We start from the raw sequence: 57,671 nt of genomic DNA, 5'->3' as shown, positions 1-57,671 counted from the left end.
GTGCGTGTGACCGGCGCCGCCGACACCGATCTGGAGCTGACGGTGGAGGCCGTCTGAGTTTGCGGATTTCCTATTCTGAAGCCGCTTGGGATCAGGCCTGCGTGTCCTGAGTCTCGCCCATCTCAAGCGGCGCCGATGCGCAGCAGATCGTGCAGATGCACTAGCCCCACGGGGCGATCGGCCTCGACCACCATCAGACTGGTGATGGCCGATGTATTGATCGTCTGCAGCGCCGTCGCCACCAGCGTGTCGGGGGCAGCCGTCTTCGGCTTCTTTGTCATCACCTCATCGACGTTCATCGACAGAAGGTCATCGGCAATGTGGCGGCGGATGTCGCCGTCGGTGATGATGCCGATCAGCGAACCGTCGGCGCCGGTGATCGCCACGCAGCCAAAACCCTTGCGCGACAGCTCGACGATCGCTTCGCGCATTCCCGTGCCCGACGGCACCAGCGGCAGCCGCTCGCCGACATGCATGATCTCGCGCAGTTGCATCAGATTGGCGCCGAGCTGACCGCCGGGATGGAAGGTGCGGAAATGGTCCGGCGTGAAGCCGCGCGCCTCGAGCAGCGCGATCGCCAGCGCATCGCCCATGACCAGCTGCAGCAGCGCCGATGTCGTCGGCGCCAGCCCGTGCGGACAGGCCTCCGGCGCGGCCGGCAGCAACAGCACGACGTCGGCGGCGCGCGCCAGCGCCGAATTCTCGCCCGAGGTGATGGCGATCAGCGGGATCGAAAAGCGTCTGGAATAGGCGACGATGCCCATCAGTTCCTTGCTCTCGCCCGACCACGACATGGCGATGATGGCGTCGTCCCTGGCGATCATGCCGAGATCGCCGTGATTGGCCTCGGCCGGATGGACGAAGAAGGCAGGCGTGCCGGTCGAGGCGAGCGTCGCCGCGATCTTTGAGCCGATATGGCCGCTCTTGCCGACGCCGGTGACGATGACGCGGCCCTCGATCCGCGCGATGGCATCCACTGCGGCAGCGAACGGTTCGGACAAGCCGTTGCCGAGAGCGGCTGCAAGCGCGGCCATGCCGGCCTGCTCCGTCGCCACCGTTCTCAGCGCCGATTCAATCGCTGCCTGCCTGTCCGGCTGCTTTCTTTCTGAGGACCCCGCGTGCATGGCAGATGCCATTAGCGCCATGTCGCCCGCCTGTCCAACGGAATTCCCGTCTCGCGTGCGTCGCGGACAGGGTCCTTGGCCTGTTTCAACCCTCCGTTAACCATCCGCATTTACGGTCCGGTAAGTATGGCGCGCCTGCGCCGCGCAAGCAGTGGTGATGATGTTCGGCGGCGAGCCAGATACGAAAAAGGGCCGGAAGTGCATTGCCGTTGCAGCGCTTTTGCTGACGGCAAGCATCGTCGCCTTGCTGCGCACGGTGCCGGCATTTTCGCAGGAAACCGAGTTGCGCGGCGAGGTCTCCGAAGCGGCAATCCTGGCCGACCAGCAACGCAAGGCGAGACAGTTGCGCCCGCAGGGATCGCTGGATCAAGCGGTTCCAGCGACCCAGACGGCTGAGGACCAGACGCCCGCCAACCCTTATGAGCCGGCAAGCCCAGGCGCGGTGCCCGACGACGACCAGACCGGGGGCGCGGAGGGCAGCATCCTCAACCAGCCGCGAGTCACCGACGACCCCTTCGCCGACAATCAAACAATGGCCGCGCCGCGCCCGCCTCCGACTGCAAGGCAGAGTGCGGGTGCCAAGGCGAAAAGCGATGCCAAGGCGGCCGACAAGAAAAACGCCAACAAGAAGCCTGGCCAGACGGCCGACAGCACGGCCAAGGCCGCCACCGGCGATCCGGCCGAAACGGCGGCCACCGAGGATGACGGCGCGAACCGCCGCGCCGTCACCATCGACAGCGTCGACCGGCAGAAGCTCGATCCCGGCGCGGAGCGCACAGGATCGATCGAGGGCCAGAAAGTGAGGCTGGAGGACGATCCCTTCGCCGCCCCCGGCATCAAGCTCGGCACCTTCGTCTTCCGTCCGACACTCGAGCAAGGCCTCACCGCGACTTCCAATGCCGATGTCAGCGCCGGCGGCAGGTCGGCTGTGCTGTCCGAAACCGCGCTGCGTTTCTCCGCCACCTCCGACTGGCGCGAGAATTCGGCCGTCATCGACGGCTACGGCCTTTTTCGCAACACGCTTTCGGGCCAGAAGATCAACGATGCGCAGGGCCGGATCGAAGGCCAGCTCAGTGTCGACCTCGACAATGAACTGCGCGCCATCGCCAGGCTCGGCTATGAAGCGGTGCCGGAATCGGCGTCCTCGCCGGATGCGATTGCCGGCGTCACCTCACAGCCGCTGCGGCAGACCGTCGACGGCAGCCTCGGCATCGAGAAGGATGTCGGCAAGATGCGCTACGCGCTGACCGGCGCGGTCTCGCATGATTTCTATGGCGACGCCAAGCTCTCGGACGGCACCGTCTTGTCGCTGAAGGATCGCGACTCGACACTCTACTCTGCGACCTTGCGTACCGGCTATCAGGTCTCACCGGCCATGACGCCATTCGTTGAAGTGGAAGCCGGCCGGCGGATCTACGATCTGCGCCTCGACAGCAACGGTTTCGAGCGCTCCTCGACGCGGCTCGGCGCGCGCGCCGGCCTCGAGCTCGACATGCGCGAGAAGCTCTCCGGCGAGTTCTCCGTCGGATGGCTGCGCGAAGGCATCGACGACGACCGTCTGCCGGCGATTGCGGGGCCCTACGTCAACGCCGACCTCAAATGGTCGCCCGAGCGCGGCACCATCATCGGGCTGACCGGAAGAACCACGGTCGAGACCACGACCATCGCTAACGAGAGCGGCGACCTCCTCTATTCGGGCCGGCTCACCGGCGAGCGGCAGGTCCGCGCCAACCTGACGGCGAATACAGCGCTGGGGCTCGATTGGCGCGACTACACCGGCTCCGATGGCCACGATCTGATCCTGAGCGCCGAGGCCGGCCTGACCTGGTGGCTGAACCGCTATGCCGGCCTCACCACAAGAATCAGGACGGAGAAGCTCACCAGCAACCTTCCCGGTCGCGACTATGTCGCCAACAGCGTCTATCTCGGCCTGAAGGTGCAGCGCTGACACTTCGTGATCCTCGCGCCAGCGACGCGGACGCGGAGATCCGAAGGATCAACGCCGCTTAACCGCCTAGGAAGCGGCGCCGATCCGCTCCGCCGGCCGCACCTCATCCAGCAGCGTGCGGATGACCCCGGCCATGCTCGCATTCATGTCGCTGCGCCAGAGCGCGAAGGCGACATTTGCCTCGACGAAGCCTTCCGGCGAGCCGCAGTCGAAGGTGCGCCCCTTATAGTGATAGCCGTAGAAGGGCTGCTGCTTCTCCAGCTTCAGCATCGCATCCGTCAGCTGGATCTCGTTGCCGGCGCCGCGCTCCTGGCTTTCGAGGATGCCGAAAATCTCCGGTTGCAGGATGTAGCGCCCGTTGATGAAGAGATTGGAGGGCGCCGTGCCCGCCTTCGGCTTCTCCACCATGGCGGTGATGCGAAAACCGTGATGGGTGTCCTCGCCACGGCCGACGATGCCGTATTTATGGGCCTCGGCCGGGTCGCATTCCTGCACGGCGATGATGTTGTTCCCGGTCTCGGCATAGAGTTCGACCATATCCTTCATGCAGCTTTTTTCCGACTGCATGATCATGTCGGGCAAAAGCAGCGCGAACGGTTCGTCACCGACCAGTTCACGCGCGCACCAGACGGCATGGCCAAGGCCCATCGGCACCTGCTGGCGGGTGAAGCTGGTCTGGCCAGGCGCTGGCTGCAGCCGCTGCAGGCGGGCGAGCTGGTCGTCCTTCCCGCGCTGGGCGAGCGTATCGTAGAGCTCGAACTGGACGTCGAAGTGATCCTCGATGACCGCCTTGTTGCGCCCGGTCACGAAAATGAAATGCTCGATGCCGGCGTCGCGCGCCTCGTCGACCACATATTGAATGACCGGCCGGTCGACGACCGTCAGCATCTCCTTCGGGATGGCCTTGGTGGCCGGAAGAAACCGTGTGCCGAGACCGGCGACCGGGAAAACTGCCTTGCGAACTCGCTTCATGCTCCACCCATACGTCTAAGCCCATTATCCGCGCGGCCATCCGCTCCGCAATCCCCCCGAACATTTTCGCGCCGGAATGTTGAATTACCCGAGCGGCTGGCCTGAAAATCGAAAGTTAAAGCACCGACCTCTCTTTTCGTTCCTAATGGCACCTATGGTAAACTAAATACTAACCGGGTTCGGCGTTGAATGATCCTTCCTAATTTTGATGAAGGAGGAAAAGGATGTCCGTTCGCAACAGCGCAAGGCGCCTGACGGCATTTGTGACGGCCGCGAGCCTCACGCTTGCCTTGCTGATGCCCGCCGGACCCGCTTTCGCCGATGCGGGTTTCCGCCAGTGGGTCGCGGGCTTTCGTGCCACCGCGGTTTCGGGCGGCGTTTCCGGCGCAGTCTACGACAAGGCCATGAGGGGCATCGAGCCCGACCCGGTCGTGCTGGAAAAGGCCCGCACCCAGCCGGAATTCACCGCCCCCGCCTGGGATTATTTCGACAACCGCGTGCATGACCAGTCGGTGACCAATGGTCAGGCAATGGCGCGCAAATGGAAGCCATGGCTGGATCGGATCGAGGCACGGTTCGGTGTCGATCGCCATATCCTTCTCGCCATCTGGTCGATGGAATCGAACTATGGCGAGATCCTCAAGCGCGACGACATCATGCGCAATGTCATCCGTTCGCTGGCGACCCTTGCCTATGGCGACCCGAAGCGCTCGAAATATGCCCGAACCCAACTGATCGCGGCGCTGAAGATCCTGCAGACCGGCGACATCGATGAAAGCCATCTCATGGGTTCCTGGGCGGGCGCGATGGGTCAGACGCAGTTCATCCCGACCAGCTATCAGCACTACGCGGTGGACATGGACGGCAATGGCCGGCGCGACATCTGGAATTCGATACCCGACGCGTTGGCGACTGCCGCCAACCTGCTCAGGAAGAACGGCTGGCAGGCGGGTAAGACCTGGGGCTATGAAGTGACCTTGCCGCCGGGCAAGCTGCCGGCCGGATCAAAGACGCTGGCGCAGTGGCAGGCGCTCGGGGTCGCCAGGGCCAACGGCAAGCCGTTCAGGAACCTGAGCGACAAGGCGACGCTCAAGGTGCCGGACGGCAGGGGCGGACCGGCCTTCCTGATGATCAGGAATTTCTCGGTCATCAAGGCTTACAACAATGCCGACAAATATGCTTTGGCCGTCGGCCTGCTCGCCGACGAAATCGCCGGTGGTACCGGCCTTGTGCAGGACTGGCAGCGGCCGTTCACCAAGCTCAGCTTCGAGCAACGGCAGGAACTGCAGAAGCGGCTTTCCGAGCACGGTTATTATGACGGCAAGTTCGACGGCAAGATCGGCGAGGGGTCGAAGGCCGCCATCATGGCCTACCAGGCGAAGGTAGGCTTGAGCCAGGATGGCTATCCGAGCCTGGAAGTGCTGAAATGGCTCCGGAAGCAATAGAGCCGCCCATGGCGTGAAGCATCCTTTCAAAAGCGGAAAGGATGCTGTAGCGCATCGGCCCGCGCATGACTTGCCGGCTTTTCACGCTGTCATGCGCCAAGGGATGGAGACTTTCATTGGTTACGGTCGCGAGTGTCTGGCTGATCGTTCGCCGCCTGCCGATCCTCGTCCTGGCCATCGCCGTGCTTGCCGTCGCCGGCTCGAGCGCCTTTCATACCCCGGCTTTCGCGCAGGAAGACGGAAACCGCGGCTGGTCGCTGCGCGATCTTCTTTTCCCGCGCCGCAGCGAGCGCATTGAACCCCCTGCCAATGTCCAGCCGGTGAGGCCGAAGCCGAAGGCCAGAAAACCCAAGCCGCGCCCGCCGGCCGAGCCGGAGGCGCCGGCCGTCGAAAAGGCGCCGGATGCGCGCGTCGTGCTGGTAGTCGGCGATTTCCTGGCGGGCGGGCTCGCCGAGGGTCTGGAGGTCGCCTTTGCCGACAATCCGGCGGTCAGGATCGTTTCGCGCAGCAACGGCTCGTCGGGCTTCGTGCGTGACGATTTCTACAATTGGCCGGTCGAGATCAAGTCTCTGATCGAGACGGAGAAGCCGTCCGTCGTGGTGGTCATGCTTGGCTCCAACGACCGCCAGCAGATGCGCGTCGGCGACGTCCGCGAGCAGCCACGCTCCGAGAACTGGACCAAGGAATACGAGCACCGCACCGATGCGCTGGGCAAGGCCATTCAAGATGCAAAGGTGCCGTTCCTGTGGGTCGGCATGCCGGCGTTCGGGGCGGCAAAAATGACCTCGGACATGCTCGCCTTCAACGACATCTATCATTCAGCCGCACAGACCCATGGCGGCGAGTTCGTCGATGTCTGGGACGGCTTCGTCGACGAGAACGGCGCCTTCGTCACCTCCGGTCCGGACATCAACGGCCAGCCGGTGCGCCTGCGCTCCGACGACGGCATCAATGTGACCAAGGCCGGCAAGCGCAAGCTTGCCTTCTACACCGAAAAGCCGCTGGCCAAGATCCTTGGGCTGGCGGCACCCGGAAGCGTCACCACGGTTTCCGCGCCGGCCGGCGCTCCGGTCGAGGCGTCGAAGCCTGCCGCGGCCCCTGTCATCGTCGACCGCACCGCGCCGATGCTGCTCAGCGACCCCGCGCTCGACGGCGGGACCGAGCTGCTGGGTGCCGCACCGCCAGCCAAGGCCGATCCGAACCTTCCCGGCGAAAAGCTGACCGTCGAGGGCAAGGCGCCCGTCGCCTCGCCCGGCCGAGCCGACGATTTTTCCTGGCCGCCGAAGACGCCGACCGCTTCGTCGGAGACCTCGACAGCGGTGCGTCGGTAGGGCCGCTGCAGGGAGACTCAGCGGGGGAGTACGCTAGACCCCATCAGCGCCTCGTCGATCGCGCGCGCTGCCTGGCGGCCTTCGCGGATCGCCCACACCACCAGCGACTGGCCGCGACGGACGTCGCCCGCGGCATAGAGCCTGTCTATGCTGGTTCTGTAGACGCGGTCGTCGGCCTCGACGTTGCGCGAGCGGCGGCTGTCGGTGACCATTTTTATCTCGCCGTCCAGCTCCTTCATCACGCTGTCGTTCGCCGGACCGGCAAAGCCGATGGCGATGAAGGCGAGATCGGCGCGGATGACGAACTCGGTGCCGGCGATCGGCTTGCGCTTCTCATCGACCTCGCAGCAGCGGACGCCGGTCAGCTGTCCGTCCTCGCCGATGAATTCGAGGGTCGCCACCTGAAATTCGCGCTCCGCGCCCTCGGCCTGCGAGGAAGACGTGCGCATCTTCGTCGCCCAGTAAGGCCAAACCGCGAGCTTGTCTTCCTTCTCCGGCGGCTGCGGACGGATGTCGAGCTGCGTCACGCGCACCGCGCCTTGCCGGAAAGCGGTGCCGATGCAGTCGGACGCGGTGTCGCCGCCGCCGACGACGACGACATGCTGGCCGCCGGCGATGATCGGATGTGACGGCCACGCCACCGATTGGATCGGCTCGCCACCGACGCGGCGGTTCTGCTGCACGAGATACGGCATGGCGTCATAGACGCCGCTGAGATCGTCGCCCGGGATGTTGGCCGGGCGCGGCGTTTCCGAGCCGCCGCAATAGAGCACGGCGTCGTGCTCGGCGAGGAGCTCGGCAACCGGCTTGTCGACGCCGACATTGACGCCGCAATGGAAACTCACGCCCTCGCCCTGCATCTGCTCGATGCGGCGATCGATGTAATGCTTCTCGATCTTGAAGTCGGGAATGCCGTAGCGCATCAGCCCGCCCGGCCGGCTCTCGCGCTCATAGACATGCACATCGTGGCCGGCGCGGCCGAGCTGCTGGGCGGCGGCCATGCCGGCCGGCCCGGAGCCGATGACGGCAACCCGCTTGCCGGTCTTTTTTTCCGGCGGGTAGGGCCGGATGTGGCCGGTCTCATAGGCCTTGTCGGCGATCGCCTCCTCGACCGTCTTGATGGCGACCGGAATGTCCTCGAGGTTCAGCGTGCAGGCTTCCTCGCAAGGCGCCGGGCAGATGCGGCCGGTGAACTCGGGGAAATTGTTGGTCGAATGCAGGTTGCGGATCGCGCTGTCCCAGTCGCCATTGTAGACGAGGTCGTTCCAGTCCGGGATCTGGTTGTGGATCGGGCAGCCGGTCGGTCCATGGCAGAACGGGATGCCGCAATCCATGCAGCGCGCGGCCTGTTTCTCGACCTCCTTGTCCGACATCGGCAGCGTGAATTCGCGGAAATGCCGGATGCGATCCGAGGCAGGCTGGTACTTCTGCACCTGCCGGTCGATTTCGAGAAACCCTGTTACCTTGCCCATAGTCCAGTCCCTGCTGTCCGAAGGCGCGCTCGAAAGTCTAGCTTGTCGGCGCACCCGTTAACCTCATTAGGCCGCCGTGGCAACCTTGGCCCGAGGTCAGGATTGTTGGTGAGGATGCCGGCCGGGCGATTACCTCCCCGGCCGTGCCCAAAGCCTATTCCGCCGCCACGCTCATGCGCATGCGCTCCATCTCGATCAGCGCGCGGCGATACTCGACCGGCATGATTTTCCGGAATTTCGGCCGGAAGCTTGCCCAATTGTCGAGGATCTCGCGGCCGCGCACCGAGCCCGTGTAATGGACGTGGTTCGAGATCAGCTGATAGAGCCGCTCCTCGTCATGGCTTGTCATGTCACCGGAGACGTCGACGCGGCCCTTATGGTCGAGGTCACCGCCATGATGGAGCAGCTTCTCCATCAGGTCGTCCTCTTCCGGAACGGGCTCCAGCTCGACCATCGCCATGTTGCAGCGTTCGGCGAAATCGCCCTTCTCGTCGAGCACATAGGCGACGCCGCCCGACATGCCGGCGGCGAAGTTGCGGCCCGTTTTGCCGATGACCACTACTATGCCGCCGGTCATGTATTCGCAGCCATGGTCGCCGACGCCTTCGACGACGGCAACGACGCCGGAATTGCGCACCGCGAAGCGCTCGCCGGCGACGCCGGCGAAATAGGCCTCGCCCTCGGTCGCACCGTAGAGCACCGTGTTGCCGACGATGATCGAGTCGGCCGCGACGATCTTGGCCTCTTCCGGCGGCCGGATGACGATGCGGCCGCCCGACAGGCCTTTGCCGACATAATCGTTGCCGGCGCCGACCAGCTCGAAGGAAACGCCGCGCGCGAGAAACGCACCGAAAGACTGGCCAGCCGTGCCGGTGAGCTTGACCTGGATCGTGTCCTCGCGCAGGCCTTTGTGCTTGAAGCGCTTGGCGACTTCGCCCGACAGCATCGCGCCGGCAGAGCGGTCGACATTGCGGATCGGCAGCTCGATGCTGACCGGCTGCTTGGCTTCCAGCGCCGGCTTTGCCAGCTCGATCAGCTTGCGGTCGAGCACGTCGTCGATCGGATGCTTCTGCCGCTCGGTCCAGTGCAGCGCCTCAGGCGGCGCCTCCGGCTTGAAGAACATCTTCGAGAAGTCGAGCCCGCGCGCCTTCCAGTGCTGGATCACGTCGCGCTTCTCCAGAAGGTCGGTGTCGCCGATGATCTGGTCGAGATGGGTGAAGCCCATTTCGGCGAGCAGCGCGCGCACCTCCTCCGCCACATAGAAGAAGAAGTTGATGACATGCTCCGGCGTGCCCTTGAAGCGCTTGCGCAGCACCGGGTCCTGCGTCGCCACCCCGACCGGGCAGGTGTTCAGGTGGCACTTGCGCATCATGATGCAGCCGGCCGCAATCAGCGGCGCGGTCGAGAAGCCGAACTCGTCGGCGCCGAGCAGCGCGCCGATGATGACGTCACGGCCGGTGCGCAACCCGCCGTCGACCTGCAGCGCCACGCGGGAGCGCAGGCCGTTGAGCACCAGGGTCTGATGCGTCTCGGCAAGGCCCATTTCCCACGGGCTGCCGGCATGCTTGAGTGAGGTCAGCGGCGAAGCGCCGGTGCCGCCGTCGTAGCCGGAGATGGTGATGTGATCGGCGCGCGCCTTGGCGACGCCCGCCGCAACCGTGCCGACGCCGACCTCCGACACCAGCTTGACCGACACATCGGCCGCCGGGTTGACGTTCTTCAGGTCGTAGATCAGCTGCGCCAGATCCTCGATCGAATAGATGTCGTGATGCGGCGGCGGCGAGATCAGGCCTACGCCGGGGGTCGAATGCCTGACCTTGGCGATGGTGGCGTCGACCTTGTGTCCGGGCAACTGACCGCCCTCGCCGGGCTTGGCGCCTTGGGCCACCTTGATCTGCATGACATCGGAATTGACCAGATATTCCGCCGTCACGCCGAACCGCCCCGACGCGACCTGCTTGATCGCCGAGCGTTCCGGATTCTTGCCGCCGCCGGGCAGCGGCAGATAGCGGTCGGCCTCTTCGCCGCCCTCGCCGGTGTTCGACTTGCCGCCGATTGCGTTCATCGCGCGCGCCAGCGTGGTGTGCGCTTCCCGGGAGATCGAGCCGAAGGACATAGCGCCGGTCGAGAAGCGCTTGACGATCTCGGCCGCCGGCATGACGTCTTCGATCGCGACCTTCTTGCGGCCGGTCTCTTCCGCCAGCTTGATCTCGAACAGGCCGCGGATGGTCTGCGCTCTAGCTGTCGCGCTGTCGATCTGCGCCGAATACTCCTTGAACGTGTCCCAGGAGCCCTGGCGCACGGCATGCTGCAGGCTGGCGACCGCATCCGGCGACCACATATGCGCCTCACCGCGCATGCGGAACATGTATTCGCCGCCGACCTCGAGATTGTTGCGCAGCACCGGGTCGTTGCCGAAGGCATCGGCATGGCGGCTGAGAGTCTCGGTCGCGATCTCGTCCAGCCCGACGCCTTCGATCAGCGTCGCGGTGCCGGTGAAATACTTCTCGACGAAGTCCGACTTGAGCCCGATTGCGTCGAAGATCTGCGCACCGCAATAGGACTGGTAAGTCGAGATGCCCATCTTGGACATCACTTTGAGGATGCCCTTGCCGATCGACTTGATGTAGCGGGAGACGACCTCGTATGCGTCGACCTCCTCCGGCAGCTCGCCGCGCCTGTGCATGTCGAGCAGCGTGTCGAAGGCGAGATAGGGATTGATCGCCTCGGCGCCATAGCCGGCCAGGCAGCAGAAATGATGCACCTCGCGGGGCTCGCCGGATTCGACGACCAGTCCTACCGCGGTGCGCAGGCCCTTGCGGATCAGGTGATGGTGCACCGCCGCCGTCGCCAGCAAAACCGGAATGGCGATGCGGTCCGGCCCGACCTGGCGGTCGGACAGGATGATGATGTTGTAGCCGCCCGCGACCGCCGCCTCGGCGCGCTCGCAGAGCCGGTCGATGGCGCCTTGCATGCCGGCAGCGCCCTCGTTCGAACCGTAGGTGATGTCGATCGTCTTGGTGTCGAAGCGGTCCTCGGTGTGTCCGATGGAGCGGATCTTCTCGAGATCGCCGTTGGTGAGAATCGGCTGGCGCACTTCAAGCCGCTTGCGGCGCGATGTGCCGATCAGGTCGAAGATGTTCGGCCGCGGCCCGATGAAGGACACCAGGCTCATCACCAGTTCCTCACGGATCGGGTCGATCGGCGGATTGGTGACCTGAGCGAAGTTCTGCTTGAAATAGGTGTAGAGCAGCTTCGACTTGTCCGACATCGCCGAGATCGGCGTGTCGGTGCCCATCGAGCCGACCGCTTCCTGGCCGGTAGTGGCCATCGGCGCCATCAGAAGCTTGGTGTCTTCCTGTGTGTAGCCGAAGGCCTGCTGGCGGTCGAGCAGGCTGACATCCTTGCGCAGCGCCCGCGGCTCGACCGGCTTCAGCTCTTCAAGAATCAACTGCGTGTTGGCGAGCCAGGTCTTGTAAGGATGCCTGGTCGCGATCTCCGACTTGATCTCCTCGTCGGAGATGATGCGGCCCTTTGCCAGATCGATCAAAAGCATGCGGCCGGGCTGCAGCCGCCACTTCTGCACGATCTTTTCCTCCGGCACAGGCAGCACGCCGGCTTCCGAAGCCATGATGACGCGGTCGTCGTCGGTGACGATGTAGCGCGCGGGGCGCAGGCCGTTGCGATCGAGCGTCGCGCCGATCTGGCGTCCGTCGGTGAAGACGACCGCCGCCGGCCCGTCCCACGGCTCCATCAGCGCGGCATGGTATTCGTAGAACGCCTTGCGGTCGGAATCCATGAGCTTGTTGCCGGCCCAGGCTTCCGGGATCAGCATCATCATGGCGTGGCTTAAGCTATAGCCGCCCTGAAACAGGAATTCGAGCGCATTGTCGAAGCACGCCGTGTCGGACTGGCCCTCATAGGAGATCGGCCACAGCTTCGAGATGTTGTTGCCGAACAGCTCGGAATCGACCGAGGCCTGACGCGCCGCCATCCAGTTGTTGTTGCCGCGCACCGTGTTGATCTCGCCGTTATGCGCGACCATGCGATAGGGATGCGCCAGCTTCCACGACGGGAAGGTGTTGGTCGAGAAGCGCTGGTGGACGAGGATCAGCGCCGTGTCGAAGCGCGGATCCTTGAGGTCCTTGTAATAGGCGCCGACTTGGTAGGCGAGGAACATGCCCTTGTAGACGATGGTGCGCGCCGACAGCGACACGCAATAGGCGCCGACATCCTTGTTGTCGTTCTCGGCATAGATGCGGCCCGAGATCACCTTGCGCAGCAGGTAGAGCCTCGCCTCGTATTCCTCGTCGTCCGGAATGTCGGCCGTGCGGCCGATGAACACCTGGCGATGGAACGGCTCGGAGGCGACAATCTCCGGCGCCTTCGACAGCGACGAATTATCGACCGGCACGTCGCGGAAGCCGATCAGCGGCAGCCCTTCGGACTGGGCCGATTCGGCGATGATGTCCTCGATATGGGCGCGAAGTGCTGCGTCCTGCGGCATGAACCAGTGGCCGACGCCATATTGGCCTGCCGGCGGCAGTTCGACGCCCTTTGCGGCCATCTCATCGCGGAAGAACCGATCCGGAATCTGCACCAGCACGCCGGCGCCGTCGCCGACCAGCGGATCGGCGCCGACAGCGCCGCGATGGGTGAGGTTTTCCAGCATCGCCAGACCGTCCTCGACGATCTGGTGCGACTTTACGCCCTTCATGTTGGCGATGAAGCCGACGCCGCAGGCGTCATGCTCGTTGCGCGGATCGTAGAGGCCCTGCGCGATCAAACCATTGGCGGTGGTACCAGTTTTGACGGCTGGCGCTTTCGTCTGCGCGGCCTGGCCGTTGATCGCAGATGGCGTCAGTTCCGTCATCGTCCTGTCCTCCGTTCCGCACCCTTGGCGGTGATTTCCCTCGGGGCGCTGGTTTGCCTTGGGAAGCACGATGCTTCCCTTCGTCCTTGCTGCACGTCTCGCGAAATTCTTGCCGAACTATGCGGCCATACGCCCGGTTCGCATCCGGTATCGTACAGGCCAGAGCGGAGCCGTCTACCCGCCGCTCGCGACAATGGCCGGAATGGCAGCGATGATATGCCAGTCCAGCCTGTTTTGTGCGACAAAATAAGACAGCACTACTGTCCTAAATTTTTTATGGCAGAAATCCCGCACCTGCACAAGACCGATTCACAAAATTCTTGGGCGTGCCGCGACACAAAATTTCGCGACGGGATCAAAAAACGCAACCTCTGGTCAGTTGTTACGGCCCGGCTGGCTTCACAGTTTTGCGAAAGATTGGCCCTTGCGCTTCGCGCGCCAAAGCAGTCAAGTCGCGCCGCTTTCTGCCAATCACAATACGGATCTCTCGATGTTCTTTGCATCCGACAACTGGGCGGGCGTTCATCCCGACATTTCGGCGAACCTCTCCCGCCACGCGCCCGGCATCGCGACCGCGTATGGCGACGGCGACCTGGACCGGGCCGTCTACCATCGCTTCAGCGAGATCTTCGAGCGGGAAGTTCAGGTGTTCTTCGTCGCCACCGGCACCGCGGCCAACGCCCTTTCGATGGCGGCGTTGAACCGTATCGGCGGCATCGCCCTTTGTCATTCCGAAGCGCATATGAATGTCGACGAGTTCGGCGCGATGGGCTTCTACACCGGCGGCGCTCGTACGGCGCCGGTTGCGGGCCCCCTGGGGCGCATCAACCCGCAGGCGCTCGACAATGCCATCAAGCGCTATTCGCAGGATCTTGCGCCGGCCGGCCAGCCGATGGCCGTGACGATCACCCAGGCGACCGAGGTGGGCACCGTCTACACCGTCGACGACGTCAAGGCGATCGCCGAGGTCAGCCGCAGGCACAAGCTGCCGCTGCACATGGATGGCGCGCGCTTCGCCAATGCGATTGCCGCGACCGACGTCACGCCGGCGGAAATGACCTGGAGGAGCGGCGTCGACCTGATCTCGTTCGGCGGCACCAAGAACGGTTGCTGGATGGCCGACGCGGTGGTGATCTTCAACCCGGAAGTCGGCCGGGATCTGCGCCTGCTTCGCCAGCGCGCCGGACAGACCTTTTCCAAGGCGCGCTTCATCTCGGCGCAATTCGAAGCCTATTTCACCGACGACCTTTGGCTGACGATGGCGCGGCATGCCAATGCGATGGCGGCACATCTCGCCGAGACGATCGAGGACGCGCCTGCGGGCAGGCTCGCCTGGCTGCCGCAGGCCAACGAAGTGTTCGCAATCTTCGACCGCGCTCTTGCCGAAAAGCTGCAGACCGCCGGCGCCAAATTCTATGAATGGGGCGTGCCGCAGGGTTTCGATGGCCATCTCGGCGACAAGGAAGCAATCTACCGTTTCGTCGCCAGCTTCGCCACCACCACGCAAGAGATCGACCGTCTCGGCCAACAGCTCTCGCAATGATCAGGCGAGCAAAGGCCCCAGCGACAGTTCGAGGCCAAGCAGGATCAAAAACGCCAGAAAACATCGGCGAAATGTCGCCGCGTTGATTTTCTGGCGCAGGATTAATGTCACAAACAAGCGGCGCCCTTCGGCGCCGCTTTCGTCTCGGGAGGGAGACGTTTCTTACATGGAGCCCGCGGCTTACGCGGCGGCCTTGGCCTCGATCTGCTTGGCCTTGTCCGAAGACGAGGTGATCGCGATCTTGCGCGGCTTCAGCTCTTCCGGAATGTTGCGCTTGAGGTCGACGAAAAGCAGGCCGTTCTTCAGCGTGGCGCCCTCGACCTCAACGTGGTCGGCGAGCTGGAAGCGACGCTCGAAGGCGCGCGAAGCGATGCCGCGATAGAGCAGCTCCGAACCCTCGCCATTGTTCTCTTCCTTGCGCTCACCCTTGACGGTGAGCACATTGCGGTGCGCCTCGATCGAGATCTCGTCTTCCGAGAAGCCGGCAACCGCCATCGAGATGCGATAGGCGTTCTCGCCGGTGCGCTCGATGTTATAGGGCGGATAGGTCTGCGCGCTCTCGGGCTGGCCGAGCGTGTCGAGCATGGTGAACAGCCGGTCGAAACCGACGGTCGAACGATAAAGCGGGGAAAAATCAACGTGACGCATGATGTGTTCTCCTGTTGAGCAACATGGTTTGCGTTTGACCCGGTACGAAACCCTCGAAAGGCGTTCCGGATAGGCCAGCGGCCCCGACATCGGCGGCCGCAACCTCCATTTGGGAAGCGGAAAAGCCCATTTCAAGAACTTCGCGCACCAACTTTCCCTTCGATTTTTTCGCTCGATGAACGCCAGATGAACCGAGGCTTCGGCATCCGTTCAGCCTGGGCTCGCTAGGCTGCAGTCGACAATACGGATATGCGGCGCCTCGATCGGTGCGCCGCGACGAGGCCGACCGGGTGTAACGTCCCTTCCTCCCGGATCGACAGAGGCCGGAAGCGCGCCGCAGGTGCTTCCGGCCTTCCCGTTCAGGAAAGCGCGCATCCCGGACCTTTGCTTTTGGCGCATGGGCGTCTATCACCGTGGCGACGCCTGGCCCGCTCGGGCAAGAAGCAATCAACGAAGCGCCGAATGACGGACCTTTTCTATCTGACTGAGGGCAATCCGCCGCCGCAGAACGCTGCCGGCGGCTTCTTCACCACCCGCGACGGCAGGAAGATCCGCTACGGCGTTTTCGCCGCCGTCGCCCGCCCGCTCCAGGGCACGGTGGTGCTGCTGACCGGCCGCAACGAGTGCATCGAGAAATATTTCGAGACCATCCGCGATCTCGCCAACCGCGGATTCGGCGTCGCCACCCTCGACTGGCGCGGCCAGGGCGATTCCAGCCGCCTGCTGCGCGACCGGCAGCGCGGCTATGTCCGCAGCTTCCGCGACTACACCCGTGATCTCGAGCAGTTCTTCGAGGAGATCGTGCTGCCCGATTGCCGCGGCCCCTATTACATCCTCGCCCATTCGACGGGAGCGGTGATCGCGCTGCTTGCCTCGCCGTCGATGGTCAACCGGGTGCGACGCATGGTGCTGATCGCGCCTTTCCTGGCCGTGCCCGACTTGCGGGTTTCGATCGCCACCATAAGGCGCGTCTGCGCGGTGTTCTGCGCGCTGGGCCTCGGCCGCCTCTATGCCGCCTGGGGGCCGCGCCCGAAATTGCCGACGCCCTTCGAAATGAACAAGGTGACGTCCGACCCGGAGCGCTACCGGCGCAATACCGACATTTACAGGGCCTGGCCCCACCTTGGACTCGGTGGTCCGACCATCCGCTGGCTGAAGGCCGCCGCCGCAGCCGCGGAGGCGGTCAGCGACCGCGATTTCATGGCAAGGATCCAGGTACCGACGCTGATCGTCGGCGCCGGCGCCGACCAGGTGGTCTCGACCAAGGCGGTCGAATCCTATGCCAGACGGCTGCGTGTCGGCTCGTTGTTGATGATCGACGGCGCGCATCATGAGATCCTGCAGGAGAGGGATCTCTTTCGCGAGCAGCTCCTGGCGGCCTTCGATGCTTTTGTTCCGGGAACCGGCGACGCTGCCTGATCACGGAACGACGCCGCGGATCAGCCGCGCAGCGCCGCCATTGCCGCGGCGTGCAACTCCGGCGTCGCCGCCGCCAATATGTCGCCGCCGTTTTCCGCCGGCCCGCCTTCGAAGGTGGTGACGACGCCGCCCGCCTTCTCGATGATCGGGATCAGCGCCACGATGTCGTAGGGTTTCAAACCCGGATCGGCGACGATATCGACGCTGCCCGCCGCCACCATGGCGAAGGCGTAGCAGTCGGTGCCGTAGCGGGCGAGCTGCACCTGTTTCTCGAACGCGTCATAGCGGTTGCGCGCCGCGCCCTTGAACAGCGCCGGCGTGGTGGTGAACAGGGTCGCCTGCGAAAGCTGCGTCGTCTTGCGCGTCGCGAGCCTGCGCGGGCCACCCGGGCCTTCGTAATGCGAGCCGGAGGCATTGGCATAAAACAGCTCGCCGGTGAAGGGCTGCGACATCAGGCCGGCTACGGCATCGCCGTCGATCGTCAGTCCGACCAGCGTTCCCCAGACCGGCAGGCCGGAAATGAAGGCGCGTGTGCCGTCGATCGGGTCGATGACCCAGACATGCCGGCTCGAAATGTTCTCGCTGCCATGCTCCTCGCCGAGGATGCCGTGGTCGGGATACTCCGCCGAGATAAGCGCCCGGATCGCCCGCTCGGCCTCGCGATCGGCCTCCGTCACCGGATCGAAGCTCTCCGCCAGCTTATTGGCGACTGCGGCCTGGCTGCGGAAGCGAGGCAAGGTCTCGGCGGCGGCGGCACGCGCGATGCGCCGCATGAAGTCGATGCTGATATCCAAACCACTCTCCCCGTTGCGGCAACCATCTCGCAGCCGCTGTCTTCTTGTCGGACCGGAGCGTAAAACCGGGTCAGGCGCCCTCGCCTGTTGCCTCAAAGTCACACGTCAGGCGCCGAAACCGGATTTGCACATCATATTGAATTAAAAAAGCCTGAAGTCGATTGACATTTGTGCATCGCACAATACTTTTGTTCTCGGACAGCTTATCCTGTCCATGCCCTCCTTGGGCGTTTCCTCCCTAGACTTCGACCGTGTCGTGAAAACGATGCGGTCTTTTTTTTAGCCGCGGTTCCCAGCGCCGCCGTCATTCGGCGGCGAGCGGCAGGTCGAGGAAATGATGGCCGGGCATCGAAATCAGTTCGGCCGAAAACCGCGTCAGGTCGTCGGCTAAAGCGTCGAAGCCGGCCGATTTCTGGAATGTCCGCTCGTTCATGTAGAGCCCGCGATTGACCTCGATCTGCAGCGCGTGGAGATGACGCGCCGGCCGCCCGTAATGCTCGGTTATGAAGCCGCCGGCATAAGGCTTGTTATGCGCGACAGCGTAGCCCATTCCGGTGAGCAGGCCGATCGCCCTCTCGGTTAGAGCCGCGCTGGCGGAAATGCCGAAACGATCGCCGATGATGAAGTCCGGCCGCGCGCCATTGTCGCCGACCCGGACGCTGGCCGGCATCGAATGGCAGTCGATCAGCACGGCATAGCCGAATCTGGCGTGGGTCCTGGTCAAGAGCCGCTTCAGCGTCTCGTGATAGGGCTTGTAGACGGCCTCTATGCGTCCCACGGCCTCGGAAAGCGGCAGACGCCCGGGATAGATGTCGAGCCCCTCTCCCACCAGCTTCGGCACGGTGCCCAGCCCGCCCGCGACGCGGGCCGAACGGATATTGCAGAAGGACGGCACCGGCTCCGCGAACATGCGCGGATCGAGTTCCCACGGTTCGCGGTTGACGTCGAGATAGGCGCGCGGGAAATTTGCCGCCAGCATCGGCGCGCCGAGCGCGACGGCGCCGCCGAACAGTTCATCGACATAGCAATCCTCCGAGCGGCGTATGGCGTTGCGGTCGAGCCGCACCATGGCCAGGAAGCGCTCGGGATAATGGCGGCCGCTATGCGGCGAGTTGAACAGGAAAGCTACGCGTTGCTCGGCGCCCGATCGGATTTCGAAGGGTGGTGTGACCGAAAAATCCTCGGCTGCCGTCTTCAATTTGAACGAACCAGGACGAAGCACTGCATCATGATGCGAAACTGCCATCTTGCGCCCGGCATGTCCAGCATTTCAGCCCCGCGAAACGCACAGTCGAAGTGGTCGCGACAAGGCCAACGTTCACTTGATGTTTACCGTCTCCTCCTCATATACAGGATGGTTAACGGGCTTGCCCGGCGGCAGGCTTGGGGCGGGTGATTCGGACGGGATACGATGGCACGCATTCTTCTGGCGGAAGACGACGACGATATGCGCCGGTTCCTCGTCAAGGCGCTGGAACGCGCCGGCTACCAGGTGAGCGATTTCGACAACGGCGCCAGCGCCTATGAGCGGCTGCGCGAGGAGCCTTTTTCGCTGCTTCTGACCGACATCGTCATGCCGGAGATGGACGGCATCGAGCTTGCCCGCCGCGCCACCGAGATTGATCCGGACCTCAAGGTCATGTTCATCACCGGCTTCGCTGCCGTCGCGCTCAATCCGGATTCCAAGGCGCCCAAGGACGCCAAGGTGCTGTCGAAGCCGTTCCATCTGCGCGATCTCGTCAACGAGGTCGAGAAGATGCTTCAGGCGGCCTAAAGGGTTTTTCCGGCCGACGCATGTCGTCCAAAACGGCGCAGCGGCTGGGAAAACGACATCAACTAAACAAAGATCTAAGCGCGTCACTCGAACCCGTTTCGACGCGACGCGCTTTGGGCATTGGCGCTTCCGCCGCTGCGGCAAACGGAGCTTTCTTTTCTTGTTCCTGCTATTGACGCGCCGGACCAAAAATGGTGTATGCGCGGCTTCGGATGGGCGTGTAGCTCAGCGGGAGAGCACTGCATTGACATTGCAGGGGTCACAAGTTCAATCCTTGTCACGCCCACCATCCTTTCAATAACTTAGCTAACGCAATGTGCCGATTGGCACAGAAACTCCGGGGCGAAGATTTCCAACCGCGACCCCGGAACCAAAGCGGACGCGTTCCGTTGCACGCCAATGGGGACTGGCTGCAATGGCCGAAGACGACGACCGTCTCTGGAAGGTCTATAAAGATTCCATCAAATTGCGCGCCGAGCGGTATCGGCTTCGAGCCGAAGTCGACGCCGAACGGCAACAAGCGCGACGGATCCGCAGCGAATTGCAATCGGCCCGAGAGGGAGCCTGGATATTCCGGCAAGGCCCAGAAGATCTCTGACGCCCGCAGTGCAACTGATCTGACGCTCGCGAGTTCACCTTCATCGTCGGCAACTAGCAAAGGACGCCGGCGGCTGAGAGACAGCGACCGCGCTCCCGTCTGAACCAAGACCGGAGACGCGTCATGCGAGACCGATTTCCCGACAATCCGCGTCCGCGCCCTCTTCAAGCCGAGAGCGACAGGAAACTCCTCGCCCAAACGCGAGATGTGATCAATCGTTCGAGGCAGAAGCTCATCGACACAGAACCGCAGATCGATCCGCACCGGTTGAAGCGGATTTCTCGCAAAGCCACTGGGGTCTAGACCTCGGCCTGCGGGAACATGCCGCTACTGCCGATCGGCCGGCCTAATGATGGTCCACGACCGCGGTGCCAACCTCCTCCAGTTGAAGTTCGACTGCTGCCGGTCCAAGCCCGATATCAGGGTTACAATTTTCGCCAGCGGCAGGGAAGCGAGAGGCGACCCTCTCAGACGCCCGAGACGGCGCAAAGCGCTTTCATCCTGGCGACGGCGAGATCTGGATCGGCCAGCAATCCCGCCTGATCGGCGAGACGGAAGACATCGGCGTAGTGGCAGATGCCGCGCGCCGACTGCATGCCGCCGACCATAGTGAAATGATCCTGGTGGCCATTCAGCCAGGCCATGAAGACGATGCCTGCCTTGTAAAATTCCGTCGGGGCTTCGAAGATCTTGCGCGACAGCGGCACGGTCGGCGCCATCAGCGCGTCATAGCCGGCCCGGTCGCCCTCGGCGAGCCTGGCCAACGCTGCGTTGGCCACCGGGGCGATGGCATCGAAGATGCCGAGCAGCGCATGCGAGTGCCTCTTGCCGTCCCCCGCGATCAGCTCCGGATAGTTGAAATCGTCACCCGTGAACATCACCACGCCTTCAGGCAAGCGGTCGCGCAGCAGCACCTCCTTATGGGCGTCGAGCAGCGATATCTTTATGCCTTCGACCTTGTCGGCGTGCCGCTCGATGATGGCGACCACGGTGTCCAGGGCGGTATCGAAATCATTGCTGCCCCAATAGCCCTTGAGCGCCGGATCGAACATGTCGCCCAGCCAGTGCAGGATCACCTTGCCGGAGGCTTGGCCGAGGATGCGGTCGTAGACGCGGGCATAGTCGTCCGGGCCTTTGGCCACGGCCGCCAGCGCGCGGCTTGCCATCATGATCGCCTTGCCGCCCCCGCCTTCGATAAAGGCGAACTGCTCCTCATAGGCTCGGATCACATCGTCCAGCGACTTTGCCGCGGCCGGCGCCAGATGGTCGGTGCCGGCGCCGGAAGCGAGATCGGCGCCTTTCACCGTGCGCGCCTCGGCGATCGAGCGCCGGATCAGTTCTTTCGCGCTCGCCCAGTCGAAACCCATGCCGCGCTGCGAGGTGTCCATCGCCTCGGCGATGCGGAAGCCGAGCCGCCACAGGTGATGACGGAACGCCATGGTCTTGTCCCAGTCGACCGCCGGCCGCGACCAGGGATCGGTCATGGCGAAGGGGTTGGCGACGACATGGGCAGCGGCATAGGCGACGCGCGGGAAATCCGCGCCGATGATGGGCTGCGCCGGTTGGCCGACCAGCCGGTAGCCGACACGATCGCCATTCTTCGCAGGCAGGATGATGTCCATCGAACTCTCCCTCTGCGGCAGCCTATAGATGGAACGTTCCAATAAATCAAGAACCTTTATGATCCCCGCGGCTGAAGCGATCCAACGCAGCATCGCGGTCCTAAGCCCATGCGTTCTCTAGAGACCGATCAATTTTTCGAAATCAACATGATTCCCAGTTGACTCCGGTTTGACGCAATGTTTAGAACGTTCCAATAAATTCTAACACCGGACACGGGGGAAGCACGGATATGGCCAGCCGGGCCAAGGCGACGATCCTGGATATCGCCCGTGAGGCCGGCGTGTCCAAATCGACGGTATCGCTCGTGCTGCAAGGCAGCGGGCTGATCCGGCCTGAGACGGCGCTCAAGGTCCGCAAGGCGATCGAGGATGTCGGTTATGTCTACAACCGCGGCGCCGCCAACCTGCGCAAGGCGCATTCCAACGTCATCGGCATGGTGATCAACGATCTCACCAATCCCTTCTTCGCCGAGCTGGCTGTCAGCATGGAGCGCGTCTTTCAGGCCGCAGGCATCGTGCCCTTCATCGCCAACACCGCGGAAAATCCGGTCCGCCAGGAAGAAGTGCTGAAGTCGCTGCTGGAACAGGGCGTCGCCGGTCTGATCGTCTCGCCGGCGCGCGGCACCACGCCCGGCGCCTTCCGCCGCATCGAGGCTGCCGGCGTGCCGGTCGTCTTCGCCATGCGCCGCCTGCCCGAGAGCCGCATCCCGGCAATCGCGCCCGACAACCATCGCGGCGCCTATCTCGCCACCCAGCATCTGATCGGCAAAGGCCACCGCCGGCTGGCTTTCTTCGGCGGTTCGTCCGACCTCGTTGTCTATCACGACAGGCTCGGCGGCTTCATCGAGGCTTGCGAGGCGCTTGGCATCCCGGCCGCCAACCGGACGATCGTCGAAGGCGAGACCAGCCGCAGAGGCGGCATGGCCTGCCTGGAGACCGCGCTTGCGGCAGCCGAGCCGCCGACAGCCGCGCTTTGCTTCAACGACGCCGTCGCTTTCGGCGTCATGCTCGCGCTGCGCAAGCGCGGCCTGGAGGCCGGGGCCGACTTCGCCGTGGTCGGTTTCGACGACGTGGCCGAAGCCGAACACTACATGCCGGCGCTGACCAGCGTCGCCGTCGACACCCCAGGCCTTGGCGAGCGCGCCGCGCACGTCATGCTGAAGATGATCCAGTCGCGCACGACGCGCGCCGAGGACCATATCGGCGCGGTCAGCCTCGTCGTCAGGGAAAGCTGCGGCCCGAGCCGCAGCGCGCACGGCACTGGAATGGGAGACGCGGCATGAGCGTGAGATGGGGCCTGATCGGCGCGAGCACGATCGCCAGGCAGTTCATGGTCAACGCCATTCGCGCGCAGGCCGACGGCGCGGTTGCCGCCGTGATGAGCTCCAGCGCAGAGCGGGCTCAAGGCTACGCCAAGGAAAACGGCATTCCTAAAGCCGTCTCGACGCTCGATGCGCTGCTTGGCTCGGACATTGATGCCGTCTACATCTCGACCACCAATGAGCTGCATCTCGAACAGGGGCTGGCCGCCATCAAGGCCGGCAAGCATGTGCTCTGCGAAAAGCCGCTGGCGCTGACCAGCGCCGATGCGCGCAAGATGGTGGCGGCGGCCAGGAAAGCCGGCATCGTGTTCGGCACCAACCATCATCTGCGCAATGCCGGCGCGCACCGGGCGATGCGCGAGGCAATCGCAACCGGCCGTATCGGCAAACCGATCGCCGCGCGTGTCTTCCATTCCGTCTATCTGCCTGAAAGCCTGCAGGGCTGGCGCATCACCAGGCCCGAAGCCGGGGGCGGCGTGGTGCTCGACATCACGGTGCACGATGCAGACACGCTGCGCTTCGTGCTCGGCGACGATCCGGTCGATATCTCGGCCTTCACACAGTCGGCCGGCATGGCCGGCGGCGGGCTGGAGGACGGCGCGATGTGCATCTGGCGCTTCAAGTCCGGCGTCATTGCGCAATCGCATGAAGGCTTCACGACCAAGTTCGCCGGCATCGGTTTCGAAGTGCATGGGTCGGAGGGCTCGCTGATCGCCACCGATGTGATGACGCAGAAGCCGGTCGGCTCGGTGCTGCTGCGCACTGCAAATGGCGAGGAAGAGCTGAACTTCGATCGCGAGGACCTCTACACCCGCTCGCTGCGCCAGTTCCATGCCGCGATCCGCGGCGAAGGCCAGCCTTCGGCCACCGGCGAGGACGGCATTTGGTCGCTGGCATCCGCCGAAGCAGCACTGCAATCATCGAAGACCGGCAAGGCCGTGATCATCGATCCGCAACTCGGGAGCCTCGCGTGATGAAGCTCGTCACGGCAGCGCATGCCGCCAGCCTGATCAAGGACGGCATGGTTGTCTCGGTGTCGTCCTCGAGCGGCCTCGGCTGCCCCGACGCCGTGCTCGCCGCGATCGGCGAGCGCTTCGATGCGGAAGGGCATCCGAGAGCGATCACCACGCTGCACCCGATCGCCGCTGGCGACATGTACGGCATCAAGGGCATCGACCATCTCGCCAAGCCTGGCCTGCTCAAACGCACGCTCTGCGGCTCGTATCCGTCAGGCCCCTCCTCCGCCGAGCCGCCGCGGATCTGGCAGATGATCGGCGACGACTCGGTCGCGGCTTACAACGTGCCCTCCGGCATCCTCTTCGACATGCATCGCGAGGCGGCCGCCAAGCGTCCCGGCGTGCTGACCAAGGTCGGCCTCGACACTTTCGCCGACCCTCGCCACCAGGGCTGCGCCATGAACGCCGCCGCCAGCGAGCCGATCGTCTCGGTGCAGCAGTTCGACGGCGAGGAGTGGCTCTATTTCCGCGCCGTCGTCCCCAACGTCTCGATCATCCGCGCCACCTCCGCCGACGAGCGCGGCAACCTCACCTACGAGCATGAGGGCGCCTATCTCGGCGGTCTCGAACAGGCATTGGCTGCCCGCAACAATGGCGGCATCGTCATTGCGCAGGTTAAGCGCATCGTCGAGAACGGAACCCTCAAGCCGCACGATGTGCGCGTGCCCGGCGTCTTGGTCGACCATATCGTGGTCGCGCCCGATCAGCTGCAGACGACGCAGACGGCTTACGACCCGGCGATCTCGGGCGAGATCTTCCGGCCGCTCTCCACCTTCCGCACCCCGGAGATGAACATCCAGAAGGTGATCGCGCGCCGCGTCGCCATGGAGTTGCGCGACGGCATGGCCGTCAATATCGGCTTCGGCATCTCCGCCAACGTGCCGCGCATTCTTCTCGAGGAAGGCCAGCACGGCAAGGTCACCTGGGTGATCGAGCAGGGCGCGGTCGGCGGCGTGCCGCTGCTCGACTTCAAGTTCGGCTGCGCCTCGAATGCCGAGGCGATCATGCCCTCGCCGCACCAGTTCATCTATTTCCAGGCCGGCGGCTTTGACGCCTCGCTCCTGTCCTTCCTGCAGATCGACCGCCACGGCTCGGTCAACGTGTCGAAGCTTTCGGCGAGACCGCATGTGACGGCCGGCGCCGGCGGCTTCGTCGATATCACCGCGCGGGCGAAGAAGATCGTCTTCTCCGGCTTCTTCAATGCTGGCGCCAAGCTTTCGCTGGCGAACGGCGCCCTCAGCATCGACCAGGAAGGCAAGGTGAAAAAGATCGTCGAGGAGGTCGAGCACATCTCCTTCTCCGGCAAGCGCGCGGTCGCGCAAGGCCAGGACATCACCTATGTCACCGAACGCTGTGTGATGAAGCTGACCCAGGCCGGGCTGATGGTGACCGAGCTGGCGCCCGGCATCGATCTCGAACGCGATGTGCTGGCGCAGGCCGACACTCCGCTCTCCGTCGCAAACGACCTCAAGTTCACGCCGGCGTCGCTCTATCAGGACGGGCCGATCGGCCTGTCGCTCAATGGCGGCGCTTCGCTTGGAGGCGCGCATGGCTGAACGACTCGTCACCTTCGAGCAGGATGGCGTGATCGGTACCGTGACGCTCAGGCGGCCGGAAAAGTTCAACGCGCTCGACATTCCGATGCTGCGCGCGCTCGAAGCCGCGCTCGACAAGGCCGAGCTGGCCGAGGGTGTCCGTGTCGTGCTCATCAGCGGCGAAGGCAAGGGTTTTTGCGCCGGCGGCGACGTCGAGGCCTGGGCACAATTAAGCGCCGCCGATTTCCAGGTTCAATGGGTGCGCTATGGCCATCGTGTCTTCGACCGGCTGGCGCGGCTTCGGCAACCGACCATCGCCGTGCTGTCCGGCCATGCGCTGGGCGGCGGCTTGGAATTGGCCGCCGCCTGCGATTTCCGCGTCGCCGAAACCCAGATCAAGCTCGGCTTTCCCGAAACCTCGATCGGCGTCGTGCCCGGCTGGTCTGGTACGCAGCGCGCCGTGCGCCGCTTCGGCGCGCAAACGGTGCGGCGCATGGCAATAGGGGGCGAAGTCCTGCTGGCGAACGAGGCGCTTGCCCTCGGCGTCGTCGACCGCGTCGTCGAAACCGGCAAGGCCTTGGGTGAAGCAAAAGCCTGGGGAGAAAAGATCGCCGAGCGTGGTCCGCTCGCAACCGAGGCCGCCAAGCTGATGATCGGCATTGCCGAAGGCGAGGAAGACGCCGCCGCTACGGAAGCGCTGGCCAGCGGCTTCATTGCGCTCACCGACGATCTCAAGGCCGGTGTCGGCGCCTTCAAGGCCAGGCACAAGCCGGGCTTTTCGAGATCTTGAGAGAAATACGATGAACGCACCGCTTAACATTTCCATGCCGGTCGAAGCGTCTCAGGCGCCGAAGAGCTACAAGCTTCTGATCGACGGCAAACATGTCGATGCCCGGGACGGCCGCACGATCGAACGCATCAGCCCCGGCCACGGTTTTGCGGTTTCACGCTATGCGCAGGCGGGTGCTGCGGAAGTCGACGCTGCGGTGCAGGCCGCGCACAAGGCCTTCGAGGCCGGCGCATGGCCGCGCATGAAGGCGTCGGAACGCGCCGCGGTGCTGCTCAAAGCGGCCGATCTGATCGAGGGCCGGCTGGAAGAGATTGCCAGGCTCGACGCGTTGGAATCCGGCAAGCCGGTCGCACAGGCGCGCGGCGAGATCGGCGGCGCCGTCGACATCTGGCGCTATGCCGCTTCGCTTGCCCGCACGCTCCATGGCGAGAGCTACGCCAATCTCGGCGATGACATGCTGGGCGTGGTCGTGCGCGAGCCGATCGGCGTCGTCTCGATCATCACGCCGTGGAATTTTCCCTTCCTGATCGTCAGCCAGAAACTGCCCTTCGCGCTCGCGGCCGGCTGCACTGCCGTGGTCAAGCCGAGCGAGATGACCTCGGCGTCGACCTTCGTGCTCGGCGATATCCTGCTGCAGGCCGGCCTGCCGACGGGTGTCGTCAACATCCTCGCTGGCCTGGGTAGCGATGTCGGCGCGCCAATGGTCAGCCATCCGCTGGTTGAGATGGTGTCCTTCACCGGCTCGACCCGCGTCGGCAAGATGACCATGGCGGCGGCGTCCAGTTCGCTGAAGAAGGTGTCGATGGAGCTCGGCGGCAAGAACGGCCAGATCGTCTTTCCCGACGCCGATCTCGAAGCAGCGGCGGATGCCGCAGTCTTCGGCGGCTTCTTCAACGCCGGCGAATGCTGCAATGCCGGCAGTCGGCTGATCGTGCATGAGGCGATCGCGGACGACTTTCTCGGCGCAGTCAAGGCGCTGGCCGAGAGGGTGAAAGTCGGCGATCCGCTTGACGACCGCACCAAGGTCGGCGCGATGATCTCGGCCGACCACATGGCAAAGGTAGCCGGCTATGTGACGGCGGCCAAAACCGGCGGCGGCAGCGTCTTCAGCGGCGGCGGACAGCTCGCCTCCAACGCCGGCCAGTATCTCGATCCGACCATTGTCCGCAACGTTACCGAGGACATGGAAATCGCGCGCGAGGAAGTCTTCGGGCCGGTGCTGTCCGTGCTCACTTTTGAAACGATTGAAAGGGCATTGCACATCGCCAACAACACGCCCTATGGTCTGTCTGCGGGAGTGTGGAGCGCCAGCATCGACACATGCATGTCGGTGGCGCGCGGTGTGCGTTCGGGGACGGTTTGGGTGAATACGTTCATGGAGGGTTATCCCGAACTGCCCTTCGGCGGCTACAAGCAATCCGGTCTCGGACGCGAACTCGGCAAACGCGCCGTCGAGGACTATACCGAGGAAAAGACAATCCAGTTTCATCGCGGCCAGCGCACCGGATGGTGGCTCGGCTGAGTTGGGAGACCCCGGCGGTCACCCCGCCGGTTATGTGAATGCAACAAGGGAGGTAGTGCATGTTGCGCAAACTGCTTATCGGAACGGCTCTTGCGACGAGCTTTGCGTTCTCGGCGCATGCCGCGGACGTCAAGGAAGTGCAGATGCTGCATTGGTGGACGTCGGGCGGCGAAGCGGCTGCTCTGAACGTGCTGAAGCAGGATCTGGCCAAGGAAGGCTATGCCTGGAAGGACGTGCCGGTGGCCGGCGGCGGCGGCGACGCCGCCATGACCGCGCTGAAGGCGATGGTCGCGGCCGGCAACTATCCGACTGCCTCGCAGATGCTGGGCTACACCGTGCTCGACTATGCCGCTGCTGGCGTCATGGGCGACCTCACCGAGACCGCCAAGAAGGAAGGCTGGGACAAGAGCGTTCCGGCCGCCCTGCAGAAGTTCTCCGTCTATGACGGCAAGTGGGTCGCGGCTCCGGTCAACGTCCACTCGGTTAACTGGCTGTGGATCAACAAGGCCGTGATGGACAAGATCGGCGGCACCGAGCCAAAGACCTTCGACGACTTCATCGCCCTGCTCGACAAGGCCAAGGCTGCTGGCGTCATCCCGCTGGCGCTTGGCGGCCAGAACTGGCAGGAAGCGACCATGTTCGACTCCGTCGTGCTGTCGACCGGCGGACCGGAATTCTACAAGAAGGCGATGAACGACCTCGATGAGGAGTCGCTCAAGTCCGACACGATGAAGAAGTCGTTCGACAACCTTGCCAAGCTCGTCACCTATGTCGACCCGAACTTCTCGGGCCGCGACTGGAACCTCGCCACCGCCATGGTCATCAAGGGCGATGCGCTGGTTCAGGTCATGGGCGACTGGGCCAAGGGCGAGTTCCACGCCGCCAACAAGACCCCGGGCACGGACTTCCTCTGCTACCGCTTCCCGGGCACCGACGGCTCGGTGATCTACAACTCCGACATGTTCGGCATGTTCAACGTTCCGGACGACCGCAAGGCCGCGCAGGTCGCTCTGGCCACCGCCACCCTTTCGAAGAGCTTCCAGTCGGCTTTCAATGTCGTGAAGGGCTCGGTCCCCGCCCGTACCGACGTGCCGGACACCGACTTCGATGCTTGCGGCAAGAAGGGCATCGCCGACCTTAAGGCGGCTAACGAGGGCGGCAAGCTGTTCGGCTCGTTGGCCCAGGGCTATGGCGCGCCCCCGGCTGTCGCCAACGCCTACAAGGACGTCATCTCGAAGTTCGTCCATGGCCAGATCAAGACCTCGGACGAAGCCGTGACCGAATTGGTCAAGGCGATCGACGACGCCAAGTAAGGCGTTTTGCTGGAGCAATTCCAGGAAAAGTGCATAGCGGTTTTCCGTTCGGAATTGCATAAACAAAACCACTCGAGTCTCCCCCGCTCCGGCGGGGGAGGTCTCCTGTCGAGACGATATACGGGATTGCTGCCTGGTGTGCGCCGCACGCTGGCTGGTCCCCAATAACCGGTACTGGATGAGCCGATGAGCACAGTCGCCGAAACCCAAATCAAGCTGACGCCGGAACATGACGCCCGTCCCGGCGCCTCCGTCCGCTCGCGATTGCAGGACCTGTTGCCGAAGATCGTCCTGGCGCCGAGCTTCGCGGCGACGATCGTCTTCGTCTATGGCTTCATCCTGTGGACGATCTATCTGTCGTTCACCAATTCCAAGACCTTCCCATCCTACGACATCACCGGCGCCCGCGCCTATCAGCGGCTGTGGCGCTGGACCTTCGAGAGCGACCCGCCGTCGAGCTGGTACACCTCGATCACCAACATGGGGATTTTCGGCTTCCTCTACATCCTGATCTGCCTGGCGCTCGGCCTGTTCCTGGCCATCCTGCTCGACCAGAAGATCCGCGGCGAAGGCATGCTGCGGCCGATCTATCTCTATCCGATGGCGCTCTCCTTCATCGTCACCGGCGTCGCCTGGAAGTGGTTCCTCGACCCCGGCCTCGGTCTCGAGCAGACCCTACACCAATGGGGCTGGACGAGCTTCCATTTCGACTGGATCAAGAACAAGGATTTCGTCATCTACACGGTGGTGATCGCCGGCGTCTGGCAGGCTTCCGGCTTCATCATGGCGATGTTTCTGGCCGGGCTTCGCGGCATCGACGGTGAGATCATGAAGGCCGCGCAGATCGATGGCGCCACCACCTTCCAGCTCTACCGCCGCATCGTTATTCCGCTGCTCAGGCCGGTGTTCCTGTCGGCCTTCATCGTGCTCGCGCATCTGGCCATCAAGTCCTATGACCTTGTCGTGGCGCTGACCAGCGGCGGACCGGGCGGCTCGGCCTGGCTGCCCTCCAACTTCATGTATGAGTTCACCTTCAAGCGCAACGAGATGGCGGTCGGCTCGGCGAGCGCGGTGATCATGCTGATGACGCTGACCGCGATCATCGTGCCTTATCTCTATTCCGAGCTCAGGGAGAAGCCGCGATGAGCGCCGTCACCTCACCGGCCCGCCAGGCATCGAGCGGCGTCAGCGCCACGACGATCAACCGCATCGTCATCTACGGACTGCTTGCGCTGTTCGCGCTGTTCTACCTGATGCCGCTCTTCGTCATGCTGGTCACCTCGTTCAAGACCATGGACGAGATCCAGAACGGCAACATGCTGGCGCTGCCGCAGTCGCCGACCATCGCGCCATGGTTCAAGGCCTGGGGCGAAACCTGCGTCGGCCTGACTTGTGCCGGCATCAAGGGCTACTTCTGGAACTCCATCAAGATGGTGGTGCCGGCGGTGCTGATCTCGACGCTGCTCGGCGCTCTCAACGGGTATGTGCTGACCAAATGGCGCTTCCGCGGCCACACGCTGGTCTTCGCGATGATGCTGTTTGCCTGCTTCATTCCGTTCCAGTCGGTGCTCTTGCCAATGGCGACCATCCTCGGCAGCATCGGCCGCTTCGGCGCCAGCCTGCAGAACGCGACGGGGTTCAACTTCGGCCTCGGCAACTCGACGGTCAACCTGGCCTTCGTCCATGTGGTCTACGGCCTCGGCTTCACCACGCTGTTCTTCCGCAACTATTACGAGGCCTTTCCGACCGAACTGGTGAAGGCGGCGCAGGTCGACGGCGCCTCCTTCTTCCAGATTTTCCGTCGCATCATGCTGCCCAACTCGATGCCGATCTTCGTCGTCACCGTCATCTACCAGTTCACCAACATCTGGAACGACTTCCTGTTCGCTTCCGCTTACGCCGGCACCGGCGACGTGATGCCGATGACGGTGGCGCTCAACAATGTCGTCAACACCTCGACCGGCGTCGTCGAATACAACGTCAACATGGCGGCGGCGATGATTGCCGCGCTCCCCACCCTGATCGTCTATGTCGTCGCCGGCCGCTATTTCGTGCGCGGGCTGATGGCCGGCGCGGTCAAGGGCTGACCCTATCTCTGAAGGAACGACCATGGCTTTTCTGGAAATTGATGGGCTGAAGAAGCGCTTCGGGAATGTCGAGATCCTGAAGGGCATCGATGTCGAGCTCGAAAAGGGCGGCTTCCTGGTGCTGGTCGGCCCGTCCGGCTGCGGCAAGTCCACGCTGCTCAACACCATTGCCGGGCTGGAAACCATCACCGAGGGCCAGATCCGCGTCGACGGCCGCGCGATCAACGATCTGCATCCCTCGAAGCGCGACATCGCCATGGTTTTCCAGAGCTACGCGCTCTATCCGAACATGACGGTTGCCGGAAACATCGCCTTCGGCATGGAGATGCGCGGCGTGCCGGCGGCGGAGCGCCAGGCGGCGATCGACAAGGTGGCAAAGATCCTGCAGATCGGTCACCTGCTCAACCGCAAGCCCAGCCAGCTTTCCGGCGGCCAGCGCCAGCGCGTCGCCATGGGCCGGGCGCTGGTGCGCGACCCGAAACTCTTCCTGTTTGACGAGCCGCTTTCTAACCTCGACGCCAAGCTGCGCGTCGACATGCGCATCGAGATCAAGCGCCTGCACGCCACGACCGGCACCACGATCGTCTATGTCACCCACGACCAGATCGAGGCGATGACGCTGGCGACCAAGATCGCCGTGATGCGCGATGGCGAGGTACAGCAGTTCGGCACGCCGGCCGAAGTCTACAACAACCCGACCAATGTCTTCGTCGCCGATTTCATGGGCTCGCCCGCGATGAACCTGATCCCGGCCAAGATCGGCGCCAATGGCAGCGGGCTTTCCGTTGTTCTCGATCGTGAGGCCCGCCAACCGATCACGCTGTCGCTGCCCGGCGCGCCGACCGGCCTTGCGGCCTTCAAGGACAAGCCGGTCATCTTCGGCGTGCGCCCGGAAGCGCTGACCGATCCAGAAGGCGCCGAGCGCAACGGATCCGAAATCGCCACCGCCGACTGCCACATCGAAGTGGTCGAGCCGGCGGGATCGGACACGTTCGCCGTCACCAATCTCGGCGGCAAGGGCGTGGTGGCGCGGCTGCGCGCCGACGCCAGGATCCAGCCCGGCACCAGCACGCCGCTGGCCTTCAATCTCAGCAAGGCGGTGTTCTTCGATCCGGCGACCGAGAAGCGCATTCTCTGATGCATGTCGCCCAAAAGTGGATCCGGTTTTGGGGCAGCGACATGCGTCAAGACAAAGATATAAAGCGCGTGGTCCCGGTCAGTTCAAACACGACGCGCTTTAGACCATGACAAATCCGGATATCGTCATCATCGGCTCCGGCATCGGCGGCGCCACGATCGCCTCCGGCTTGGCCGGCAGCGGCGCCTCGATCCTGATCCTGGAACGTGGTGAACCGCTGCCCGCGACGCCGCATGCGCGCTCGACGCGCTCGATCTTCGTCGACGGGCATTACCGGCCGAAGGAGATGTGGCGCGAGGCCGGCGGCGCCGCGTTCAACCCCGGCAATTACTATTATGTCGGCGGCAACTCGAAATTTTTCGGCGCGGTGCTGATCCGCTACCGCAAGGAGGATTTCTCCGAGCTGGAGCATTTCGGCGGTGTCTCGCCGGCCTGGCCGTTTTCCTATGACGAGTTCGAACCCTGGTATTCGAAGGCCGAGCAGCTTTTCCGGGTGCGCGGCGCGCTCGGCGAGGATCCGACCGAGCCGTTCCATTCGGTTCCCTATGCCTTCAAGCCGGTGCCCGACGAACCTTCGATCGCGCGTGCCCGCGCCGAACTCAAAGGCCTCGGCCTGCATCCTGCCTCGCTGCCGCTCGGCGTCGACATCGAAGCCTGGCTGAAGGAGGGCAAGACCGGCTGGGATGCTTTTCCGAACACCGGCCAAGGCAAGGTCGACGCCCAGACCGGGCCTCTGGCGGCTGCGCTCAATGACAATAACATCAAGCTCGAAACCGGCGCCCATGTCGACTGGCTCGAGGCCTCGCCGGACGGCAAATCGATTGCCGCCATTCATTACACGCAGAACGGCTCGCAAAGGACGCTCTCGCCGAAGCTGGTCATCCTTTCGGCCGGCGCGATCAACTCCGCCGTCATCCTGCTGCGCTCGCCCTCGACAAACGGCAAAGGCCTCGCCAACAGTTCCGACCAGGTCGGCCGCAATTTCATGAACCACAATTCGAGCGCGATGCTGGCGATCGACCCGCGCCGCCGCAACGACGCCGTCTACCAGAAGACGCTGATGCTCAACGACTATTATCTGTCGGACGGCAAGGGCGGTAAACCACTCGGCAACGTGCAACTGCTCGGCAAGATCGACGGCAACATGCTGCGGGCCAATGTGAAGCTGGCGCCGAGATTCGCGCTCGATTTCATGGCCGGCCACGCCGTCGACTGGTACCTGATGTGCGAGGACCTGCCCGATCCTGAAAGCCGCATCCTGGTCGACGGCAAGGAGATCGTCATGCAGTGGCGGCGCTCCAACATGCAGTCGCTGGAAGGCCTGACCAAGGTGATGCGCGAAAACTTCCGCGCCTGCGGTTACCCGATCGTGCTGTCGCGCCCCTTCGACAAGCGCACGCCCTCGCACCAGTGCGGCACGGTGCGCATGGGCAACGACCCGGCGACGGCGCCACTCGATACGTTCTGTCGTGCTTACGACCATAAGAACCTGTTCGTCGTGGACGCCGGCTTCCTGCCGACCTCGGCGGCGGTCAATCCGGCGCTGTCGATCGCCGCCCAGGCGCTGCGCGTGGCAGACCATATCCGCAAGACGGAGTTCGCGGCATGACCCGCCGGGCAGCCATCGTCACCGGCGGCGCGCGCGGCATCGGCCTTGCCTGCACCGAGGCGCTGGCCGATGCCGGCTTCGATATTCTTGTTGCCGACCTTGCGGACAAGCCGGCCGATGGACTTGCCGAAAGCATCGCCGCGCGCGGCGCGAAGTTTGCCTATGCCAGTTGTGACATCGCTGATCTCGCCGGCCATCCAAAACTGGTCGCGACGGCGGTGGACGCCTTCGGCAGCATCGATTGCCTCGTCAACAACGCCGGCATAGGCGCCGTCGTGCGCGGCGACCTTCTGGAATTGAAGCCTGATAATTTCGACCACGCGCTAAATATCAATCTGCGCGGCACGGTGTTCCTCAGCCAGGCCGTCGCCAAGGCGATGCTGGCGACACCCGCCAGCTTTGCGAGGTCGATCGTCACCATCACCTCGGTCAGCGCGACAATGGCCTCGCCGGAGCGCGCCGACTACTGCATCTCAAAGGCAGGGCTTTCGATGTGGGTGAAGAACCTGGCGCTGCGGCTCGCCGCGGAAAACATCGGCGTGTTCGAGGTGCGGCCGGGCATCATTCGCACCGACATGACGGCAGGCGTATCCGCCAAATATGACGCGTTGATAGACGGCGGGTTGGTGCCGGCCAAACGCTGGGGCGAGGGCGCCGATATCGGCGCTGTGGTGGCCGCACTTGCCAGCGGAAAATTCGGCTTTGCAACCGGATCGGTCATCGATGTCGACGGCGCGCTCTCCGTGCCTCGTCTGTGAGTGAGTGGAACCATGGCTGACTACATCATCGTTGGCGCCGGACCGGCCGGTTGCGTGCTGGCCAACCGACTGAGCGAGGAGCCGACCAATTCAGTCCTGCTGCTCGAAGCGGGCGGCAAGGATTGGCACCCGCTGATCCACATGCCGGCAGGCTTCGCCAAGATGACCAAGGGCATCGCTTCCTGGGGCTGGTCGACGGTGCCGCAGAAGCACATGAAGGACCGCGTCTTCTGGTACACCCAAGCCAAGGTTGTCGGCGGCGGCTCGTCGATCAACGCCCAGATCTACACGCGCGGCAACGCCCGCGACTATGACGCCTGGGAAAAGGAAGAGGGCTTGGCCGGCTGGGGCTATCGCGATGTGCTGCCCTATTTCAAGCGCGCCGAGAACAACCAGCGCTTCGCCAACGATTATCACGGCGACCAGGGGCCGCTCGGCGTTTCCAACCCGATCTCGCCGCTGCCGATCTGCGAGGCCTATTTCCGCGCCGGCCAGGAGATGGGAATCCCCTTCAATCCGGATTTCAACGGCGCCAGCCAGGAAGGCGTCGGCTATTACCAGCTCACCCAGAAGGACGCGCGGCGCTCCTCCGCCTCGGTCGCCTATCTGAAGCCTATCCGCGCCCGCAAGAACCTGACGGTCAGGACCGATGTACTCGTCACCCGCGTCGTCGTCGAGAAAGGCCGCGCCATCGGCGTCGAGATCGTCGACAGGCCGAGCGGAGAGAAGACGATCCTGCGCGCGGAACGCGAGGTGATCATCTCCTCCGGCGCCATCGGCTCGCCAAAGCTCTTGATGCAATCCGGCATTGGCCCGGCCGATCATCTGAAGTCGGTCGGCGTCACGCCGGTCCATGACCTGCCCGGCGTCGGCTCCAACATGCAGGACCATCTCGACCTGTTCGTGATCGCCGAATGCACCGGCGACCACACCTATGACAACTATGCCAAGCTGCACCGCACGATGTGGGCCGGCCTGCAATACGTGCTTTTGAAGAAGGGCCCCGTCGCCTCCAGCCTGTTCGAGACCGGCGGCTTCTGGTACGCCGATCCGACCGCCGCCTCGCCCGACATCCAGTTCCATCTCGGTCTCGGCTCCGGCATCGAGGCCGGGGTCGAGAAGCTGAACAATCCCGGCGTGACGCTGAACTCCGCCTTCCTGCGCCCGCGCTCGCGCGGTACGGTGCGATTGAAGAGCGCCGACCCCGTCGATCATCCGCTGATCGACCCGAACTACTGGTCCGATTCCTACGATCGCGACATGTCGATCAAGGGACTGCGGCTGGCGCGGGAGATCATGCGGCAGAAGGCGCTGCAGCCTTTTGTGCTGCGCGAGGTGCTGCCCGGCCCTGCGCTGCAAAGCGACGCCGACCTCTTCGACTATGCCTGCCGCGCGTCCAAGACCGATCACCATCCCGTCGGCACCTGCCGCATGGGACATGATGCGATGGCTGTGGTGACGCCCGATCTCAGGCTGCGCGGCATCGACGGCCTGCGGGTCTGCGACGCGTCGGTGATGCCGCGTGTCCCCTCCTCCAACACCAATGCGCCGACCATCATGGTCGGCGAGAAGGGCGCCGATCTGATCCTCGGACGCGAGCCGCTGCCGCCGGCCGTGTTCAAGGGCAATAAGGCGGCTTGAGGGGAGAACAATGATCCGCCACTGCGTCTTTGTCCGCTTCGGCGACGGCACCTCCGCCGCCGAGCGCGCCGCGATTCACGCCGATCTCGAAGCGCTGCGCCCGGCCATCGACGGCATGGGCAAGGTTCATTTCAGCGCCAATGTCAGCCCGGAGCCGTTCGCGCGCGGTTTCGGCCATGGCTTTACCATCGATTTCCGCGATGCTGCCGCCCGCGACGCCTATCTGGCGCACGAGGCGCATCAGCGCGCCGGCGCTCGCCTGGTCGCCGCGCTCGAAGGGGGCACCGACGGGCTGATGGTCCTCGACTTGGAGTTTACGGAAATGTGACCGTCGGTTGATCGGAAACCGGCAAATGACCCGTTCTCTTTTGCACCGCATGGAACATATCGTTCCTTTCGCGGATGCAAAGGAGCAGCGATTTGAGTCTCACCTCGGAGCAGAAGAAAACCGTCGTCGCATCTTTCCTGGGCTGGACGCTCGACGCTTTTGATTTCTTCCTTCTGACATTCCTGCTCACCGATATCGCCGCTGAATTCCACACCGATGTCCCGGCGGTCTCCAAGGCGCTGTTCCTGACCTTGGCCACGCGATTCATCGGCGCGTTCTTGTTCGGCATGCTGGCCGACAAATATGGGCGCAAACCGCTGCTGATGCTCAACATCGTCAGCTACTCGGTGATCGGGGCGCTGGCCGCTTTCTCGCCGAATCTCGGCATATTCCTGGCGCTTCGGGCGCTGTTCGGCATCGCGATGGGCGGCGAATGGGGCCTTGGCAGCTCGCTCGCCATGGAATCCATTCCGCCCAGCGCCCGCGGCATGGTTTCGGGCATCCTGCAATGCGGCTATCCGGCGGGATATCTGCTGGCGGCAGTTGTCTATGGGCTGCTCTACGGCCAGAAGATCGGCGATTTCACCTTCGGCTGGCGCGCCATGTTCCTGCTGAGCTTGGTGCCGGCGCTGATCGTGCTCTTCATCCGCTCGCACGTGCCGGAATCGCCCGCCTTCGTCTCAGGCCGGGCGCAGGCGCGGCCAGGCCTCCTCGTAACGCTGCAGAAGCACTGGGGCATCGCGCTCTATGCCGTGGTGCTGATGATGTTCTTCAACTTCTTCAGCCATGGCACGCAGGACCTCTACCCGACCTTCCTGAAGAAGCAGCACGGCTTCGATCCGCACACGGTGAGCTGGATCACCATCGTCGCCAATATCGGCGCCATTGTCGGCGGTCTGGCGTTCGGCGCGCTGTCGGAGAAGATCGGGCGCATAAACGCCATCACGCTCGCCTGCGTCATTGCCCTGCCGGCTATTCCGCTCTGGGCCTATACGACGACGCCCTTCATGCTGGCGCTCGGCGCCTTCATCATGCAGGTGGCGGTGCAAGGCGCCTGGGGCGTCATTCCGGTGCATCTCAACGAGCTATCGCCGGGCTCCGTGCGGGCGACCTTGCCTGGCTTCATCTACCAGGCCGGCAATCTGGCGGCCTCCTATGGCGGCCCGTATCAGGCCGGCATCGCCGAAGCGCCGGGAGGCAGCTATGGCTATGCGCTGGCATTGTTTGCCGGCGTGGTCGCCGTCTGCATCATCGTCGTGATCCGCTTCAGCCCCGAGAAGCGTGGCGAGGTCATGACCGTGATCGACCGGGAAGTCAGCCCAGTCTGAGCGCCACCACGCCCGCGACGATGCCCAGCGCCGCGGCGGCGCGCCATGCCGTCATCTTCTCGCCCAGCGCCAGCACCGAGATCAGCATGGCGAACAGGATCGAGGTCTCGCGCAGCGACGCCACCGAGGCGATCGGCGCCTTGGTCATCGCCCACATCACGATCCAGTAGGCGGCGCCGCTCAGCACGCCGGTGAAGAGGCCTGCCTTCCAGTCCCGCGCCAGCAGGGGCAGCGACTGTGGCCCGCGAAAGGCGATGCACAGCACCAGCGCCCAGAGCGCATCGCAGACGAACAGCCAGGCCGCATAGCTTTGCGCGGTTGCCGCCAGCCGCGCGCCGCTGCCGTCCGACAGCGTGTAGCTGGCAATGAAGATCGATGTGCCGAGCGCGAAGCTGACGGCGCGCAGATTGAACCGTTCAAGATGCACGCCGCCGCGAAACGACATGACCAGCGTGCCTGCCGACAGAAGCACGATGCCGAAGATGGAGAGTGGCGCCGGTATCTCTCCGAGCAGAACGATGCCGCCGAGCGCGGAGAGCAGCGGCGCGGTACCGCGCGCCAGCGGATAGGTCTGAGCGAAATCGCCGGCCTTGTAAGCGCCGATCAGAAACGTCCGGTAGCCCATATGGAAGAAGACCGAGGCGAGGATGAATGGCCAGACCTCGGCTTTTGGCACTTCAACGAAAGGCAGCGCCAGCAGCGCCGCAGCCCCCATGCCGAGCGTCATCAAGGTGATCGACAGGAAGCGGTCGAGATGCACCTTGACCAGCGCGTTCCAGATCGCGTGCATGGCGGCCGCCGACAGCACCGCGAGGAAGACGAAAAGCGTCATGCCCGCCTCACCCGCCTGCAAGCCCAGCGGCGATGCCTGGCGTTTCCAGATCGATATCGACCCTGAGCGGGAAATGGTCGGAGGCCACTTCGCCGATATCGGCGCTCACGGAACGCACCCGCCCGGCCAGCATGCCGCCAACGAAGCAATGATCGAGCCGGCGTTTCGCCAGCTTGCCCTCGATGATCTTTTCATGCGTGTGGAAGTCCGCCACCGGCTTGGCGGCGACGGCTGCGGCATCGACGAACCCGTCGATATAGACGGCGCCGCGATGATAGGGCGTGCTGCCGACGATGCGCCGGTATTCCGCACTTCCCGGCTCCATGTTGAAATCGCCGAGCCAGATCGCCGCCAGCGGGTTTTCCGGCTCCGGCTCGCCATTCGCCCAGTTGCGCTGCGGCTCGTCATCGGCGCCGCTCCAGGGACCGCCATCGGACGGCGCGCGGCGCTGTTCGGCGAGCAGATAGTCGATCTGCTCCAGCCGCTCTTCGGCCGCGATATGGGCAAGATGCAGCGAGAAAACCCGCACCGATCCCGCCGGCGTCCGGATCATGCACTCCAGTGCGGCGTTGCGCGTGTTGAGGGGCTTGAGCGTGCGGCGCAGCGGCAGCGCATGCAGCCGCGACCAGACGATCGGCAGCTTCGACAGAAGCATCGTGCCGAACTGCCTGCGTCGGTTGACGATGCGCCCGTCACGCTTTTCGCTGGCGTCCATGTCGAAGGCCGGACCGTACACCCAGTGATAGTCGGGCAGCAGCTTGGATAGGATTTCAGGCTGGTCGTCGCCGTTGCTGCGCTGCCAGTGCCGCTCCACTTCCTGCAGGGCGACAATGTCGGCGCCTTCGACCAGGCGCGCGGCACGCGCCAGATCGTAGCGGCCGTCGCTGCCATAGCCGTACTGGATGTTGTAGCTGACCAGCTTCATCGATTAACCGGCTGAATATCCGGCCACGGCACTAGCGCCTCGGCCACGGCGTTGCAATGGACGCCATCGACGTGCGGAATGGTCCAGTCATGACCGCCGACCCTGGCATCGTCTAGGTCGTGAGCGACTGGAACCGCCCCGCCGGCGATGCTGCCAGCTCGGACCAGTCGATTTCTTCTTCCAGACGGTGATAGGCTTCGTCGCCGATCGTACCGTCGCGGCGCAATTCTTCGAGCCTATCGCGCTGCCGCTTGATCGCGTAGAGGCGCAGTCGGTCGTATTCGGTGGCCGCCTGCGCATCCTCAGGATTCTCGGCGATCTTGCGTTGGGCCTCGTACTGCTCGCGCACGACGTCGGCAGCGGCAGACGTCTTGCGGCTCAGGACGTCGAGCGCGGCTTCCATGATGGCAACGCGTGCCTGCGCCACTTCGCGATCTATCGTCGTATCCTCTTCGAAATTGAGCCAGCGCAGCAGCGGCTTCAGGCTCATGCCTTGCAGCACCAGCGTGCCGAGCACGACCGCGAAGGCGGCAAGCACGATCGGGTCCCGGCCAGGGAAATTGGCCGGCAATGCAATGGCCACCACCAGGCTCACCAGCCCGCGCATGCCGCACCAGCCGACAAGCAAGGCGCCCCCGAATGTCGGCGCATCCCGCCTTTGCTCTTTGCTGTCGAAGCGGGCGAACCGCCGTATGATCGCGACGTAACCAAACACCCAGACGAGGCGTGCCACGATGACAACGGCCAGCACCGTTGCGGCGAAGACAAATTCATCGCCCTGCCCATCGCCGGAGAGCCTGCCGACGATCGACCGGGCCTGCAGGCCCATCAGCACGAAAGCCAGCACATTGAGCACGAACACTGCCGACTCCCAGACCGAGTAGGTGCTGACGCGGCGTCTGGCCGACATCTGGCGCGGCGCGGTGCGCGCGATGGTGATGGCATAGACGACGATGGTGATGATGGCGGAAAGGCCGATCCTGTCGGCGATGATCCAGACGGCAAAGGTTCCGGCAAACTGCACCACGGTGCTGCTTGCCGCATCCTCGATGCGCGTCAGCGTCAGCAGCGAGAGGCGGCCGAACAGATAGCCGGCGGCGACGCTGCCGACCGTCGACAGAAGGATCACCGGCACCGCATCGCTCAGCATGACCGAGCCGACCGCGGCCGAAACGGCGATGCGGTAGATCAGAAGCGCCGTGGCGTCGTTGAGCAGGCTCTCCCCTTGCAGGATGGCGTTGAGGCGGTGCGGCACCTTGAACTGGCCGAGCACGGCGCTCGCCGCCACGGCGTCCGGCGGCGCGACGATGGCGCCGAGCGCGATCGCCGCCGCGATCGGCAGACCGGCCATCTTCCAGCCGACGAAGGCGACGACCACGGTGGTGAAGACAACCGCGCCCAACGCCAGCAGCACCAGCGACAGCCGGTAGCGCTTCAGGTCGCGCAGCGACGTATCATAGGCGGCATCGAGAAGCACCGGCGCGATGAACAGGGCAAGCGCCAGTTCCGGGTCGATCTCGATGGTCGGCGCACCTGGCAGAAAGGCGATCCCCACTCCGGCCAAGGCCAGCAGGGAGGGATAAGGTATCCCCAGCCATCGCGACAACGCTGTCAGCCCGACGGCGATCAGAAGCAGAATGAGGGTGAGCTCGAAAAGCGCCATGACTCATCGTAGCGATGGAACCAGGCCTTTGGCACTGCAAAAAACGAATGGTGAATGGTGAACGGGCATCATCAGAGAGAATTCGAGCACGTAACGTGCTCTCTTCGCCGACTACCATTCACTTATTCACTATTCACCCTAGTGCAGCACCAGCATGTCGCCCGACGAGAAAGAGATGTCCGCCTTCTCGCCGACGACAGGCGGCGGCGTCGCCGAGTTGTTGAAGGTGTCGAGCGATACCGTGTTGCCGCCGATGCCGACGCGCACCCGGATGACCGAGCCGAGGAAATGCACTTCGGCGATCTCGCCCGAAAGGCTGGTGTCGTGGCCCGGCTGGCGTCCGAGCGAAATCGCTTCGGGCCGCAGCGCCAGCGACAGCGTGTCGCCGGACTTCGAGCCGTTGAGCTTTCCCTTCAGCGAGACTTCCTGCGTGTTGACCTGCACCTTGCCGGACGCGGCATCGGTGACCTTGCCTTCCAGGACGTTGAGCGTGCCGACGAAATTGGCAACGAATTTGGTCGCCGGCCGGTTGTAGATCTCGAACGGCGTGCCGACCTGCTCGGCCTTGCCGCCATACATGACCGCGATGCGGTCGGAGATCGACAGCGCCTCTTCCTGGTCGTGCGTCACGAAGATGGTGGTTATGCCGAGCTTCTTCTGGATCGAGCGGATTTCCTCTCGCAGCGAAATGCGCACTTTGGCGTCCAGCGCCGACAGCGGCTCGTCGAGCAGCAAAAGCTTCGGCTTCGGCGCAATGGCGCGCGCCAGCGCGATGCGCTGCTGCTGGCCGCCGGAGAGCTGGTAGGGATAGCGGTCGGCCATCTGCGGCAGCCTGATGATGTCGAGCATCTCCGCGACACGGGAATCGATGGCCGCCCTGGGCATGCCCGCCACCTTCAGTCCGAACCCGATATTCTGCGCCACAGTGAGGTTGGGAAACAGCGCATAGGCCTGGAACACCATGCCGATATTGCGCTGGTTGGGCTTCAGCCTGGTGATGTCCTTGCCGCTAACCACGATCTTGCCGGCCGAGGGCTCCTCGAAGCCGGCCACCATGCGCAACACCGTCGTCTTGCCGCAGCCGGACGGACCGAGGAAGGAGACGAATTCGCCCGGCGCGACATCGAGGTTGAAATCCTCGACCACGGTTGTGGCGCCGAAGGACTTTCGCACATGCTGGATGGAGAGGAACGGCTCGGCCATGGCTTTTTCTTTCGGTCGGTACTTCGCTCAATTGGGGCGGTTCGCCGATTTCGGCGCGAAACGGGACAAGATCTGGATCAGCGACATGCAGCCCCAGGTTATGACGAACGCGATGATCGACAGCGCCGCCGGCTCATAGGCGCGGTTGGCCACAAGATTCTGCAAATACGGGCCGAATGCCGGCCGGTTGAGCAGGCTGGCCATGGTGAATTCGCCGATCACGATGGCGAACGTCAGGAATGCGCCCGAAAGCACGGCGATCAGCACATTGGGCAGGATCACGCGGCTGATGATCGTGCCCCAGCCGGCGCCCAGGATCTGCGCCGCTTCCGTCAACGTGCGCACGTCGATGGTGCGAAGCCCGGTGTCGACGGCGCGGTACATGTATGGCAGTGCAAGCGTTGCATAGCCGATGACCAGCAGAGCATTCGCGCCTGGATTGGTTGCCAGGAACGGCAGCGGCGAATTCGACCCATACATCCTGATATAGCCGAAGACGATGACGATGGCCGGGATCACCAGCGGCAGCAGCGTGATGAACTCGACGATCGGCCTGATCTGCGGCATGCGAAGGCGGATCCAGTAGGCCGTAGGCACGACGATCAGCACGCCGAGGAGAATTGTGAAGATGGCGACGACCACCGAAAACATGAAGGTCGCCTGGAACTGGCTGTCGCCGAGCACGACCTTGTAGGCGTCCAGGGAATAGACGCCGCGGCGCATGCGCAGCGAGAACTCGATCGTCGCGATCAGCGGGATGAAGAAATACGCCGCGCCGAGGACAAAGACGACCCAGGCCCAGAACCTGCCGGATTTCATTTCAGCCACCTCTCCGAGCGCGTCCGGAACCAGATGTAGAAGATGTTGGCAAGCCCGGTGATGACGATCATGCCGAAGGCGATCGCGTAACCGAGATGGGCATTGTGCAGCACGTCGCCGCGGATCTGGGCGTAGAGCAGGATCGGCACGATGTTGAGCGAGGACCCGGTCAGCGCATAGGCGGTGGCGATCGCCCCGAAGGCATTGGCGAAGAGCAGGATCACGGTGCCGAGGAAGCTCGGCCACAGCACGGGGATTACCACCAAGCGCCAGTATTGCGCCTGGGTGGCGCCGAGCGTGGCGGCGGCTTCGCCCCATTCCCTTTTTAGCCCGTCGATCGCCGGCACGATGATGACCACCATCAGCGGAATCTGGAAATAGACATAGGTGATCGTCAGACCCCAGAACGACAGCAGGTTGAAGCCATGCGCATAGATGTTGAAGCCGACCAGGGTGTTGAGCAGCACGGTGACGAGGCCCAGCCGGCCTAGCGTCGCGATGAAGGCGAAAGCCAGCGGCACTCCGGCGAAATTGGACGCGACACCGGAAAACGTCAGCGTCCCCGACCGTATCCAGTTGGGCAGGCCCCCGCGCACGATGGCGATGGCGATGGCAAGACCGGCGAAGGCGCCGATCAGCGATGACGCCAGGCTGACCTTTATCGAAATCCAGTAGGCGGCAACGATGTTGGCCGAAAAGAGCGCGACGATGTTGGCGAACGTGAACTCGCCCGCCTCGTTCTGGAAGGCGCCCAGCATCAAGTAGAGCGTGGGCAGGATCAGGAACATGACGGCGAAGACGAAGAACGGCGTTACGCCAAGCCAATGCGTCGGCAGCCGCATTGCGCGCGCTTCGCCGGGGGGCGCGGCCTTGCCCGCAATTGCCTGATTGGAAACCGAGAGATCGGTCATGCGCCGGCTACCGTTTTGGAAAGGGAGTCCGGGCGGCCATCGGGCCGCCCGGACCGTATTAATGCTTACTTCACATTGGCGCCGACAACGGCGTCCCAGTTCTTGGTGATGGCTTCTTTTGCCTTGCCCTGTTCATCGAGCGTCGGAAACACCGCGGCTGCATAGGACTCGGCCGGAGGCATCTTCGCCAGCATATCCGCCGGAACCTTGCCGTTCTTGGCGAGATCGTTGAAGCGGATCGGGTGGCAATAGCCCTTCAGCCAGCCGATCTGGCCTTCGTCGGAGTAGAGATATTCCAGCCAAAGCTTGGCCGCATTCGGATGCGGCGCGTAAGCGCTGATCGCCTGCACGTAAACGCCGGCGACAACGCCGGTCTTCGGCACAATGACGTCAACGGGGGGATTGCCCTTCAGCGTGTCGCGACCGGAGAGCGCGTTGTAGTCCCAGGTGACGAGGATCGGCGTCTGGCCCTGGGCGAGCGTCGCGGTTTTGCCGATGACCGGCACGAAGTTGCCAGCGGCATTGAGCTTCTTGAAAAATTCGAGCCCGGCAGTGCCTGCGGCTTCGCCAGCGGCAGCGCCGCTGGCAAGGCCGGCGGCGTAGACGGCCTGGATAGCCTGGTTCGAAGCGCGCGGATCGCCGGCAAGGGCAACCGAGTTGGCGAATTCAGGCTTCAGCAGGTCGGCCCAGTCGGTCGGCGATTCCTTGACCAGATCCTTGTTCACCTGGAACGAGAGCACGCCATAATAGTCGCCTGTCCAGTAGCCGTCAGCGTCCTTGGCGCTGTCCGGAATGGAATCCCAGGTCGAGACTTTATAAGGCTGGATCAGGCCGTCCTTCTTGGCGGACGGACCGAAGGACAGGCCAACGTCGATGACGTCAGGTGCCTGCGGGCCCTTGTTGTCCTTGTTCGCTTTGATCGCCTCGATCTCATCGCCGGAGCCTGCATCCGGGTTGAGCTCGTTGACGGTGATCTCCGGATACTTCGCCTTGAAGCCGGCGATGACGTCGCCGTAGCCGCACCAGTCGTGCGGCAGCGCGATGGTGGTGAGCTGGCCCTCGGCTTTCGCCGCCTTGACGAGATCGTCCATCGCGTCGGCGGACGAAATCACCGTCGACGCAAACAGCGCCGCGGCCGAAAGGGAAAGCACTTTCCCCGTGAATTTGAACATGTGTTCTCTCCGTTGAACTGACGCCATTGGACGCCTGCGATGCGGTATCGTTTTCGTGTGACAGCCAGATGAAAGCTTTGTGAAAGCGGCACCCCGCAACACGAAAAAGTAAACTCTCTTTAACCGGCTGTAGCAATCGCTTCGCGATTCTTTTTCCGGCTAATTATTCTCGTCCTTGCATTCCGCCCGTTGCCCTTTCCTTTCCTCTCGTTTCCAGATCAACTTTCCGCTGCATATTGTCTTAGACCGACCCTGCGATGGCATTTTCGAGCAGAGCAAGCGCCCCTTTCTTGGTGAGCTTGACCGGATTGCCGCCGGCGGTCGGATCGACCACCGCCATGTCGGCGATCAGTGTCTTGCGGTTCTTGTCCATCTCGAGGCCCTTGATCAGGCCGGGCAGCGCATGCGGCACCTTGAGCTCCTTGCGCAATTTGATGACGGCTTTCGCGAAGCCGTCGAAGCCGCCCTTGATGCCGCAATAGGCCGCGAGCCGCGCGATGCGGTGCTCGATCGCATCGCGGTTGAAGGCGAGGACATAGGGCATGAACACCGCATTGGTCATGCCGTGATGGGTGTCGTAGAGCGCGCCGATCGGATGCGACAGAGAGTGGATGGCGCCCAGCCCCTTCTGGAAGGCGGCCGCGCCCATCGCGGCCGCGCTCATCATATTCGCGCGGGCGACCAGATCCTTGCCGTTGGCGAAGGCCTTGGGTAGGTTTTCGAACACCAGCCGGATGCCTTCCACGGCGATGCCGTCGGCCATCGGATGATAGCCCGGCGCGCAATAGGCTTCGAGGCAGTGGGCGAGCGCGTCCATGCCGGTGCCGGCCGTGATGAAGGGCGGCATGCCGACCGACAGCTCCGGATCCGCAATCACGATCGCCGGCAGAAGCTTCGGATGGAAAATGACTTTCTTGGTGTGGGTCTCTTCATTGGTGATGACGCCGGCGCGGCCGACCTCGGAACCGGTGCCCGCCGTGGTCGGCACCGCGATGATCGGCGCGATCGCCTCCGAGTTGGCGCGCGTCCACCAGTCGCCGATGTCCTCGAAATCCCATACCGGACGCGTCTGCCCGGCCTGGAAGGCGATCAGCTTGCCGAGGTCGAGCGCCGAGCCGCCGCCGAAAGCGACGACCCCGTCATGCTTGCCTTTCTTGAACACGGCGATGCCGGCGGTCAGGTTGGACTCGACCGGGTTCGGCTTCACCTCGGAAAAGACGCCATAAGGCACCTTGGCATCGTCGAGGATCTTCAGTGTCGAAGCGACGACGGGCAGCTTCGCCAGGCCCGGGTCGGTGACGAAAAGCGGGCGCTTGATGCCTGCCGCGGCCAGCGCGTCCGGCAGTTCCTTGATGCGTCCCGCGCCGAAGCGGACGGTGGTGGGGTAGTTCCATTTGGAGGTGAGCTTGGACATGGATTGTCTTTCGAAAAATCAGATCGCTTCGCGCAGGTGATAGGATTTCGGCCGGGTCAGGTTGTCGTAGCCGATGGCAGACAGCGCCGCGCCCTTGCCGGTGTCCTTGACGCCGGTCCAGACCAGCGCCGGATCGAGATAGTCGCAGCGGTTCATGAACACGGTGCCTGTCTGGACCCGGTCGCCGATCGCCACGGCGCGCTCGGTGTCGCGCGTCCAGATCGAGGCCGTCAGCCCATAGGGGCTGTCGTTCATCAGTGCGATGGCTTCCTCGTCGTCGCGCACCTTCATGATGCCGACGATCGGGCCGAAGCTTTCCTCGCGCATGACGCTCATCTGGTGGTCGACACCGGTCAGCACTTCCGGCGCCAGATAGGGCGAGCCCGGCCTGTCGTTCTCCACCTTCATGTCGATATGCGCCTTGGCGCCCTTGCGCAGCGCCTCTGCCTTTTGCTCGCGGATCAGGTCGGCGAAGCGTGCCTGCGCCATCGGACCCATGGTCGTCGCCTGCTCCAGCGGATTGCCGACGACATAGTTCCTGGTCTCGGCGACAAAACCTTCGACGAACTCGTCATAGACCTTTTCGTGCACGTAGACGCGCTCGATGCCGCAGCAGCATTGGCCGGAATTGTAGAAGGCGCCGTCGACCAGATTGGCGACCGCATGGTCCATCTTGGCGTCGGGCAAAACGTATGCCGGATCCTTGCCGCCGAGCTCGAGGCCGAGCGTCATGAAGGTGCCGGCCGCGGCTTTCTCGATGGCCCGGCCGCCGGCGACCGAGCCGGTGAAGTTGACATGATCGATCTTGCCCGAGCCGAGCAGCCTTTCGGTCTGGTCGTGGTTCATGACCAGGTTCTGGAACAGGCCTTTCGGCAGGCCCGCCTTGTCGAACGCCTGCTGGAAGCGCTCGCCGACCAGCAGCGTCTGCGCCGCATGCTTGAGGATGACCGCGCTTCCGGCCATCAGCGCCGGCACGATCGTGTTGACCGCGGTGAGATACGGATAGTTCCACGGCGCGATCACCAGCACGACGCCGAGCGGCACCTTCTTCACATAGCGGCGAAAGCCGTCCTTCGGATTGGAGGCCATGATCGGCTTCAGCGCGGCTTCCGCGATCTCGACCATGTAGCTGGTGCGTTCCTTGACGCCGCCGAACTCGCCGCCATAGCGCACCGGCCGCCCCATCTGCCAGGCGATCTCGGGCACGATCTCGTCGCTGATGCCGACCAGCGCTTCCAGCATCGCCAGCATGTACTTGCCGCGCTCGGCGACCGGTGTCTCGGCCCACTTCTCCTGCGCCGCCCTGGCGCGCTCTACCGCCGCGTTGATCGCCTGATCCGTCGCGACCGGCCGCTCGGCATAGATCGAGCCGTCGATGGGTGATTTGAGTTTTACGGTATCCAAGAAGACGTCTCCAAATTGACTCTTTCAGCAGGCGATGGCTCTGACATGACCCTGCGCGGCATAGGCCAAAATGGCCCTGTCACGCGTTACGATAGTCAAATCGCGCTCCCGCGCGGTCGCTATCAGAATTCGATCCATTGGATCGCTGTGAACGACACCTGGAAGGTAGGAGGCCGCTATGAGAATACGTGGCGTCACCCCTTCCACTGTGACGGCCGCCGCCTCAACGAACTCGTCGAACCAACGGTCGGGCGTCTTCGTCGACGGCAACCTGCCCTTCGACACCAGCATGCCCATCTCCCATGCCGACATGACCGATACGTTCAGCGTGCCGGACTGAGGAGCCTTGCTGATAGCCGTTGTCGCCGCATCGGCTATCGGTTCGTCCTGCGAGATCCAGATGACCGCGCAAGTGTCCAACAGAAGGTTCTCAGTCTTCATAGACCTTGCCCCAATCCTGCTCGACAGGCTCCGTCAGATCGACCTCTGGGAGGATAGTAAGCGTTCCCTTCATGCAGCCGAAGATCGGGTGCCGTGTCGGTGTCCCGCCGATCTCGGCCTGAGCCGATTCGCCGAACCCCTTTGAAGTGCCGGAACCTGGCTGAACGCGCCGAAAGACCAGTTTTTCGCCCGCTATATTGACGGACTCAGTCTGGAACCCCGCGGCCAGCCACTCCTTTGTCATTGGATTGTTGCTGGGGTTATTGCTCCACCAAGCCGGATACTGCTTGGACGCCGGTAGCTTTTCGCCAAGCAGCTTCTCGATGTCGCTGAACGACATCGGAACCCGCTCGCCGGTTTGAGCCATAAGATACGAACGCAAAGGCGAATACTTTCCCATTCTCACGCTCCCGAACTCAACCAGCCAAGACTACAGCTTTAGTTAGGTTCAGTCAACGTTCGACTACAGCTTTAGTAGCGTTCAAACCCCCGGTGCAGTTCCCAATCCGTGATCCGGCGGTCGTATTCGAACTGCTCCCAGCGGGCGGTGTGGACATAGTGCTCGATTACCTCCTCGCCGAAGGCCTGCTTCAGCATCGTGGAGCCTTCCAGCGTCTCGGCGGCATCGCGCAGCGTCTTCGGGATTTCCGGCAGTTGCGACGCCTGATAGGCGTCGCCGACAAACGGCTTCTGCAGCTCCAGCTTCTCGTCGATGCCGGCGAGACCGGCCGCGATCAGCGCGGCGAAGGCGAGATAGGGGTTGAGATCGGCGCCGCCGATGCGGCATTCCATGCGGATGCCTTTGGTACCCTCGCCGCACAGCCGGAATCCCGCCGTGCGGTTGTCCTCGCTCCACATGATCTTGGTCGGCGCGAAGGTGCCGGCCTGGAAGCGCTTGTAGGAGTTGATGTACGGCGCCAGGAACCAGGTGAACTCCTTGGCGTATTTGAGCTGGCCGGCCGCCCATTGCTGGCCGAGGCTCGACAGCGTCCATTCGGCGTTTTTGTCGAAGAACAGCGGCGTCCCGCCGTCGGCGCTCCACAGCGAATTATGGATGTGGCTGGAATTGCCGGCGAGCCCGTAATTGTACTTGGCCATGAAGGAGATGGCCTTGCCTTCGGAATCGGCGATCTCCTTGGCGCCGTTCTTCAGGATGACGTGGCGATCCGCCATCTCGAGTGCTTCGGCATAGCGCACATTGATCTCTTCCTGGCCGGGACCCCATTCGCCCTTGGAATTTTCGATCGGGATACCGGCTGCCTCCATCTCGTTGCGGAGCCGGCGCATGACGCCTTCTTCCTTGGTGGTGATGCCGATCTGGTAGTCGCCGATATAGGGCGAAGCGCTGTCGAGCCCTTGCCAGTGCTTCTTGCGCGCCGATTCATAGGTTTCGCTGAACAGGTAGAATTCGAGCTCGGAGGCGAAGTAGCCGATATAGCCGCGCTCGCTCAGACGCTTGACCTGCTTTTTCAGGATCGCGCGCGGCGAATGCGCGAGGTCCTCATGGTCGTGATGATCGAGCACGTCGCAGATGACCAGCGCCGTCTTCTCCAGCCATGGGACGCGCCGAAGGGTCGACAGGTCGGGTTTCATGACGAAGTCGCCATAACCCTTCGACCAGCTCGCCGCCTTGTAGCCCGGCACCGGCTCCATATCGATGTCGCAGGCCAGCAGATAGTTGCAGCCATGCGTCTCGCCATGCGCGGAATCGACGAAATACTGGGCCAGGAAGCGCTTCCCCGCGAGCCGGCCCTGCATGTCGACGATGCAGGCCAGCACCGTGTCGACCTCGCCGTTCGAGACCGCTTTCTTCAACTGATCGAACGAGAAATTCCCGGCCATTCCTTTGGCACTCCAACACTTGTCGATTGAAAGGGAGAAACGAAGCCCTGGCCGGCGTGACGCCGGCCAGGGCGATGATGTTCGATATCAGTGGCCGGTCTCGCCGACCGCCTGCTCTGCCGCCTTGATCGCCGCCTGGCGCGCCGCGATAATGTCGCCGAGCGGCGGCCCCTGGAAGCGGTTGCGCTCGAAGGCGAACCAGACGACCGCCGTCAGGATGAAGAAGCCGACGGTGATGTAGAGCGCCCAGTCGTTCGGCGGCTGGATGCCGATGACGAAGATCAGGATCATCGACACGATCGAGAGCAGACCGAACAGCATGAAGATGCCGCGGCCCATGTTCCACGGCCCCATCTTGTCCCACTTCGGCGTCCCCCAAGCCATCATGCCGAGCACGATCGGCACGGTGAAGGAGAGGAACAAGAAGATGACGGTGCAGGACACCACAATCGTGTAGGCCGAGGTGCCGGCGACCGAGACCACCGACGAGCCCCACACGAACAGCACCGACAGGATCGAGGCTGTCCAGATCGCCGCCACGGGCGTGCGATAGGTCGGGCTGACCTTGGAAAGCGCTGCCGAGCCCGGCAGGCCGCCGTCTCGCGAGAAGGCGAAGATCATGCGCGAGGCCGAAGTGACGGTGGCAAGGCCGCACAGCAGCTGTGCCAGGAACACGACGAGATAGACGAACTCCTTCAGTCCGGTTCCGACGCGCTGGTCGAAGGCCCAGAAGAACACGTTCCAGCCCTGCTTGGCGGCCTCGTCCATGTTCGGGATCATCAGCACGAAGGCAGCCAGGAACAGGTAGCCGAACAGCGCCGACCAGATGACCGACATGACCATCGCGCGCGGCACGGAAGAAGCTGCCTTGATGGTTTCCTCCGACGTGTGCGCCGAGGCGTCATAGCCGGTGATCGTATAGATCGGCAGCAGGAGGCCAAGCGCGAAGACCCAGGCGTTCGAAACCTGCGGCCACACGCCGCCTCCGGCATCGCCTGAGTAGTTGTGGAAGGTGAAGAGGCGGCTGAAGTCCCAGGTCTCGGCCGAGAGCAGGCAGACCACCGCGATCAGGATCGAGCCGAAGAAGATCAGATAGCCCGAAAAGTCGGTGAGCTTTGCCGTCAGCTTGATGCCCAGATGGTTGATTAGCGCCTGCGCGCCGGTGATGATGACCAGGAAGATCGTCTGGGTGGTCAGGTTGTTTTCAATGCCCAGCGCCGGCCCGAAAGCGCCGACGAAGAAAGTCCAGGTGCCGACATTGATGGCGCCGAGCACGGTGATCAGGCCAAGCAGGTTGAGCCAGGCGGTAACCCAGCCGGTGCCGCGATTGCCGAGGATCGAGCCCCAGTGATAGAGGCCGCCGGCCGTCGGATAGGCCGAGCTGATCTGCGACATGGCGACCGCGAAGGTGAGCGACACGAAGCAGCCCACCAGCCAGCCGATGCCGATGCCGATGCCGCCGGCGCCGGAGGTCGCCTGCGCCAGCGAGTTGATGCCGCCGGACAGGATGCAGATAATGGAGAAGGAAACCGCGAAATTCGAGAAGCGGCTGAGGCGCCGCTCCAGTTCCTGGGCATAGCCCATGCTGTGGAGGACTTGTATGTCCTCAGCCTTGTCGACTTCGGTGTAGTCATTTGCTGCCATGTTGGAAGTCCCCTGTGGTTTCTTAGCTGGCCGACTGTACTGACTTTCCCATTGCGCGTTGTCGGGAGCCCCTGGCCTCCTCGGGCTCCAGATTAGAGAATATGCCTGTGAGCAAATCCGCCCATTTCCGCTGCCCGGTCTCGCTGGAGATCTCGTCGTTGCGGATTTCGATCATCGCGCAGGCAAGGCCGCGCGAGCGCGCGTGCCGTTCCAGCGTGAAATAGACGCGGTCGGCCGGCGAATAGGGTTCGTTGACGCCAACGGTGACGCCGGAGAGCCGCTTGAGCGCCGATATCAGCGGCGCCGCCAGCCGGCGGTCGTCGTCATGGATGATGCCGATATGCCAGGGACGGGTCCTGCCCTTATAGACCGGCGTGAAGGAGTGCACCGACACCAGGCGCGTTTCCTGCCCGAGCGCCAGCCGCTGCTCGATGATCTCAGCGATCGTGTCGTGGAACGGACGCCACGCGAGATCGATCCGCTCCGCGCGCTGCTTGCCGGAGAGATTCGAATTGCCCGGAATGGCCGTCGCCTCGCTGACCGGCGGCACGAGGTCCGGCGCGTCGAGCGGGCGGTTGCAGTCGATCACCAGGCGCGAGATGCGGGTTTCGACCAGCGTGGCGTCGAGCGCGTCGGCCATCCGGCTGGCGACCGGCAGCGCGCCCGGATCCCAGGCGATATGCCGGGAGAGATCCTCGGCGGGCAGCCCGAGCGTTCCGAATTCGGCGGGCAGGAAGTTCGAGGCGTGATCGCAGGTGAGGACGAAGGGGCTCGAGCCGCCGGGGTTGGTCACCCTCACGGTCTCCGACGGTGCAAGGCTGGCGCGCCGTGCTTTCTCCATACTGCCGTCCCCTCGGGAGCGCTGTATCTTATGTTACGTAATTTGCCTCATTGCGCCCCTGTGAATGATTTCATACAGTTTACGCGGCTTTGTCAAACGCGGAATTCCGAAAACGGCGGCGACCGGGTCAAAGGGTGGGGAAAACGATGATCTCCAGTATTGCCGAACTGATTTCGGACCGCATCGGCACCATGCCGGCAGGCGAGCGCCGCGCCGCGCAGACGCTGATTGCCAACTATCCGCTGACCGGGCTGAAGACGGTGGCCGAGTTCTCGACCGCGGCGGGAGTCTCCTCACCGACGATTCTGCGTTTCGTCGCCAGGTTAGGCTTCCAGAACTATCCCGAATTCCAATCGGCGCTGCAGGATGAACTGGCCGCGCAATTGCAGTCGCCGGCCTCTCGCACGCTCAACTCGGCGTCGCCCGCCAATGGCGGCGCCGTTTCGCCGATGCTGGAGGCGACGCTCGACAACATGCGCGAGACGTTCCGGCACCTTACCGACAAGCAGTTGGCCGACATTGCCGCACGGCTTGCCGAGCGCCGCGGCAAGACCTTTCTGATCGGCGGCCGCTTCACCGATCCGCTGGCGCGCTACATGGCAGCCCATCTCGCCATCATCCAGCCAGACGTCTACCACCTCGCGGGCCAGGAGAGCATCTGGCGCGACCGGTTGATCGACATGGGCAAGCGCGACGTGCTGGTTATCTTCGACATCAGGCGCTACCAGGAAAGTCTGCTCCGCTTTGCCGAAAAGGCGCACCAGCGCGGCGTCCAAATCGTGCTCTTCACCGATCAGTGGCTCTCGCCGATCGCCCGCTTCGCCCGCCATGTGATCGCCGGGCGTACCGCCGTGCCTTCGGCCTGGGATTCATCCGCCGCCCTCTTTGTCGTCGCCGAAACGCTGATCGGCGCGGTTACAAGGCAGCTCGAAGCCGCCGGCGCCAAGCGCATCCGCGACCTGGAGAGCCTGCGCTAGGCAGTTCCAGGCAACGGCTTCCGTTCGGTTTTGCTTTGACCGAATGGCGGCCGGCGCCCCCCCAAATTGCGGCAAAAGATGGGGCCGAAGCGATGATCCCGCTTCACGTTACCGAGATTTAATGTGCACGTTTGCGTGATAATTGCCATAAAACGCTGATATTATGATGTGGCGTGGCCGGTATCGCTCTCACGCCGTATCGTCGCTCAGCCTGCTTCCACTTGGAACCGGCGGACGATTCTGCCGCTGGAGTGTCAATGTCGAGCTGGAAACAGATTGTTCTTGCGCTGGTGATCGTGGTTGCCGCTGCGGCCGCCTGGGCGCGCTTCTATCCCGGCGCGCCTGAGGTATTGGCACGCTGGGGAATGGACTGGGCGATTGCGGCGACGCCCCCCGTCACGGGAAGCATCGAGACCGGTTCGGCCCGGTCCGGTCGCAACCGCGGCGGCCAGATCGTGACCATTGTCGCCTCCCCTGCCGGCACCGCCACCATCAACGACAGGCTTCAGGCGATCGGGACCGGCCGCGCCAATGCGACAGTCACCGTCAATCCATACTCTTCCGGCCGCCTCACCGAACTGCCGGTGCAGTCCGGCACCCATGTCGAAAAAGGCGATGTCATCGCCAGGCTCGATTCGGAGACGGAAGTGATTGCGCGCGACCGTGCCAAGGTCGCGCTCGACGACGCCCAAGCGAAGCTCGACCGGGTCAAGTCGCTGCGAGCCTCCAATGCCGCCACGCAAGTTGCCGTCGCGGATGCCGAGGTGGCGCTCGCCAATGCCAAGCTGGCGCTGCGCGATGCCGAGCTCGCGCTCGAGCGCCGCTCGGTCGTCGCGCCTATCGAAGGCACTGTCGGTATCCTGCCGATCGCCGCCGGCAACTATGTCACCAGCCAGTCGGCGATCGCGACGCTTGACGACCGCTCGAGCATATTGGTCGATTTCTGGGTGCCGGAGCGTTTTGCCGCCGCTGTAAAGGTCGGACAGCGATTGTCGGCCACGCCGCTGGCCAACCCCAACCAGGTCTATTCCGGCACGGTTTCGGCCATCGACAACCATATCGACGAGAACAGCCGCACGCTGCTCGTCAAGGCGACGATCGCCAACCCGGCGGATTCGCTGCGCGCCGGCATGTCGTTCCAGATCGCCATGAAATTCCCCGGCGACACCTATCCGGCCGTCAGCCCACTGGCCATCCAGTGGGGCACCGACGGCGCCTATATCTGGACCGTCGAAAACGGCAAGGCAAAGCGCGTGCCGGTGCGCATCATCCAGCGCAACACCGAGACGGTGCTGATCGATGCTCCCGTCGAGAGCGGCGATATGGTCGTGACCGAAGGCACGGAGAGTGTCAGCGAAGGCGGCGACGTCCGGACCGCCGGCGAGGACCGCGCCACCGCGGCCGAAGGCTCATGAGCGCCGCCGGCGACCAGACCGCGGGATCGGGCCTGACCGCGCTCTTTATCCGCAGGCCGGTCATGGCCTTCGTGCTCAATACGCTGATCGCGGTCGCCGGCCTCGCAGCCTTCTGGGGCGTCGAAATCCGCGAACTGCCGGATGTCGACCGCCCGGTCATCACCGTCAACACCACCTTCGAGGGCGCGGCCGCCGAAACCGTCGACCGCGAGTTGACCGACCCGATCGAAGGCGCCGTCGCGCGCGTCTCGGGCGTCAAGTCGATCTCGTCGACTTCATCTTTCGGCCAGAGCCGCGTCACCATCGAGTTCAACGACGGCGTCGATCTCAATGTCGCCGCCTCCGATGTCCGCGATTCCGTCAGCCGCATCACCAACCAACTGCCCGAGACCGCCGATGCGCCGCGCATCGTCAAGGCCGACGCCAATTCCGACCCGGTGATGCGGCTGGCGGTCACGTCCGACACCATGTCGGTGCAGGACATGACGGTGCTGGTCCAGGACCGCATCGAGGACGAGCTCGCCGCCGTCCCAGGGGTCGCCGACGTTCAGGTATCCGGCGACCGCGACAAGATCTTCCGCATCGACGTCGACCAGAACAAGCTGGCAAGCCATGGCTTCACCGTGGCGGATTTGCGCAAGGCGCTCGCCTCCGTCGCCTTCGATTCCCCGGCCGGCTCGATCACCACCACCAACCAGGACCTCGTCGTGCGCACGACGGCCGACGTGACCACGCCGGAGGAATTCGAGAGCATCGTCATCGGCGGCGCGACGCGCATCCGCGACGTCGCCACCGTGACGCTCGGCCCCGACATCGGCCAGACCTCATTGCGCTCCGACGGCAAAACCGGCATCGGCCTCGGCATCATCCGCCAGGCGGAATCGAACACGCTCGATATATCGACCGGCGTCAGGGCTGCCGTCGAGAAACTCCAGGCAAATCTTCCGCAAGGCATGTCGATCAAGGTCACAAGCGACGATGCCGTCTTCGTCAACGGCGCGGTGCACGAGGTTGAGATCGCGCTCGCGCTTTCCGTCTCGATCGTGCTGATCGTCATCTACGCCTTCCTGCTCGACTGGCGCGCGACGCTGATCCCGGGCCTGTCGATGCCGGTCGCCATGATCGGCACCATCGCCGCGATCTATCTCGCCGGCTTTTCCATCAACATCCTGACGCTGCTGGCGCTGGTTCTGGCGACGGGCCTCGTCGTCGACGACGCCATCGTGGTGCTCGAAAATATCGTGCGCCGCCGCAACGAGGGCATGGGGCCGCGCGCGGCCGCCGTGCTCGGCACCCAGGAAGTCTTCTTCGCCGTCGTTGCCACGACGCTGACCCTGGTCGCCGTCTTCGTGCCGATCTCCTTCCTGCCGGGACAGACCGGCGGGCTCTTTCGCGAGTTCGGCTTCGTGCTGGCGATGTCGGTACTGCTCTCCTGCGTCGTGGCGCTGACGCTCTGCCCGATGCTCGCCTCGCGCATGCTGACTAGCGCCTCTCTTCACCACGAAGGTGGCAGCGGCGTGGGCGCTCGCATCGGCGGCGCATTGCATCGGCTCTACATGAGCTGCCTGCATGCCTGCCTCGGCGCCCCCTGGATCGTAGTGCTCGTCGCTATGCTCTTCGCTGGCACCGCCTTCACTTTGTTCGGCACGATACGTCAGGAGCTGACGCCGACCGAAGACCGCGCCGTCGTTTTGCTGCGCATCAACGCGCCGCAAGGAGTCAGCCTCGACTACACGACCGAGCAGATGCGCAAGATCGAGCGGCTGATCCAGCCTTTGCGCGATTCCGGCGAGATCCGCAGCACCTTCGCGAATGCCGGCAACAACGGCGCCTACAATAGCGGCTTCATGGTGATGACGCTGGCGCCGTGGGCCGAGCGGACGCGCAGTCAGCAGGAGATCATGGCCGAGATCAGCCGCCTGACGAAGCAGGTGCCAAGCGTCCGCGTTTTCCCGGTTCAGCCCAACAGCCTTCGCATCCGCGGCGCCGGCAGCGGCCTGCAATTCGCCCTGGTCGGCAACGACCGCAAGGCGCTAAGCGCGGCGGCGGTGCAGATCGTCGAGGAGATGCGGCAGGATCGACGCTTCCAAGCACCGCGACTCTCCGTCGACCTTACGCAGCCGCAGCTTGCCGTTGCCATCGACCGCGAGCGCGCCTCCGACCTCGGCATCGACATCACCGGGCTTGCGGACACGCTGCAGGCGATGCTCGACGGCAA

Annotated in this window: 47 protein-coding genes and 1 tRNA gene (2 of these 48 only partly in view); 26 read left to right on the top strand and 22 right to left on the bottom strand. The window is 63.8% G+C overall.

The annotated features are described in order from the left end of the window. Positions 1–57, top strand: the end of a protein-coding gene (locus tag CK224_RS05940; protein ID WP_095781118.1) for an NfeD family protein. The gene continues 408 nt to the left of window position 1, outside the view; 57 of the gene's 465 nt are visible here — the last part of the coding sequence; the start codon falls outside the window, past its left edge; the stop codon is at positions 55–57. 65 nt (positions 58–122) lie between these two features. Here CK224_RS05940 and CK224_RS05935 read toward each other — a convergent pair whose 3' ends face one another. Then, positions 123–1,124: a KpsF/GutQ family sugar-phosphate isomerase gene (locus CK224_RS05935; protein ID WP_067002758.1), complete on the bottom strand. Its 1,002-nt coding sequence runs from the start codon at positions 1,122–1,124 to the stop codon at positions 123–125. A 160-nt stretch (positions 1,125–1,284) separates the two neighbouring features. Between CK224_RS05935 and CK224_RS05930 the strand changes: the two genes are divergently transcribed. Beyond that, on the top strand, positions 1,285–3,072 hold the full coding sequence (locus tag CK224_RS05930) for an outer membrane beta-barrel protein (protein ID WP_095781449.1): 1,788 nt from the start codon (positions 1,285–1,287) through the stop codon (positions 3,070–3,072). A gap of 66 nt (positions 3,073–3,138) precedes the next feature. On the opposite strand, the gene galU is transcribed toward CK224_RS05930, so the two are convergent. After that, positions 3,139–4,044 carry a UTP--glucose-1-phosphate uridylyltransferase GalU gene (gene galU / locus CK224_RS05925; RefSeq protein WP_095781117.1) on the bottom strand — a complete coding sequence of 302 codons (906 nt, stop codon included), beginning with the start codon at positions 4,042–4,044 and terminating at the stop codon, positions 3,139–3,141. 224 nt (positions 4,045–4,268) lie between these two features. On the opposite strand from galU, the gene CK224_RS05920 reads away from it, so the two are divergent. Then, complete coding sequence (locus CK224_RS05920; protein WP_095777123.1) at positions 4,269–5,489, top strand: lytic murein transglycosylase; 1,221 nt, start codon at positions 4,269–4,271, stop codon at positions 5,487–5,489. A gap of 116 nt (positions 5,490–5,605) precedes the next feature. Continuing rightward, positions 5,606–6,820: a DUF459 domain-containing protein gene (locus tag CK224_RS05915; protein ID WP_176477862.1), complete on the top strand. Its 1,215-nt coding sequence runs from the start codon at positions 5,606–5,608 to the stop codon at positions 6,818–6,820. A gap of 17 nt (positions 6,821–6,837) precedes the next feature. Here CK224_RS05915 and CK224_RS05910 read toward each other — a convergent pair whose 3' ends face one another. Continuing rightward, entirely contained in the window at positions 6,838–8,292 is a 1,455-nt protein-coding gene (locus CK224_RS05910) for a glutamate synthase subunit beta (protein ID WP_095781115.1), read from the bottom strand. Positions 8,293–8,446: 154 nt separating this feature from the next. Continuing rightward, entirely contained in the window at positions 8,447–13,165 is a 4,719-nt protein-coding gene (gene gltB, locus CK224_RS05905) for a glutamate synthase large subunit (RefSeq protein WP_095781114.1), read from the bottom strand. Between the two features lie 490 nt (positions 13,166–13,655). Between gltB and CK224_RS05900 the strand changes: the two genes are divergently transcribed. Beyond that, positions 13,656–14,708 (top strand): low specificity L-threonine aldolase, encoded by a 1,053-nt coding sequence (locus tag CK224_RS05900; protein WP_095781448.1) that lies wholly within the window; start codon positions 13,656–13,658, stop codon positions 14,706–14,708. A 180-nt stretch (positions 14,709–14,888) separates the two neighbouring features. Here CK224_RS05900 and CK224_RS05895 read toward each other — a convergent pair whose 3' ends face one another. After that, complete coding sequence (locus CK224_RS05895; protein ID WP_067002526.1) at positions 14,889–15,356, bottom strand: Hsp20 family protein; 468 nt, start codon at positions 15,354–15,356, stop codon at positions 14,889–14,891. 462 nt (positions 15,357–15,818) lie between these two features. Between CK224_RS05895 and CK224_RS05890 the strand changes: the two genes are divergently transcribed. Further along, the gene (locus CK224_RS05890; protein ID WP_095781113.1) at positions 15,819–16,775 is read left to right on the top strand and encodes an alpha/beta hydrolase; all 957 of its coding nucleotides are present in this window, start codon (positions 15,819–15,821) and stop codon (positions 16,773–16,775) included. Positions 16,776–16,795: 20 nt separating this feature from the next. Here the strand turns inward: CK224_RS05890 and hisN are convergent, their stop codons facing one another. After that, entirely contained in the window at positions 16,796–17,569 is a 774-nt protein-coding gene (gene hisN, locus CK224_RS05885) for a histidinol-phosphatase (protein WP_067002530.1), read from the bottom strand. 304 nt (positions 17,570–17,873) lie between these two features. Next, complete coding sequence (locus CK224_RS05880) at positions 17,874–18,815, bottom strand: N-formylglutamate amidohydrolase (protein ID WP_067002532.1); 942 nt, start codon at positions 18,813–18,815, stop codon at positions 17,874–17,876. 165 nt (positions 18,816–18,980) lie between these two features. Between CK224_RS05880 and CK224_RS05875 the strand changes: the two genes are divergently transcribed. From CK224_RS05875 to CK224_RS30650, 3 genes are all read left to right on the top strand, one after another. Continuing rightward, positions 18,981–19,343 (top strand): response regulator, encoded by a 363-nt coding sequence (locus CK224_RS05875; protein ID WP_006199474.1) that lies wholly within the window; start codon positions 18,981–18,983, stop codon positions 19,341–19,343. A 214-nt stretch (positions 19,344–19,557) separates the two neighbouring features. Then, positions 19,558–19,632: transfer RNA gene (locus CK224_RS05870), tRNA-Val, on the top strand. A 126-nt stretch (positions 19,633–19,758) separates the two neighbouring features. Continuing rightward, positions 19,759–19,941: a hypothetical protein gene (locus CK224_RS30650; RefSeq protein ID WP_128372237.1), complete on the top strand. Its 183-nt coding sequence runs from the start codon at positions 19,759–19,761 to the stop codon at positions 19,939–19,941. A gap of 467 nt (positions 19,942–20,408) precedes the next feature. Here CK224_RS30650 and CK224_RS05865 read toward each other — a convergent pair whose 3' ends face one another. Then, on the bottom strand, positions 20,409–21,563 hold the full coding sequence (locus tag CK224_RS05865; protein ID WP_067002534.1) for a dihydrodipicolinate synthase family protein: 1,155 nt from the start codon (positions 21,561–21,563) through the stop codon (positions 20,409–20,411). 230 nt (positions 21,564–21,793) lie between these two features. Between CK224_RS05865 and CK224_RS05860 the strand changes: the two genes are divergently transcribed. The 14 genes from CK224_RS05860 to CK224_RS05795 all read left to right on the top strand — a co-directional run bounded on the left by CK224_RS05860 (position 21,794) and on the right by CK224_RS05795 (position 37,950). Continuing rightward, positions 21,794–22,846, top strand: a complete 1,053-nt coding sequence (locus CK224_RS05860; protein ID WP_095781112.1) for a LacI family DNA-binding transcriptional regulator — start codon at positions 21,794–21,796, stop codon at positions 22,844–22,846. Next, the gene (locus CK224_RS05855; protein WP_095781111.1) at positions 22,843–23,859 is read left to right on the top strand and encodes a Gfo/Idh/MocA family oxidoreductase; all 1,017 of its coding nucleotides are present in this window, start codon (positions 22,843–22,845) and stop codon (positions 23,857–23,859) included. The genes CK224_RS05860 and CK224_RS05855 overlap by 4 nt, the downstream gene beginning before the upstream one ends. Continuing rightward, complete coding sequence (locus CK224_RS05850; RefSeq protein ID WP_176477879.1) at positions 23,859–25,457, top strand: acyl CoA:acetate/3-ketoacid CoA transferase; 1,599 nt, start codon at positions 23,859–23,861, stop codon at positions 25,455–25,457. The genes CK224_RS05855 and CK224_RS05850 overlap by 1 nt, the downstream gene beginning before the upstream one ends. Then, a complete protein-coding gene (locus CK224_RS05845) occupies positions 25,450–26,226 on the top strand; it encodes an enoyl-CoA hydratase/isomerase family protein (RefSeq protein ID WP_095781447.1) in 777 nt (258 codons plus the stop codon). The genes CK224_RS05850 and CK224_RS05845 overlap by 8 nt, the downstream gene beginning before the upstream one ends. A 10-nt stretch (positions 26,227–26,236) precedes the next feature. Next, positions 26,237–27,748, top strand: a complete 1,512-nt coding sequence (locus CK224_RS05840; protein WP_095781109.1) for an aldehyde dehydrogenase family protein — start codon at positions 26,237–26,239, stop codon at positions 27,746–27,748. Positions 27,749–27,807: 59 nt separating this feature from the next. After that, positions 27,808–29,061, top strand: coding sequence for an ABC transporter substrate-binding protein (locus CK224_RS05835; protein WP_067002546.1), 1,254 nt, complete (start codon positions 27,808–27,810; stop codon positions 29,059–29,061). A 186-nt stretch (positions 29,062–29,247) separates the two neighbouring features. Then, positions 29,248–30,207, top strand: a complete 960-nt coding sequence (locus tag CK224_RS05830; protein ID WP_067002547.1) for a sugar ABC transporter permease — start codon at positions 29,248–29,250, stop codon at positions 30,205–30,207. After that, positions 30,204–31,148, top strand: a complete 945-nt coding sequence (locus tag CK224_RS05825) for a carbohydrate ABC transporter permease (RefSeq protein WP_095781108.1) — start codon at positions 30,204–30,206, stop codon at positions 31,146–31,148. Before CK224_RS05830 ends, CK224_RS05825 begins: the two co-directional genes overlap by 4 nt. A gap of 22 nt (positions 31,149–31,170) precedes the next feature. Continuing rightward, positions 31,171–32,286, top strand: a complete 1,116-nt coding sequence (locus CK224_RS05820; protein WP_067002551.1) for an ABC transporter ATP-binding protein — start codon at positions 31,171–31,173, stop codon at positions 32,284–32,286. Positions 32,287–32,392: 106 nt separating this feature from the next. After that, on the top strand, positions 32,393–33,895 hold the full coding sequence (locus CK224_RS05815; protein WP_095781107.1) for a GMC family oxidoreductase: 1,503 nt from the start codon (positions 32,393–32,395) through the stop codon (positions 33,893–33,895). Then, positions 33,892–34,653 (top strand): 3-ketoacyl-ACP reductase, encoded by a 762-nt coding sequence (locus CK224_RS05810; protein ID WP_067002555.1) that lies wholly within the window; start codon positions 33,892–33,894, stop codon positions 34,651–34,653. Before CK224_RS05815 ends, CK224_RS05810 begins: the two co-directional genes overlap by 4 nt. A gap of 12 nt (positions 34,654–34,665) precedes the next feature. Continuing rightward, positions 34,666–36,294, top strand: a complete 1,629-nt coding sequence (locus CK224_RS05805; protein ID WP_067002557.1) for a GMC family oxidoreductase N-terminal domain-containing protein — start codon at positions 34,666–34,668, stop codon at positions 36,292–36,294. Positions 36,295–36,304: 10 nt separating this feature from the next. Then, on the top strand, positions 36,305–36,622 hold the full coding sequence (locus CK224_RS05800) for a Dabb family protein (protein WP_067002558.1): 318 nt from the start codon (positions 36,305–36,307) through the stop codon (positions 36,620–36,622). A gap of 92 nt (positions 36,623–36,714) precedes the next feature. Continuing rightward, positions 36,715–37,950 carry an MFS transporter gene (locus CK224_RS05795; protein WP_176477861.1) on the top strand — a complete coding sequence of 412 codons (1,236 nt, stop codon included), beginning with the start codon at positions 36,715–36,717 and terminating at the stop codon, positions 37,948–37,950. On the opposite strand, the gene CK224_RS05790 is transcribed toward CK224_RS05795, so the two are convergent. The 14 genes from CK224_RS05790 to CK224_RS05725 all read right to left on the bottom strand — a co-directional run bounded on the left by CK224_RS05790 (position 37,937) and on the right by CK224_RS05725 (position 53,061). Next, the gene (locus CK224_RS05790) at positions 37,937–38,782 is read right to left on the bottom strand and encodes an EamA family transporter (protein ID WP_067002559.1); all 846 of its coding nucleotides are present in this window, start codon (positions 38,780–38,782) and stop codon (positions 37,937–37,939) included. The two genes, CK224_RS05795 and CK224_RS05790, sit on opposite strands and share 14 nt — an antisense overlap. Positions 38,783–38,789: 7 nt before the next feature. After that, positions 38,790–39,707 carry an endonuclease/exonuclease/phosphatase family protein gene (locus CK224_RS05785; RefSeq protein WP_095781105.1) on the bottom strand — a complete coding sequence of 306 codons (918 nt, stop codon included), beginning with the start codon at positions 39,705–39,707 and terminating at the stop codon, positions 38,790–38,792. Positions 39,708–39,819: 112 nt separating this feature from the next. Beyond that, a complete protein-coding gene (locus CK224_RS05780; RefSeq protein ID WP_067002561.1) occupies positions 39,820–41,370 on the bottom strand; it encodes a sodium:proton antiporter in 1,551 nt (516 codons plus the stop codon). A gap of 138 nt (positions 41,371–41,508) precedes the next feature. Further along, complete coding sequence (locus tag CK224_RS05775; RefSeq protein ID WP_095778821.1) at positions 41,509–42,573, bottom strand: ABC transporter ATP-binding protein; 1,065 nt, start codon at positions 42,571–42,573, stop codon at positions 41,509–41,511. 27 nt (positions 42,574–42,600) lie between these two features. Further along, positions 42,601–43,392: an ABC transporter permease gene (locus CK224_RS05770; protein WP_067002564.1), complete on the bottom strand. Its 792-nt coding sequence runs from the start codon at positions 43,390–43,392 to the stop codon at positions 42,601–42,603. Continuing rightward, positions 43,389–44,234: an ABC transporter permease subunit gene (locus CK224_RS05765; RefSeq protein WP_170950271.1), complete on the bottom strand. Its 846-nt coding sequence runs from the start codon at positions 44,232–44,234 to the stop codon at positions 43,389–43,391. Before CK224_RS05765 ends, CK224_RS05770 begins: the two co-directional genes overlap by 4 nt. A 134-nt stretch (positions 44,235–44,368) precedes the next feature. After that, entirely contained in the window at positions 44,369–45,475 is a 1,107-nt protein-coding gene (locus CK224_RS05760) for an ABC transporter substrate-binding protein (protein WP_067002568.1), read from the bottom strand. A gap of 241 nt (positions 45,476–45,716) precedes the next feature. Beyond that, positions 45,717–46,889, bottom strand: coding sequence for an iron-containing alcohol dehydrogenase (locus CK224_RS05755; protein WP_095781104.1), 1,173 nt, complete (start codon positions 46,887–46,889; stop codon positions 45,717–45,719). Between the two features lie 18 nt (positions 46,890–46,907). Further along, complete coding sequence (locus tag CK224_RS05750) at positions 46,908–48,293, bottom strand: aldehyde dehydrogenase family protein (protein WP_095781103.1); 1,386 nt, start codon at positions 48,291–48,293, stop codon at positions 46,908–46,910. Positions 48,294–48,317: 24 nt separating this feature from the next. After that, positions 48,318–48,734, bottom strand: coding sequence for a type II toxin-antitoxin system VapC family toxin (locus tag CK224_RS05745; protein WP_095781102.1), 417 nt, complete (start codon positions 48,732–48,734; stop codon positions 48,318–48,320). Next, on the bottom strand, positions 48,724–49,134 hold the full coding sequence (locus CK224_RS05740) for a hypothetical protein (protein WP_095781101.1): 411 nt from the start codon (positions 49,132–49,134) through the stop codon (positions 48,724–48,726). The genes CK224_RS05745 and CK224_RS05740 overlap by 11 nt, the downstream gene beginning before the upstream one ends. A gap of 71 nt (positions 49,135–49,205) precedes the next feature. Continuing rightward, positions 49,206–50,576, bottom strand: a complete 1,371-nt coding sequence (locus CK224_RS05735) for a glutamine synthetase family protein (protein WP_095781100.1) — start codon at positions 50,574–50,576, stop codon at positions 49,206–49,208. A gap of 87 nt (positions 50,577–50,663) precedes the next feature. Beyond that, positions 50,664–52,220 (bottom strand): amino acid permease, encoded by a 1,557-nt coding sequence (locus tag CK224_RS05730; protein WP_067002581.1) that lies wholly within the window; start codon positions 52,218–52,220, stop codon positions 50,664–50,666. A 22-nt stretch (positions 52,221–52,242) separates the two neighbouring features. Then, on the bottom strand, positions 52,243–53,061 hold the full coding sequence (locus CK224_RS05725; RefSeq protein WP_095781099.1) for an N-formylglutamate amidohydrolase: 819 nt from the start codon (positions 53,059–53,061) through the stop codon (positions 52,243–52,245). Between the two features lie 146 nt (positions 53,062–53,207). Here CK224_RS05725 and CK224_RS05720 point away from each other — a divergent pair, with 146 nt between their 5' ends. The 3 genes from CK224_RS05720 to CK224_RS05710 all read left to right on the top strand — a co-directional run. Next, entirely contained in the window at positions 53,208–54,038 is an 831-nt protein-coding gene (locus CK224_RS05720; protein ID WP_067002767.1) for a MurR/RpiR family transcriptional regulator, read from the top strand. 257 nt (positions 54,039–54,295) lie between these two features. After that, a complete protein-coding gene (locus CK224_RS05715; RefSeq protein ID WP_095781098.1) occupies positions 54,296–55,453 on the top strand; it encodes an efflux RND transporter periplasmic adaptor subunit in 1,158 nt (385 codons plus the stop codon). Next, positions 55,450–57,671, top strand: the 5' portion of a protein-coding gene (locus tag CK224_RS05710) for an efflux RND transporter permease subunit (RefSeq protein WP_095781097.1). It continues 910 nt past the right edge of the window; 2,222 of the gene's 3,132 nt are visible here — the first part of the coding sequence; it begins with the start codon at positions 55,450–55,452; its stop codon lies beyond the right edge, outside the window. Before CK224_RS05715 ends, CK224_RS05710 begins: the two co-directional genes overlap by 4 nt.

The sequence above is a fragment of the Mesorhizobium sp. WSM3862 genome (assembly GCF_002294985.1).
GTDB lineage: Bacteria > Pseudomonadota > Alphaproteobacteria > Rhizobiales > Rhizobiaceae > Mesorhizobium.
Note: the sequence above shows the minus strand (reverse complement) of the source record. Positions and strands in the feature narration are given on the sequence as shown.

What these genes read in the sequence shown, in the direction of transcription:
- CK224_RS05730 (WP_067002581.1), bottom strand. Translation starts at nt 52,220, where the DNA reads ATGGCAGCAAATGACTACACCGAAGTCGACAAGGCTGAGGACATACAA.
- CK224_RS05810 (WP_067002555.1), top strand. Translation starts at nt 33,892, where the DNA reads ATGACCCGCCGGGCAGCCATCGTCACCGGCGGCGCGCGCGGCATCGGC.
- CK224_RS05755 (WP_095781104.1), bottom strand. Translation starts at nt 46,889, where the DNA reads ATGTCCAAGCTCACCTCCAAATGGAACTACCCCACCACCGTCCGCTTC.
- CK224_RS05785 (WP_095781105.1), bottom strand. Translation starts at nt 39,707, where the DNA reads ATGAAGCTGGTCAGCTACAACATCCAGTACGGCTATGGCAGCGACGGC.
- CK224_RS05890 (WP_095781113.1), top strand. Translation starts at nt 15,819, where the DNA reads ATGACGGACCTTTTCTATCTGACTGAGGGCAATCCGCCGCCGCAGAAC.
- CK224_RS05900 (WP_095781448.1), top strand. Translation starts at nt 13,656, where the DNA reads ATGTTCTTTGCATCCGACAACTGGGCGGGCGTTCATCCCGACATTTCG.
- CK224_RS05895 (WP_067002526.1), bottom strand. Translation starts at nt 15,356, where the DNA reads ATGCGTCACGTTGATTTTTCCCCGCTTTATCGTTCGACCGTCGGTTTC.
- gltB (WP_095781114.1), bottom strand. Translation starts at nt 13,165, where the DNA reads ATGACGGAACTGACGCCATCTGCGATCAACGGCCAGGCCGCGCAGACG.
- CK224_RS05855 (WP_095781111.1), top strand. Translation starts at nt 22,843, where the DNA reads ATGAGCGTGAGATGGGGCCTGATCGGCGCGAGCACGATCGCCAGGCAG.
- CK224_RS05815 (WP_095781107.1), top strand. Translation starts at nt 32,393, where the DNA reads ATGACAAATCCGGATATCGTCATCATCGGCTCCGGCATCGGCGGCGCC.
- CK224_RS05790 (WP_067002559.1), bottom strand. Translation starts at nt 38,782, where the DNA reads ATGACGCTTTTCGTCTTCCTCGCGGTGCTGTCGGCGGCCGCCATGCAC.
- CK224_RS05830 (WP_067002547.1), top strand. Translation starts at nt 29,248, where the DNA reads ATGAGCACAGTCGCCGAAACCCAAATCAAGCTGACGCCGGAACATGAC.
- galU (WP_095781117.1), bottom strand. Translation starts at nt 4,044, where the DNA reads ATGAAGCGAGTTCGCAAGGCAGTTTTCCCGGTCGCCGGTCTCGGCACA.
- CK224_RS05765 (WP_170950271.1), bottom strand. Translation starts at nt 44,234, where the DNA reads ATGCGGCTGCCGACGCATTGGCTTGGCGTAACGCCGTTCTTCGTCTTC.
- CK224_RS05775 (WP_095778821.1), bottom strand. Translation starts at nt 42,573, where the DNA reads ATGGCCGAGCCGTTCCTCTCCATCCAGCATGTGCGAAAGTCCTTCGGC.
- CK224_RS05875 (WP_006199474.1), top strand. Translation starts at nt 18,981, where the DNA reads ATGGCACGCATTCTTCTGGCGGAAGACGACGACGATATGCGCCGGTTC.
- CK224_RS05880 (WP_067002532.1), bottom strand. Translation starts at nt 18,815, where the DNA reads ATGGCAGTTTCGCATCATGATGCAGTGCTTCGTCCTGGTTCGTTCAAA.
- CK224_RS30650 (WP_128372237.1), top strand. Translation starts at nt 19,759, where the DNA reads ATGGCCGAAGACGACGACCGTCTCTGGAAGGTCTATAAAGATTCCATC.
- CK224_RS05805 (WP_067002557.1), top strand. Translation starts at nt 34,666, where the DNA reads ATGGCTGACTACATCATCGTTGGCGCCGGACCGGCCGGTTGCGTGCTG.
- CK224_RS05860 (WP_095781112.1), top strand. Translation starts at nt 21,794, where the DNA reads ATGGCCAGCCGGGCCAAGGCGACGATCCTGGATATCGCCCGTGAGGCC.
- CK224_RS05935 (WP_067002758.1), bottom strand. Translation starts at nt 1,124, where the DNA reads ATGCACGCGGGGTCCTCAGAAAGAAAGCAGCCGGACAGGCAGGCAGCG.
- CK224_RS05770 (WP_067002564.1), bottom strand. Translation starts at nt 43,392, where the DNA reads ATGAAATCCGGCAGGTTCTGGGCCTGGGTCGTCTTTGTCCTCGGCGCG.
- CK224_RS05850 (WP_176477879.1), top strand. Translation starts at nt 23,859, where the DNA reads ATGAAGCTCGTCACGGCAGCGCATGCCGCCAGCCTGATCAAGGACGGC.
- CK224_RS05865 (WP_067002534.1), bottom strand. Translation starts at nt 21,563, where the DNA reads ATGGACATCATCCTGCCTGCGAAGAATGGCGATCGTGTCGGCTACCGG.
- CK224_RS05845 (WP_095781447.1), top strand. Translation starts at nt 25,450, where the DNA reads ATGGCTGAACGACTCGTCACCTTCGAGCAGGATGGCGTGATCGGTACC.
- CK224_RS05910 (WP_095781115.1), bottom strand. Translation starts at nt 8,292, where the DNA reads ATGGGCAAGGTAACAGGGTTTCTCGAAATCGACCGGCAGGTGCAGAAG.
- CK224_RS05820 (WP_067002551.1), top strand. Translation starts at nt 31,171, where the DNA reads ATGGCTTTTCTGGAAATTGATGGGCTGAAGAAGCGCTTCGGGAATGTC.
- CK224_RS05740 (WP_095781101.1), bottom strand. Translation starts at nt 49,134, where the DNA reads ATGGGAAAGTATTCGCCTTTGCGTTCGTATCTTATGGCTCAAACCGGC.
- CK224_RS05780 (WP_067002561.1), bottom strand. Translation starts at nt 41,370, where the DNA reads ATGGCGCTTTTCGAGCTCACCCTCATTCTGCTTCTGATCGCCGTCGGG.
- CK224_RS05720 (WP_067002767.1), top strand. Translation starts at nt 53,208, where the DNA reads ATGATCTCCAGTATTGCCGAACTGATTTCGGACCGCATCGGCACCATG.
- CK224_RS05930 (WP_095781449.1), top strand. Translation starts at nt 1,285, where the DNA reads ATGTTCGGCGGCGAGCCAGATACGAAAAAGGGCCGGAAGTGCATTGCC.
- CK224_RS05835 (WP_067002546.1), top strand. Translation starts at nt 27,808, where the DNA reads ATGTTGCGCAAACTGCTTATCGGAACGGCTCTTGCGACGAGCTTTGCG.
- CK224_RS05920 (WP_095777123.1), top strand. Translation starts at nt 4,269, where the DNA reads ATGTCCGTTCGCAACAGCGCAAGGCGCCTGACGGCATTTGTGACGGCC.
- CK224_RS05745 (WP_095781102.1), bottom strand. Translation starts at nt 48,734, where the DNA reads ATGAAGACTGAGAACCTTCTGTTGGACACTTGCGCGGTCATCTGGATC.
- CK224_RS05760 (WP_067002568.1), bottom strand. Translation starts at nt 45,475, where the DNA reads ATGTTCAAATTCACGGGGAAAGTGCTTTCCCTTTCGGCCGCGGCGCTG.
- CK224_RS05735 (WP_095781100.1), bottom strand. Translation starts at nt 50,576, where the DNA reads ATGGCCGGGAATTTCTCGTTCGATCAGTTGAAGAAAGCGGTCTCGAAC.
- CK224_RS05800 (WP_067002558.1), top strand. Translation starts at nt 36,305, where the DNA reads ATGATCCGCCACTGCGTCTTTGTCCGCTTCGGCGACGGCACCTCCGCC.
- CK224_RS05715 (WP_095781098.1), top strand. Translation starts at nt 54,296, where the DNA reads ATGTCGAGCTGGAAACAGATTGTTCTTGCGCTGGTGATCGTGGTTGCC.
- CK224_RS05840 (WP_095781109.1), top strand. Translation starts at nt 26,237, where the DNA reads ATGAACGCACCGCTTAACATTTCCATGCCGGTCGAAGCGTCTCAGGCG.
- CK224_RS05725 (WP_095781099.1), bottom strand. Translation starts at nt 53,061, where the DNA reads ATGGAGAAAGCACGGCGCGCCAGCCTTGCACCGTCGGAGACCGTGAGG.
- CK224_RS05825 (WP_095781108.1), top strand. Translation starts at nt 30,204, where the DNA reads ATGAGCGCCGTCACCTCACCGGCCCGCCAGGCATCGAGCGGCGTCAGC.